Annotated in this window: 62 protein-coding genes and 1 tRNA gene (2 of these 63 only partly in view); 35 read left to right on the top strand and 28 right to left on the bottom strand. The window is 67.7% G+C overall.

Annotated features, from left to right (window positions below):
* The 3 genes in view from MWU52_RS00880 to MWU52_RS00890 are tightly spaced (each overlapping or abutting the next) and all read left to right on the top strand, a layout consistent with a single transcriptional unit that may run on beyond the window.
* Positions 1–705, top strand: the 3' portion of a protein-coding gene (locus MWU52_RS00880) for a carboxyltransferase domain-containing protein (protein WP_246948359.1). It extends 24 nt beyond the left edge of the window; only the last 705 of its 729 coding nucleotides appear in the window; its start codon lies beyond the left edge, outside the window; its stop codon occupies positions 703–705.
* Entirely contained in the window at positions 702–1670 is a 969-nt protein-coding gene (locus tag MWU52_RS00885; RefSeq protein WP_246948361.1) for a biotin-dependent carboxyltransferase family protein, read from the top strand. Before MWU52_RS00880 ends, MWU52_RS00885 begins: the two co-directional genes overlap by 4 nt.
* Positions 1667–2434, top strand: coding sequence for a 5-oxoprolinase subunit PxpA (locus MWU52_RS00890; protein ID WP_246948363.1), 768 nt, complete (start codon positions 1667–1669; stop codon positions 2432–2434). Before MWU52_RS00885 ends, MWU52_RS00890 begins: the two co-directional genes overlap by 4 nt.
* On the opposite strand, the gene MWU52_RS00895 is transcribed toward MWU52_RS00890, so the two are convergent.
* Both MWU52_RS00895 and MWU52_RS00900 read right to left on the bottom strand, forming a co-directional pair.
* Complete coding sequence (locus MWU52_RS00895; RefSeq protein WP_246948365.1) at positions 2431–3207, bottom strand: SseB family protein; 777 nt, start codon at positions 3205–3207, stop codon at positions 2431–2433. The two genes, MWU52_RS00890 and MWU52_RS00895, sit on opposite strands and share 4 nt — an antisense overlap.
* Positions 3204–3785, bottom strand: coding sequence for a uracil-DNA glycosylase family protein (locus MWU52_RS00900; RefSeq protein ID WP_246948367.1), 582 nt, complete (start codon positions 3783–3785; stop codon positions 3204–3206). The genes MWU52_RS00895 and MWU52_RS00900 overlap by 4 nt, the downstream gene beginning before the upstream one ends.
* 282 nt (positions 3786–4067) lie before the next feature.
* Between MWU52_RS00900 and MWU52_RS00905 the strand changes: the two genes are divergently transcribed.
* The 9 genes from MWU52_RS00905 (at position 4068) to MWU52_RS00945 (ending at position 14137) form a co-directional block, all read left to right on the top strand.
* Complete coding sequence (locus MWU52_RS00905; RefSeq protein ID WP_246948369.1) at positions 4068–4355, top strand: co-chaperone GroES; 288 nt, start codon at positions 4068–4070, stop codon at positions 4353–4355.
* A gap of 70 nt (positions 4356–4425) precedes the next feature.
* Entirely contained in the window at positions 4426–6069 is a 1644-nt protein-coding gene (gene groL / locus MWU52_RS00910; RefSeq protein WP_246948371.1) for a chaperonin GroEL, read from the top strand.
* A gap of 232 nt (positions 6070–6301) precedes the next feature.
* The gene (locus MWU52_RS00915; RefSeq protein ID WP_246948373.1) at positions 6302–6652 is read left to right on the top strand and encodes a PRC-barrel domain-containing protein; all 351 of its coding nucleotides are present in this window, start codon (positions 6302–6304) and stop codon (positions 6650–6652) included.
* A 133-nt stretch (positions 6653–6785) separates the two neighbouring features.
* The gene (locus tag MWU52_RS00920) at positions 6786–8084 is read left to right on the top strand and encodes a Na+/H+ antiporter NhaA (RefSeq protein ID WP_246948375.1); all 1299 of its coding nucleotides are present in this window, start codon (positions 6786–6788) and stop codon (positions 8082–8084) included.
* A gap of 153 nt (positions 8085–8237) precedes the next feature.
* On the top strand, positions 8238–8891 hold the full coding sequence (locus MWU52_RS00925; protein WP_246948377.1) for an ATP-binding cassette domain-containing protein: 654 nt from the start codon (positions 8238–8240) through the stop codon (positions 8889–8891).
* 193 nt (positions 8892–9084) lie between these two features.
* The gene (locus MWU52_RS00930) at positions 9085–10449 is read left to right on the top strand and encodes a capsule biosynthesis protein (protein WP_348645483.1); all 1365 of its coding nucleotides are present in this window, start codon (positions 9085–9087) and stop codon (positions 10447–10449) included.
* 67 nt (positions 10450–10516) lie between these two features.
* Positions 10517–12007 (top strand): phosphomannomutase/phosphoglucomutase, encoded by a 1491-nt coding sequence (locus MWU52_RS00935; RefSeq protein WP_246948379.1) that lies wholly within the window; start codon positions 10517–10519, stop codon positions 12005–12007.
* 7 nt (positions 12008–12014) lie between these two features.
* Positions 12015–13358 carry a mechanosensitive ion channel domain-containing protein gene (locus tag MWU52_RS00940; RefSeq protein ID WP_246948380.1) on the top strand — a complete coding sequence of 448 codons (1344 nt, stop codon included), beginning with the start codon at positions 12015–12017 and terminating at the stop codon, positions 13356–13358.
* Entirely contained in the window at positions 13355–14137 is a 783-nt protein-coding gene (locus MWU52_RS00945) for a DUF3445 domain-containing protein (protein ID WP_246948381.1), read from the top strand. The genes MWU52_RS00940 and MWU52_RS00945 overlap by 4 nt, the downstream gene beginning before the upstream one ends.
* Here the strand turns inward: MWU52_RS00945 and MWU52_RS00950 are convergent.
* From MWU52_RS00950 to MWU52_RS00985, 8 genes are all read right to left on the bottom strand, one after another.
* Complete coding sequence (locus MWU52_RS00950; protein ID WP_246948382.1) at positions 14134–15222, bottom strand: 2'-deoxycytidine 5'-triphosphate deaminase; 1089 nt, start codon at positions 15220–15222, stop codon at positions 14134–14136. The genes MWU52_RS00945 and MWU52_RS00950 overlap by 4 nt on opposite strands.
* Positions 15223–15280: 58 nt before the next feature.
* Positions 15281–15357, bottom strand: a tRNA-Pro gene (locus tag MWU52_RS00955).
* A 48-nt stretch (positions 15358–15405) separates the two neighbouring features.
* A complete protein-coding gene (locus tag MWU52_RS00960; protein WP_246948383.1) occupies positions 15406–16149 on the bottom strand; it encodes a MerR family transcriptional regulator in 744 nt (247 codons plus the stop codon).
* A 3-nt stretch (positions 16150–16152) separates the two neighbouring features.
* The gene (gene ihfA / locus MWU52_RS00965; RefSeq protein ID WP_246948385.1) at positions 16153–16464 is read right to left on the bottom strand and encodes an integration host factor subunit alpha; all 312 of its coding nucleotides are present in this window, start codon (positions 16462–16464) and stop codon (positions 16153–16155) included.
* Between the two features lie 168 nt (positions 16465–16632).
* Positions 16633–17604, bottom strand: a complete 972-nt coding sequence (locus MWU52_RS00970; protein ID WP_246948387.1) for a beta-ketoacyl-ACP synthase III — start codon at positions 17602–17604, stop codon at positions 16633–16635.
* Positions 17601–18674, bottom strand: a complete 1074-nt coding sequence (plsX, locus tag MWU52_RS00975) for a phosphate acyltransferase PlsX (RefSeq protein ID WP_246948389.1) — start codon at positions 18672–18674, stop codon at positions 17601–17603. The genes MWU52_RS00970 and plsX overlap by 4 nt, the downstream gene beginning before the upstream one ends.
* Positions 18675–18713: 39 nt before the next feature.
* The gene (gene rpmF / locus MWU52_RS00980) at positions 18714–18917 is read right to left on the bottom strand and encodes a 50S ribosomal protein L32 (protein WP_246948391.1); all 204 of its coding nucleotides are present in this window, start codon (positions 18915–18917) and stop codon (positions 18714–18716) included.
* A gap of 167 nt (positions 18918–19084) precedes the next feature.
* Positions 19085–19627: a DUF177 domain-containing protein gene (locus MWU52_RS00985; protein WP_246948393.1), complete on the bottom strand. Its 543-nt coding sequence runs from the start codon at positions 19625–19627 to the stop codon at positions 19085–19087.
* Positions 19628–19753: 126 nt separating this feature from the next.
* Between MWU52_RS00985 and bamE the strand changes: the two genes are divergently transcribed.
* Both bamE and MWU52_RS00995 read left to right on the top strand, forming a co-directional pair.
* A complete protein-coding gene (bamE, locus tag MWU52_RS00990) occupies positions 19754–20209 on the top strand; it encodes an outer membrane protein assembly factor BamE (protein WP_246948395.1) in 456 nt (151 codons plus the stop codon).
* Positions 20210–20301: 92 nt separating this feature from the next.
* A complete protein-coding gene (locus MWU52_RS00995; RefSeq protein WP_246948397.1) occupies positions 20302–20694 on the top strand; it encodes a cupin domain-containing protein in 393 nt (130 codons plus the stop codon).
* A gap of 6 nt (positions 20695–20700) precedes the next feature.
* Here MWU52_RS00995 and msrB read toward each other — a convergent pair whose 3' ends face one another.
* Positions 20701–21102 (bottom strand): peptide-methionine (R)-S-oxide reductase MsrB, encoded by a 402-nt coding sequence (gene msrB / locus MWU52_RS01000; RefSeq protein WP_246948399.1) that lies wholly within the window; start codon positions 21100–21102, stop codon positions 20701–20703.
* Between the two features lie 91 nt (positions 21103–21193).
* Here msrB and MWU52_RS01005 point away from each other — a divergent pair, with 91 nt between their 5' ends.
* Positions 21194–21865, top strand: a complete 672-nt coding sequence (locus tag MWU52_RS01005) for a GNAT family N-acetyltransferase (protein ID WP_246948401.1) — start codon at positions 21194–21196, stop codon at positions 21863–21865.
* 45 nt (positions 21866–21910) lie between these two features.
* Entirely contained in the window at positions 21911–23725 is a 1815-nt protein-coding gene (locus MWU52_RS01010; RefSeq protein ID WP_246948403.1) for an ATP-binding cassette domain-containing protein, read from the top strand.
* Positions 23726–23741: 16 nt separating this feature from the next.
* Here the strand turns inward: MWU52_RS01010 and MWU52_RS01015 are convergent, their stop codons facing one another.
* A complete protein-coding gene (locus MWU52_RS01015) occupies positions 23742–24401 on the bottom strand; it encodes a hypothetical protein (RefSeq protein WP_246948410.1) in 660 nt (219 codons plus the stop codon).
* A 112-nt stretch (positions 24402–24513) separates the two neighbouring features.
* On the opposite strand from MWU52_RS01015, the gene MWU52_RS01020 reads away from it, so the two are divergent.
* Positions 24514–24900, top strand: coding sequence for a cytochrome c (locus tag MWU52_RS01020; protein WP_246948411.1), 387 nt, complete (start codon positions 24514–24516; stop codon positions 24898–24900).
* Between the two features lie 109 nt (positions 24901–25009).
* Here the strand turns inward: MWU52_RS01020 and MWU52_RS01025 are convergent, their stop codons facing one another.
* From MWU52_RS01025 to MWU52_RS01035, 3 genes are all read right to left on the bottom strand, one after another.
* Positions 25010–25570: a hypothetical protein gene (locus MWU52_RS01025; RefSeq protein WP_246948412.1), complete on the bottom strand. Its 561-nt coding sequence runs from the start codon at positions 25568–25570 to the stop codon at positions 25010–25012.
* A 255-nt stretch (positions 25571–25825) separates the two neighbouring features.
* A complete protein-coding gene (gene parE, locus MWU52_RS01030) occupies positions 25826–27784 on the bottom strand; it encodes a DNA topoisomerase IV subunit B (RefSeq protein WP_246948413.1) in 1959 nt (652 codons plus the stop codon).
* Between the two features lie 79 nt (positions 27785–27863).
* On the bottom strand, positions 27864–28475 hold the full coding sequence (locus tag MWU52_RS01035) for a TetR/AcrR family transcriptional regulator (RefSeq protein WP_246948414.1): 612 nt from the start codon (positions 28473–28475) through the stop codon (positions 27864–27866).
* A gap of 72 nt (positions 28476–28547) precedes the next feature.
* Between MWU52_RS01035 and MWU52_RS01040 the strand changes: the two genes are divergently transcribed.
* Positions 28548–29105 carry an anthrone oxygenase family protein gene (locus MWU52_RS01040; RefSeq protein ID WP_246948416.1) on the top strand — a complete coding sequence of 186 codons (558 nt, stop codon included), beginning with the start codon at positions 28548–28550 and terminating at the stop codon, positions 29103–29105.
* A gap of 29 nt (positions 29106–29134) precedes the next feature.
* Positions 29135–30151: a UDP-glucose 4-epimerase GalE gene (gene galE / locus MWU52_RS01045; RefSeq protein WP_246948418.1), complete on the top strand. Its 1017-nt coding sequence runs from the start codon at positions 29135–29137 to the stop codon at positions 30149–30151.
* Between the two features lie 7 nt (positions 30152–30158).
* On the opposite strand, the gene MWU52_RS01050 is transcribed toward galE, so the two are convergent.
* The 5 genes from MWU52_RS01050 to ccmA form a co-directional block, all read right to left on the bottom strand.
* The gene (locus tag MWU52_RS01050; RefSeq protein WP_246948420.1) at positions 30159–30686 is read right to left on the bottom strand and encodes a DsbE family thiol:disulfide interchange protein; all 528 of its coding nucleotides are present in this window, start codon (positions 30684–30686) and stop codon (positions 30159–30161) included.
* Positions 30683–30820: a heme exporter protein CcmD gene (ccmD, locus tag MWU52_RS01055; RefSeq protein ID WP_246948424.1), complete on the bottom strand. Its 138-nt coding sequence runs from the start codon at positions 30818–30820 to the stop codon at positions 30683–30685. The genes MWU52_RS01050 and ccmD overlap by 4 nt, the downstream gene beginning before the upstream one ends.
* Positions 30817–31545, bottom strand: coding sequence for a heme ABC transporter permease CcmC (gene ccmC / locus MWU52_RS01060; RefSeq protein WP_246948430.1), 729 nt, complete (start codon positions 31543–31545; stop codon positions 30817–30819). Before ccmC ends, ccmD begins: the two co-directional genes overlap by 4 nt.
* Positions 31546–31646: 101 nt before the next feature.
* Positions 31647–32303 (bottom strand): heme exporter protein CcmB, encoded by a 657-nt coding sequence (gene ccmB, locus MWU52_RS01065; protein ID WP_246948432.1) that lies wholly within the window; start codon positions 32301–32303, stop codon positions 31647–31649.
* A complete protein-coding gene (gene ccmA, locus MWU52_RS01070) occupies positions 32300–32920 on the bottom strand; it encodes a heme ABC exporter ATP-binding protein CcmA (protein WP_246948434.1) in 621 nt (206 codons plus the stop codon). The genes ccmB and ccmA overlap by 4 nt, the downstream gene beginning before the upstream one ends.
* Before the next feature lie 240 nt (positions 32921–33160).
* On the opposite strand from ccmA, the gene acnA reads away from it, so the two are divergent.
* The 6 genes from acnA (at position 33161) to MWU52_RS01100 (ending at position 39603) form a co-directional block, all read left to right on the top strand.
* Complete coding sequence (acnA, locus tag MWU52_RS01075) at positions 33161–35935, top strand: aconitate hydratase AcnA (protein ID WP_246948436.1); 2775 nt, start codon at positions 33161–33163, stop codon at positions 35933–35935.
* 221 nt (positions 35936–36156) lie between these two features.
* On the top strand, positions 36157–36375 hold the full coding sequence (locus tag MWU52_RS01080; RefSeq protein ID WP_246948437.1) for a TM2 domain-containing protein: 219 nt from the start codon (positions 36157–36159) through the stop codon (positions 36373–36375).
* An 87-nt stretch (positions 36376–36462) separates the two neighbouring features.
* Positions 36463–37149, top strand: a complete 687-nt coding sequence (locus MWU52_RS01085; protein ID WP_246948439.1) for a DUF1223 domain-containing protein — start codon at positions 36463–36465, stop codon at positions 37147–37149.
* A gap of 41 nt (positions 37150–37190) precedes the next feature.
* Complete coding sequence (locus MWU52_RS01090) at positions 37191–37898, top strand: HAD family hydrolase (protein ID WP_246948447.1); 708 nt, start codon at positions 37191–37193, stop codon at positions 37896–37898.
* 56 nt (positions 37899–37954) lie between these two features.
* Positions 37955–38551, top strand: coding sequence for a heme NO-binding domain-containing protein (locus MWU52_RS01095; protein ID WP_246948449.1), 597 nt, complete (start codon positions 37955–37957; stop codon positions 38549–38551).
* Positions 38548–39603 (top strand): GGDEF domain-containing protein, encoded by a 1056-nt coding sequence (locus MWU52_RS01100; RefSeq protein WP_246948451.1) that lies wholly within the window; start codon positions 38548–38550, stop codon positions 39601–39603. The genes MWU52_RS01095 and MWU52_RS01100 overlap by 4 nt, the downstream gene beginning before the upstream one ends.
* Positions 39604–40345: 742 nt before the next feature.
* Here the strand turns inward: MWU52_RS01100 and MWU52_RS01105 are convergent.
* Positions 40346–40765, bottom strand: a complete 420-nt coding sequence (locus MWU52_RS01105) for a helix-turn-helix domain-containing protein (RefSeq protein WP_246948453.1) — start codon at positions 40763–40765, stop codon at positions 40346–40348.
* Positions 40766–40870: 105 nt separating this feature from the next.
* On the opposite strand from MWU52_RS01105, the gene MWU52_RS01110 reads away from it, so the two are divergent.
* The 4 genes from MWU52_RS01110 to MWU52_RS01125 are packed head-to-tail and all read left to right on the top strand — an operon-like array spanning position 40871 to position 44312.
* Positions 40871–41326, top strand: coding sequence for a hypothetical protein (locus tag MWU52_RS01110; RefSeq protein ID WP_246948454.1), 456 nt, complete (start codon positions 40871–40873; stop codon positions 41324–41326).
* On the top strand, positions 41323–41541 hold the full coding sequence (gene merF / locus MWU52_RS01115) for a mercury resistance system transport protein MerF (RefSeq protein WP_246948455.1): 219 nt from the start codon (positions 41323–41325) through the stop codon (positions 41539–41541). Before MWU52_RS01110 ends, merF begins: the two co-directional genes overlap by 4 nt.
* Positions 41538–42944, top strand: coding sequence for a mercury(II) reductase (gene merA / locus MWU52_RS01120; protein ID WP_246948456.1), 1407 nt, complete (start codon positions 41538–41540; stop codon positions 42942–42944). Before merF ends, merA begins: the two co-directional genes overlap by 4 nt.
* A gap of 12 nt (positions 42945–42956) precedes the next feature.
* Positions 42957–44312, top strand: coding sequence for an NAD(P)/FAD-dependent oxidoreductase (locus MWU52_RS01125; RefSeq protein ID WP_246948458.1), 1356 nt, complete (start codon positions 42957–42959; stop codon positions 44310–44312).
* A gap of 230 nt (positions 44313–44542) precedes the next feature.
* Here MWU52_RS01125 and MWU52_RS01130 read toward each other — a convergent pair whose 3' ends face one another.
* The 7 genes from MWU52_RS01130 to MWU52_RS01160 all read right to left on the bottom strand — a co-directional run bounded on the left by MWU52_RS01130 (position 44543) and on the right by MWU52_RS01160 (position 48988).
* Positions 44543–45265, bottom strand: coding sequence for a heparan-alpha-glucosaminide N-acetyltransferase (locus tag MWU52_RS01130; RefSeq protein WP_246948461.1), 723 nt, complete (start codon positions 45263–45265; stop codon positions 44543–44545).
* Positions 45266–45370: 105 nt separating this feature from the next.
* A complete protein-coding gene (locus tag MWU52_RS01135) occupies positions 45371–45757 on the bottom strand; it encodes an STAS/SEC14 domain-containing protein (protein WP_246948463.1) in 387 nt (128 codons plus the stop codon).
* 16 nt (positions 45758–45773) lie between these two features.
* Positions 45774–46688, bottom strand: coding sequence for a cation diffusion facilitator family transporter (locus tag MWU52_RS01140; protein WP_246948465.1), 915 nt, complete (start codon positions 46686–46688; stop codon positions 45774–45776).
* Between the two features lie 18 nt (positions 46689–46706).
* Positions 46707–47465, bottom strand: coding sequence for a transglutaminase family protein (locus MWU52_RS01145; RefSeq protein ID WP_246948466.1), 759 nt, complete (start codon positions 47463–47465; stop codon positions 46707–46709).
* A gap of 71 nt (positions 47466–47536) precedes the next feature.
* A complete protein-coding gene (locus MWU52_RS01150; protein WP_246948467.1) occupies positions 47537–47863 on the bottom strand; it encodes a YnfA family protein in 327 nt (108 codons plus the stop codon).
* 20 nt (positions 47864–47883) lie between these two features.
* Positions 47884–48498, bottom strand: a complete 615-nt coding sequence (locus MWU52_RS01155) for a cation transporter (RefSeq protein WP_246948469.1) — start codon at positions 48496–48498, stop codon at positions 47884–47886.
* Positions 48499–48559: 61 nt separating this feature from the next.
* Positions 48560–48988 (bottom strand): helix-turn-helix domain-containing protein, encoded by a 429-nt coding sequence (locus MWU52_RS01160; RefSeq protein WP_246948470.1) that lies wholly within the window; start codon positions 48986–48988, stop codon positions 48560–48562.
* Positions 48989–49163: 175 nt separating this feature from the next.
* Here MWU52_RS01160 and MWU52_RS01165 point away from each other — a divergent pair, with 175 nt between their 5' ends.
* The 6 genes in view from MWU52_RS01165 to MWU52_RS01190 are tightly spaced (at most 31 nt apart) and all read left to right on the top strand, a layout consistent with a single transcriptional unit that may run on beyond the window.
* Positions 49164–49763: an SCO family protein gene (locus MWU52_RS01165; protein WP_246948472.1), complete on the top strand. Its 600-nt coding sequence runs from the start codon at positions 49164–49166 to the stop codon at positions 49761–49763.
* A complete protein-coding gene (locus MWU52_RS01170) occupies positions 49763–50185 on the top strand; it encodes a disulfide bond formation protein B (protein WP_246952705.1) in 423 nt (140 codons plus the stop codon). The genes MWU52_RS01165 and MWU52_RS01170 overlap by 1 nt, the downstream gene beginning before the upstream one ends.
* Positions 50182–50841, top strand: coding sequence for a thioredoxin domain-containing protein (locus MWU52_RS01175; protein WP_246948474.1), 660 nt, complete (start codon positions 50182–50184; stop codon positions 50839–50841). The genes MWU52_RS01170 and MWU52_RS01175 overlap by 4 nt, the downstream gene beginning before the upstream one ends.
* A gap of 31 nt (positions 50842–50872) precedes the next feature.
* Complete coding sequence (locus MWU52_RS01180; RefSeq protein WP_246948478.1) at positions 50873–51334, top strand: copper chaperone PCu(A)C; 462 nt, start codon at positions 50873–50875, stop codon at positions 51332–51334.
* Positions 51334–51963 (top strand): SCO family protein, encoded by a 630-nt coding sequence (locus MWU52_RS01185; RefSeq protein WP_246948479.1) that lies wholly within the window; start codon positions 51334–51336, stop codon positions 51961–51963. Before MWU52_RS01180 ends, MWU52_RS01185 begins: the two co-directional genes overlap by 1 nt.
* Positions 51960–53262, top strand: partial view of a M23 family metallopeptidase gene (locus MWU52_RS01190; RefSeq protein ID WP_246948480.1) — the 5' portion only. Its footprint extends 65 nt past the window's final position; only the first 1303 of its 1368 coding nucleotides appear in the window; it begins with the start codon at positions 51960–51962; the stop codon falls past the right edge of the window. Before MWU52_RS01185 ends, MWU52_RS01190 begins: the two co-directional genes overlap by 4 nt.

Consider the following 53262-nt stretch of genomic DNA (forward strand, 5'->3'; position numbering starts at 1 on the left):
GAGCCGTTGGGCGAGGCGGCGCTGCTGGTTCGCTTTTCCGAGCGGTTGGACGATTCCGCCAACCGGGCCTGCGTGGCCTTTCGCGCCCGGCTGGAGGCGGAGGGGCACGCACAGGTGCTGGAGACGGCCTCGTCGCTGGGTTCCGTCCTCGTCCGCCACGCGGGCGATCCGACGGAGGTCGGCCCGTGGCTCAGGTCCTGCCTGGCGGAACGTGACTGGGCCAATGCACCGCGTCCGGCGCGAAGGCTCTGGTCCATACCCTGCAGCTATGGCGGTGAGGATGGCCCGCAGCTGGAGGAGGCCGCACATCTGGCGGGCCTGTCGCCCGGGGACGCGGTGCGGTCACTGTCGACGACGCGCGTCCGTGTCCTCGCCTTGGGCTTTGCGCCGGGCATGCCGTATCTGGGCATTCTGCCGGCGTGTTGGGACCTGCCACGGCAGACCGGCCTGACACCGAAGGTGCCCGAAGGCGCGTTGGTCGTCGCCGTCCGCCAGTTCGTACTTTTCGCGACCGAGGCGCCGACCGGATGGCGGCAGGTCGGGCGAACGGCGTTCGGCTGTTTCGAGCCGTCGCGGACACGCCCGATCGCCCTTGCCGCAGGCGACGAGGTATCCTTTCCCGCCGTGTCCGCCGACGGGTTGCGGCAGCGCGCCGAGGCCGATCCCGACCGCCACGGCGGAGCGACGTTCGAGGAACTGGCATGATCGAGGTTCTGGCCTGCGGCCCGCTGACGACGGTGCAGGACGATGGGCGGCCCGGGCATCTGGCGCAGGGCCTCGCGCGGGGCGGGGCGGCCGACCCCGCCGCGCGGATCGAGGCGCGGGCGCTGCTGGACGATATCGGTGCGGGGATCGAGACGGCCGGCGCCCCCCTGACGCTGCGCTTCGAGGTGTCCACGGTGGTCGCGCTGACGGGTGCCGCGATGAAGGCGGAATGCGACGGCACCGTGCTGGGCTGGCATGCGGCCCATCCGCTCCCGGAGGGCGCCGTCCTGACGTTGCGGCCCATGGGGCCCGGGGTCTATTCCTACGTCCACGCCCGGGGCGGCCTTGCGACGCCCGAACTTCTGGGCAGCCGGTCCATGCATCTGATCGCCGGCATCGGTGCGCCATTGCAGGCGGGCGACCGTTTGCCGTGCGAGGCGACCACGGGCCATGCGCTGCGGATCGCGCCGGTCGATCGGTTCGGCGGCGGGCTTCTGCGTCTTGTCCCGACGCCGCAGACCGCCCTGTTTCCCGAGGCCGAGCGCCAGCGTTTCACCGAAACGACGTTCACCCGCGATCCACGCGGAAACCGGCAAGGCGTCCGCCTTGCGCAGAAGGGCGAGGGCTTCGCGACCGAGGGGCAGCTGAACCTGCTTTCCGACTTCATACTGCCCGGCGATGTCCAGATGACGGGCGAGGGCGTGCCCTATATTCTGGGGCCCGAATGTCAGACCATGGGCGGGTATCCCCGGATCGGATCGGTGATCGGGGCAGACTTGCCGCGCGCGATGCAGGCGGCGCCGGGCGATACGCTCCGCTTCGCCTTCGTCACCGCGGCCGAGGCGGCGGCGCTCCGGCCGCCCCGTCTGCGGACGGAGCGTTCCGTCCGGTCGCCGTCGGAGGTGCCGGACCTGATGGGATTGCAACTGGTCGGCGGGGTCGTATCCGCAAAGGGGGACGAATGAAGGTCGATCTGAACGCGGACATGGGCGAGGGGTTCGGTCCCTGGAAGATGGGTGACGACGCGGGCCTTCTGCAAATCGTGACCTCGGCCAACATCGCATGCGGTGCGCATGCCGGCGACTGGGACGTGATGGCCGACACGATGCGCAAGGCCGCCGCGCATGGCGTCGGGATCGGCGCGCATCCGGGTTTCGCGGACCTTCAGGGCTTCGGTCGGCGGCCCATGGCCATGTCGAACGAAAGCGTCGGTCGCCTGGTCGCCTGGCAGTTCGGTGCCGCGCGCGGCGTGGCCGCGACCGTCGGCGCCGAGGTTCGGCACCTGAAGCTTCACGGTGCGCTGGCGAACATGGCGTCGCGGGATCGGGACCTGGCGCGCGCGGCCTATGGCGCGGCGCTGCGGGTGGATGCGCATGTCATCCTGCTGGTCCTTGCGGGTACGGAGCAGGAGGCGGCGGCACGGGAACTGGGTGCGGACTGGGCGGGCGAGATATTCGCGGATCGCGGCTATCGCGACGATGCGACCCTGATCCCGCGCGGGACCGAAGGCGCGATGATCGATGACCCGGATGCTGCGGCGGAACGGATGGTCCGCTTCGTCGAGGCGGGCGCGATCATCGCCGCCTCGGGTCACGAGATCCCCGCCGCGTGCGACTCGATCTGCCTGCATGGCGACGGCCCCGGGGCGGTGGCGATTGCGCAGGCCGTGCGTGATGCGCTGCGCGGTGCCGGCGTGGCCCTGCAGCCGATGGCGGGTCGGCGCGCCTAGCGCAGGCGCGGCGGGGCATCCGGGTCACGGACAGGTCCCGCCGGCGCCGGCGCGGGCAGGTCGATCCGCAGGCCATGGCGGGCCAAACGGGCCGTCAGCGGCTGTGACGCACGCAGGAAGACGACATCCAGCGTGCCGGCTTCGAGACCCGAGAACACCAGAGCCTCGGAGACCGCGCGGGCCAGATCACGTTCGCCCCCCGGCACGGGGTCGACGATGCCGAGGACGTGGCTGCGCATGCCGTCGCCGTAGACGGCCTGAGCCAGGTATGCGTAGCGCGCTAACCCCGCTGCCAGGCGCAGCTTGCCGTCCAGCGCGGTCAGCAGCGCCTCGGGCAATCGGCCGGGCGGGGCGATTTCGGCAATCCGGCGGTCGGTCTCCTGGGGTTCGTGCGCCAGCGTTCGCGAGAGCCAGGCAATCGCATCCGGTGGCAGCAGCTGGGCCGACGGCGCACCGCCGAGGTTGAGCGCGAGGCCCAGCCCCTCGTGCGCCAGAAGGGCCGCCAGCCGGCGCCCCGAGACCGTCACGGTGGCGCAACCGCCGGCGAATGCCTCCAACCGCTCGACCAGGTCGAAGCCGAGCGCGTAGCGATCCCCTTCGACCTCGACCAGTCGCGGCGTCACCGTGGCGTCGGCCCCGAGTTCCGCGGCATCGTCGAGGATCAGATGAAGTTCCGCCTCGGCCAGTCGCTCGAAGAAGGACAATCGGGCGAGATCGGTTCCTTCGGCCTCGGCCCTGACATGCGCGGCGTCCAGCGGTGTGTGTTCGGTCATCGCGCCAGGGTATCCCCGATTGCGGTGCGCAGTCCGGGCAGGGTCTCCGCCTCGAACCATGGGTTTCGTTTGAGCCATGCGGTATTGCGCCAGGACGGGTGGGGCAAGCAGAAGGTCCGGGGTGCGAGGTCCCGCCAGGCGCGCACCCGATCGGTTACCTTGCCGCGACCCAGGTGCCAGTCCTGCGCGTAGCCGCCGATCAGCAGGGTCACGTCGACCTGGCCGACATGGTCCAAGGCCGCGCGTCGCCATGTCGCGGCGCACAGGCGCGGGGGCGGGATATCGCCGCCCTTGGCGTCGTAGCCCGGAAAGCAGAATCCCATCGGCACGATGGCCACGCGGTCGCGATCCCAGAAGGTCGCGTCGTCCACGCCCATCCATTCGCGCAGGCGCTTGCCCGACGGGTCGTCGAAGGGCTTGCCGGACAGATGGGCCCGCATGCCCGGCGCTTGGCTGGCCACGAGGATCCGGGCGCCGGGGCGGAACCAGACGACCGGCGCGGGCGCATGTCCGGTGGCCGATGCGGCGAAGCGGTCGGCGCAGAGGCGGCACGCGGCGATATCCTGTGGAACGGGCACGGTCGTCAGTTAGGGCCGCACCGTGATCTTTGAAGGGATGGCGCATCTGTAACCTGTCGCGCCGATCGCGGTCACGCCGGCGGGTTGGCAGGCTCGGGGGAAAGGGGATTGCGGTCCGGACCATGATGAAGCAGGGGATCGGTGATCCCGCGTGTCGACGACCCCGGTGATCGCATTCCCGACCCGTTGACAAGATCGTGCGACCTGCCTACCTAGCCGTCGTTGGCACTCTCATCAGATGAGTGACAACACTGGGAAACACATAATCGAAAGGCTATTCGCATGGCTTTCAAACCGCTGCACGACCGCGTTCTGGTCCGTCGCGTGGAATCCGACGAGAAGACCAAGGGTGGTCTGATCATTCCCGACACCGCCAAGGAAAAGCCCGCCGAGGGCGAGATCGTTTCCGTCGGCGAGGGTGCCCGCAAGGACTCGGGCGAGCTGATCGCCCCTTCGGTCAAGGCCGGCGACAAGATCCTGTTCGGCAAGTGGTCGGGCACCGAGGTCACGCTGGACGGCGAAGAGCTGCTGATCATGAAGGAATCGGACATCCTGGGCGTCATCGCCTGATCGGCGGGCCCCGGCCCGTACAGATGCCCCGGTAATCCTTCCGCAACACTTTCAATCTTAGGAGAATAACATGGCCGCCAAGGACGTGAAATTCGACACCGACGCCCGCAATCGCATGCTCAAGGGCGTCAACATTCTCGCCGACGCCGTCAAGGTGACGCTGGGCCCCAAGGGTCGCAACGTCGTGCTCGACAAGTCGTTCGGTGCCCCCCGTATCACCAAGGACGGTGTCTCGGTCGCCAAGGAAATCGAACTGGAAGACAAGTTCGAGAACATGGGCGCCCAGATGGTGAAGGAAGTTGCTTCCCGCACCAACGACGAGGCCGGTGACGGCACCACCACCGCGACGGTCTTGGCCCAGGCCATCGTCAAGGAAGGCATGAAGGCGGTCGCCGCCGGCATGAACCCGATGGACCTGAAGCGCGGCATCGACCTGGCGACCGCGAAGGTCGTCGAAGCCATCCGCGCCGCCGCCCGCGACGTGACCGACAGCGACGAAGTCGCGCAGGTCGGCACCATCTCGGCCAATGGTGAGGCCGAGATCGGCCGCCAGATCGCCGACGCGATGCAGAAGGTCGGCAACGAGGGTGTCATCACCGTCGAGGAGAACAAGGGCCTCGAGACCGAGACCGACGTGGTCGAGGGCATGCAGTTCGACCGTGGCTATCTGTCGCCGTACTTCGTGACGAACCCCGACAAGATGACCGCCGACCTTGAGGATTGCATGATCCTGCTGCACGAGAAGAAGCTCTCGTCGCTGCAGCCGATGGTTCCGCTCCTGGAGCAGGTCATCCAGTCGCAGAAGCCGCTGCTGATCATTGCCGAGGACGTCGAGGGCGAGGCGCTCGCTACGCTGGTCGTGAACAAGCTGCGCGGTGGCCTGAAGATCTCCGCCGTGAAGGCGCCGGGCTTCGGCGACCGTCGCAAGGCGATGCTGCAGGACATCGCGATCCTGACCGGCGGCCAGGTGATCTCGGACGATCTGGGCATGAAGCTTGAGAACGTCACCATGGACATGCTGGGTTCGGCCAAGCGCGTCTCGATCACCAAGGACAACACGACGATCGTCGACGGTGCCGGCGAGAAGGCCGAGATCGAGGCCCGCGTGTCGCAGATCCGTCAGCAGATCGAGGAGACGACCTCGGACTACGACCGCGAGAAGCTGCAGGAGCGGGTCGCCAAGCTGGCCGGCGGCGTCGCCGTCATCCGCGTCGGCGGCATGACCGAGGTCGAGGTGAAGGAGCGCAAGGATCGCGTCGATGACGCGCTGAACGCCACCCGTGCCGCGGTTCAGGAAGGTGTCGTCGTGGGCGGCGGTGTCGCCCTGGTCCAGGCCGGCAAGTCGCTTGACGGGCTGACCGGCGCCAACTCCGACCAGAACGCCGGTATCGCGATCGTGCGCAAGGCGCTGGAATCGCCGCTGCGTCAGATCGCCGAGAACTCCGGCGTCGACGGTTCGGTCGTGGCCGGCAAGGTTCGCGAGTCGAACGACACGACCTTCGGCTTCAACGCCCAGACCGAAGAGTATGGCGACCTGTTCAAGTTCGGCGTGATCGACCCGGCCAAGGTCGTGCGCACCGCACTGGAAGACGCGGCCTCGATCGCCGGTCTGCTGATCACCACCGAAGCGATGGTGGCCGACAAGCCCGAGAAGCCGGGTGCGAACGCCGGCGGCGGCATGCCCGACATGGGCGGCATGGGCGGCATGATGTGATCCGCCGGTTCGGCCGCCTGGCCGGACCGACCGAATGGAACGTTGCAAGGGCCCCCTGCGTGGGGCCTTTGTCATGCGTGGGGGTTGGCGCGCGATGACGGTCACTGGCGCCCTGCCGCCGGATGGCGCGAAGGCCCGACATGACGTGCGCGTTACTTGGAACTTCGTTCCTGACAGGTCGTTGATTCCTCACAGTCCCACGGGGGGCTGAACCTGCAAACGGAGGAACAAGATGACCCATGACAACGCGAATCTCGTCGCGGCGGGCGACGTATCCGGAACCGCCGTCTATGGCGCCGACGACTCGAAGGTGGGCACGATCGACCGTGTCATGATCGACAAGCAGTCGGGCAAGGTTGCCTATGCCGTCATGAATTTCGGTGGAGTCCTCGGGATCGGCGGCGACGAGCGCCCGGTTCCGTGGAACACGCTGACCTACGACACGTCGCTGGGCGGCTTTCGCACCGCGATCACCGAGGCCCAGCTGAACGAGGCGCCCAAGGCCGAGTCCGGCTGGGAGCGCAACCGCGACTGGGAAACCCGCACGCATCAGAGCTACGGCACGTCGCCCTACTGGACCTGACGGGCGGCGGAACGACCGCATCTGGCAAGGGGCGTCTCTTCGGGGCGCCCCTTTTGTGATCCGCGGGGCAACGCCGCTTGCCGCATGCCCGCCCCTCCGCTAGCTAGGCCGGAACGTCAGCTGGGGAGTGTCTATGTACCGGGTCTGGAACTTCGTCACCAACTACTCGCTTCTGCTGATCCTGGGGGCGCTGATCGCCCTGGTCTGGGCGAACACCGATGCCCATTCCTATCATCTGCTGGTCGACTACCCGCTCTGGTTCAACGACGTGATCGGGACGGACCTGCATCATTGGGAACTGGTTCTGGGCGAAGATGCGGAACTGTTCGGCCATGCCGAAACGGCGAAGGTCCTGACGGCGCATTACCTCGTCAACGATATTCTGATGGCGTTTTTCTTCGCCATCGCGGGCAAGGAGGTCTGGGAGGCGGTGATCCTCGAACAGGGCAGCCTGCGTGGCAAGAAGGCGGCCACCCCGCTTTTTGCCACCGCGGGCGGCATGTTCGGGCCGATCGCGGTCTATCTGGGTCTCGCCTGGCTGCTGGGTCCGGCGAAGTTCGGCGAGGTCGCGAACGGCTGGGCGATTCCCACGGCGACCGATATTGCGTTCAGCTACCTCGTCGGCCGGCTGGTGTTCGGGGCCGGTCACCCGGCCGTACGGTTCCTGCTGTTGCTGGCGATCGCCGACGATGCGGCGGGCCTGATCATCTTGGCGGTGTTCTATCCGTCGGGCGAACTCGCGCCAGTCTGGCTGTTGCTGTCGCTGGCGGCGGCGGTCGGCGTGTTCGTCCTGTTCAACTGGTTGCCCCGCAAGATGGATGCCGGCGACCAGTTGCGACCGAGATCCACCTGGGTGCGGCAGAAGCTGTCCTTCTGGCCGTACCTGATTGCGGGCGCGCTGTCGTGGTTCGGCTTCGCGCAATCAGGGCTGCATCCCGCGCTGGGGCTTTTGCCGATCGTGCCGACCCTGCCGCATGCGGACCGTGCCTTCGGGATTTTCGCCGAGGCAGAACAGTATCTGACCGACCTTCTGAACCATACCGAGCATCTGTTAAAACACCCCGTCGAGATCGTGCTCTTCCTGTTCGGCCTGATGAATGCCGGGGTGGAGTTCTCGGCCATCGCCGAGCCGACCTGGCTGGTGCTGGCGGGCCTCATCATCGGCAAGCCGCTGGGCGTTCTTCTGTTCGGCTATCTGGGCGCGCATACCTTCAAGCTCGGCCTGCCGGAAGGGATGCGGACAGTCGACTTGTTCGTGATCGGTTGCGTGGCCGCCATCGGGTTTACGGTTTCGCTATTCGTGGCCTCCGTCGCGTTCGACCCGGGACCGGTTCAGGATGCGGCCAAGATGGGCGCGCTCCTCAGTTTCGCGGCTGCCGCGATCAGCCTGGTGGTCGGCAAGGTTACCAAGGTACAGAAGCAGCCGGGATAGGAGCGATTTGCCGCGATATGGTCGCAATATCCGCGCCGGTGCCCGACGATCCGGCGTGGATCACCTTATTGTGGGCCGATTGCGACGCTAGGACTGTCAGGATAGGTCCCGGCCGCCAACGCCATTCATTCGGGGTGCCCGAAATCTGAACCGATGATTGAATTCGACAACGTCTCAAAGTCCTTCTGGACCGGCCAGCAGCGCAAGGTGATCCTCGATCGCGCCTCGTTCCGCGTGGAACCGGGACGGTCCGTGGGCATCCTGGCGCCGAACGGAACGGGGAAGACGACGTTGGTCAACATGATGGCCGGGTTGGAAAAACCGGACGAGGGCGAGATTCGGCGCACCAGCCGTGTCAGTTTCCCCCTGGGGTTCATGGGCGGTGTCGTGGCACGGAACACCGCGACCGAGAACGCGCGTTATATCGCCATGCTCTACGGCCTCGACCCCGACTACGTCGAAGCCTTCTGCCGCTATCTCTGCGGGATCGAGGAGTATTTCGACATGCCCGTCGGCACCTATAGCCAAGGCATGAAGGCCCGCTTCAGCTTCGCGTTGATGCTGGCATTGGAGTTCGACATCTACCTGATCGACGAAGGCATGCCATCGACCACGGATGCCGAGTTCAATCGCAAGGCCGGATCCATCCTGAAGGACCGCCTGCAGGAGGCGACGGTGGTGATCGTCAGCCATCAACCGCAGGTGCTGGAGCGGTTCGCGACAACCGCTGCGGTTCTGCGCGACGGAACGCTGCACCACTTCGACACGCTGGAAGAGGCCCGGAGGCTTTATGAGTACGACGCCTAGGGCCCGGAAGTTCCGCATTCGCGCGGATGCCGGTTTCAACCGCCCCGACGCGCGCCTTCCCGAGGGTGAATTGCCGCCGCTGCCGCAACCCCGTGCCGCGGCCAACGATACGGGGTCCGGGCCGGCTGATCCCGCGCCCGTGTCCGCGGCGGCCAAGGGCGATGCCCCGGCTCCGACGGGCCGACAGCTGCGCATGGCCAGACGCATCGCGCAAAAGCACGGCCTCAAGGCGGAGACGGGCGAGGAGGCGATCGCAGCCCTGCGTGCGAAGGGGATCGACCCGTTCAAGCGGTCGAACATGCTGCAACTCGTGTCCGAGGGTTCGGAGGAGACGGCCGTGGCGACGGTCGAGCGCGAGGCGCCGCCGCCTGCGCAGGCCGCGCCCATAACCATCGACGCCGACCACCGTGCCGGAGAGATCGTTCGCATCCAGCGCGACATCGCCCGCCGCCGCCGCCGCCGCTTGGCCTTGCTGGCGACGCGCCTGGCATTCTTCGTCGGTCTGCCGACGCTGATCGCGGGGATCTACTACTACGTCATCGCCACGCCAATGTACGCGACCAAGTCCGAGTTCGTCATCCAACAGGCCGATTCCGCCGTGGGGGGCGGTGGCGGTCTGGGCGGGCTTTTTTCCGGCACCGGACTTGCCACGCAGCAGGACAGCATCGGGGTGCAGTCCTATCTGATCTCGCGCGAGGCACTGGGCCGGCTCGACGCGGAGCTGGATTTCACCGGACATTTCTCGGACCCGTCGATCGACCCGCTGCAGCGGCTCGATCCGGACGGCACGCGCGAGGCGGCGTACCGGCTCTACCGACGCATGGTCGAGATCGGATACGACCCGACCGAAGGTGTCATTCGGATGGAGGTCGTGGCCGCCGATCCCGAGGTGTCGGCCGCGTTCTCGCGCGCGCTGCTGGAGTTTGCCGAAGAAGAGGTCGACGAATGGACCGCGCGGATGCGGGCGGAGCAGATGGACGGGGCGGAGGACAGCTATACCGCCGCCGACGCGCGCATGCGCGAGAGCCAGGCCCGCGTCGTCGACCTGCAGGAGCAGTTGGGCGTCGTCTCGGCGGATGCGGAAGTGTCGAACAGCTACGCCCAGATCGGTGCCATCGAGACCGAGCTGCGGAGCGAACGCCTTCGGCTCGATCAGTTGCTGGCGAATTCCCGTCCGAATGCCGCGCGGGTGGAGGTCGCGCAATCCAACGTCGCGCGCCTTCGGGCGGAGCTCGACAGCCTGCGCGCCGGCCTGACCGAAGGCGTGTCCGACGAGGCGAGCCTCGCCCGCGTGACGGCCGAGTTGCAGGTGGCCCAGCAGGACCTGCTGACACGCCAGACGCTGTTGCAGCAATCCGCGCAGCAGCTCGAGGTGGCGCGGATCGAGGCGAACCGTCAGGTCCGATATCTGTCCACGACGGTGCCCCCCCTGCCGCCCGACGAGCCGACCTATCCCCGCGCCTTCGAGAACACCGTTCTGGCGTTCCTGATATTCGCGGGAATCTACCTGATGGTCTCGCTGACGGTCGCGGTCCTGCGCGAGCAGGTTTCGGCCTGACGTTCCGTTTGCATTGCACTCCGGCCCGGCTAGCGTGGGGCCAAACCGCCCCCGAAGAGGATACCCAATGAAGCCGCTTGCCGATGTCACCCCGAACACCTGGGCATTCCTGCGCGACCCCATGATCGCGCCCACCGGTTTTCGTGAGTACGACGCGCGCTGGAAATACCCGGACGGGATCAACCTTCCCGGCGTGACGGCGCTGGGCCTGGGCCTGGGCACACAGATGATGCGCCGGGGGATCGAGCCGCGGATCGCCGTGGGCAACGACTACCGGGACTATTCGGTGGCCATAAAGAATGCGCTGATCCTTGGCCTGACGCAGGCCGGCATCCACGTTCAGGACATTGGCCCGGCCCTGTCGCCGATGGCGTATTTCGCACAGTTCCACCTGGATGCGCCTGCCGTCGCGATGGTGACGGCCAGCCACAATCCCAACGGCTGGACCGGGGTCAAGATGGGGTTCGAGCGTCCCCTGACGCATGGGCCCGACGAAATGGCCGAACTGCGTGACATCGTCCTGAACGGGGAAGGCGAGGCCCGCGACGGGGGCAAATGGGAGCGTGTCGACGGCGTGATGGAGGCCTATCTCGACGACCTGACCGACGGCTTTACGATGACCCGCAAGCTCAAGGTCGTCTGCGCGACCGGGAACGGCACGGCGTCGGCCTTCGCGCCGCTGGTGCTGGAGCGGATCGGCGTGGAGGTCGTCGAGAGCCACAACGAGCTCGACTACACGTTCCCGCACTACAACCCGAACCCCGAGGCGATGGAGATGCTGCACGACATGGCCGCGTCGGTTAAGGCATCGGGCGCGGACCTGGCGCTGGGCTTCGATGGCGACGGCGACCGGTGCGGCGTGGTCGATGACGAGGGGGAGGAAATCTTCGCCGACATCATGGGGGTCATCCTGGCCCGCGATCTGTCCGGTCTGCACGAGGGCGCGACCTTCGTGGCGGACGTCAAGTCCACCGGTCTGTTCGCCTCCGATCCGGTCCTGCAGGAGAACGGGGCCAAGGCCGATTACTGGAAGACGGGGCATAGCCACATGAAGCGCCGCGTCCACGAGATCGGCGCGCTGGCGGGGTTCGAGAAGTCGGGTCACTACTTCCTGGCCGAACCGATCGGGCGTGGCTACGATTGCGGAATGCGGGTGGCGGTCGAGGTCTGCAAGCTGTTGGATCGGAACCCTGACAAGTCGATGAGCGATCTGCGCCGCGCGCTTCCGAAGGTCTGGAATACGCCGACCCTCTCGCCCTACTGCCCCGACGAGGAGAAATACGACACGCTGCAGCGCATCGTCGACCGGATCGTGCCGATGAAGGGGCAGGGGAGCCTCGGCGGCCGCAAGATTGTGGACGTCGTGACCGTGAACGGCGCACGGGTCATGCTGGAGAACGGGGCCTGGGGCCTGGTTCGCGCGTCCTCGAACACCCCGAACCTCGTGGTGGTCTGCGAAAGCCCGGAAAGCGAGGCGGAACTGCGTGCGATCTTCGCCGACCTCGATGCGATCATCCGGCAGGAACCGAATGTCGGCGACTACGACCAGACGTTCTGATCGCGCCATGCGTATTCTGTTCGCGCTCCTGCTGTCGCTGCTGATCGGGACCGCGGCCGCGCAGGAGGCGCCGCAGCCCGACGGGACGATCTCGACCGAACAGGACGCGAGCGGCGACGCCGCAATCGAGCGCAGGATCGAGGCGATCATCGCCGAGCTGGACGGCTATGGCGATGTGGGGGTCATCGTCCGCGAGGGGATCGTGACCTTCACGGGCGAAGTCCTGGACGCGGACGCCATTCCTCGCTTGGAGGAACTGGCCGTCCGCGTCGACGGGGTCGTGGCCGTCGAGACGGAAGTCACCGAGAGCACCGATGTCGCGCTGCGCCTCGATCCCGTTCTGGAGCGATTTCAGGCGCGGATGGTGCAGGCGTTCAACTATCTGCCCCTGCTGGCCGTCGCGGTTCTGGCCGGTGCGGTGGTCATCCTGCTGGGCACGCTCCTGGCGCGATGGGAACGCCCGTGGGATCGGATCGCGCCGAATGCGTTCATCGCGAATATCTACCGCGTGGTCCTGCGCCTGGCCTTCGTGATCGCGGGCATCGTCGTGGCGCTGGACATCCTGAATGCCACGGCGGTTCTGGCCGGGCTTTTCGGTGCGGCGGGGATCGTCGGGCTGGCCGTGGGCTTCGCCGTCCGCGACACGGTCGAGAACTTCATCGCCTCCGTCATGCTGTCGGTCCGGCAGCCGTTCCGGCCCCACGATGTGGTCGATATCGAAGGGTCGCTGGGATCTGTGATCCGACTGACCAGCCGGGCCACCATCCTTCTGGACCCGGACGGAAACCATGTCCGCCTGCCCAACAGCTTCGTCTTCAAGGCAAAGATCATCAACTATACGCGCAATGCCGAGCGGCGGTTCGGCTTTGCCCTCGGGATCGATCCGAACGATGACCTGGCCGAGGCCAAGCGGATTGGCCTGGCCACTCTGGAGGGGCTTGATTTCGTGTTGGCAGATCCGCCGCCGCAGGTCTGGATCCAGGACGCCGGTGACAGCACGATCACGATGGAGTTCTACGGCTGGGTCGATCAGGGGACGACCGATTTCATGGTGGCGCGCGGCGAGGCACTGCGGCTGGTGATGGGGGCGCTGACCCGGGCCGATATCGGCCTGCCCGAGCCGACCTATCGCCTGAACCTGGCCGGGGGCGCGTTGCCGGTGCTGGACCTGCCGGACAGCCGGAACCGCCCCGACGAGATTGTCCTGACCGAGGGCGATGCTTCGCCCGAAACGGAGATGCCCGCCGCCGAGGAGGTGACCCCGCCGCGCATCATCGAACGGATGGTCGACGAGGAGCGCCGGAAGGGCAACGACAAGGACCTGCTGAGCCGGGCGGCGCCGCAGGAATGACCGCCGGGCCGGGGCACGATCCGATCCTTCAGGACCGCCTGCCGCACACGCCCTGGTCGGACGCGGCCCTGGCGCGAATGCCGGGGATGCAGCCCGTCACGGGGCCCTGGATTATCGTCGACGAGGTCTACGCCGCTCAGATGGCGCTGCGGGAAACCCTGATCCGGGAGCGTCCGAAGACCGTCATCGCGCGCCTTCCGGGCACGGCGGAGGCGGAGGCCGAATTACTGGCGACGGTGCTGGCGCAACTGCCGGATGGGTTCCGCAACGAAGGCAAACATGTGCGGCGGCCCGACGGAAGGGCCGTATCGCTGGACACCGCGCCACCGTTGGAGACGCTTGGCCATCTGCTGCAGGAGGATCTTCTGCTGTTGCAGCCCGACAAGGGCGAACACGTCTTGAGCGCCGGGCTTCTTTGCTTTCCCGCGTCCTGGACCCTTGCCGAGAAGATCGGTCGGCCACTGCGGCGCATACACGCGCCAGTGCCGGACTATACGGCGGATGTCGCCGCGCGCGTCCAGCGGTTGTTCGACCGGCTCCCCGTCGGAAGGGCGTTGTGGCGGGCGAACGCGCTGGGTTATCGAGTGGCGGATCTTTTCCATCCGAGACCCGAGGCCGCGCCACGCGAGACCGGCGGCAAGATCCGCTTCCTGCGTTCGGAGCGACAGACTCTGATGCGCTTACCACGGACGGGGGCGATCCTGTTCGCGGTCCATACCTGGGTCGTACCGCTGGATCGTCTGTCGGCGACGCAGCGTGCGGAATGTCCGTTCGGCTAGCCGCCCCCGGGGGCGGCGAAGTGCTTGGAGAGCTTCAGACCCTGGCCCTGATAGTTCGAGGCGATGTCTTGGCCGTAGAGATGTCGTGGCCGCTCCGCCATGGCCTCATAGACCAGCCGCCCGACGATCTGGCCGTCCTCCAAGGCGAAGGGCGCTTCGTGGCAACGCACCTCCAGCACACCATGCGCGGGCGTGCCATGCCCGAAGCCGGGGTCGAAGAATCCCGCGTAGTGGACACGGAATTCGCCCACCATCGCTAGGTACGGTGCCATCTCGGCCGCGTGGGTCGGGGGGATGGAGACGGCCTCGCGGCTGACCAGGATGTAGAACGCCCCCGGATCCAGGATGATGCGTCGCCTGTCGGTTCGGACCGCATCCCAGAAATCGCCCGGGCGGTAGTGCCCCAATCGGTCCAGGTCGATGACACCGGTATGCGGCTTGGCCTGCCAACCGACGAGATCGTCCGGGCCCGGCGCGAGGTCCACCGAGAAGCCCAACCCGTCATCGATCACCGGCGTCCCGTCGACCAGCGGTGCCTGACGGTGGAGGTCCAGCAGCGCGGCGTCGTCGAGGGTCGCGGACCCGCTGCGAAAGCGCATCTGGTTCAGGCGCATGCCCGGGCGGACCAGCACGCTGAAGCTGCGGGGGCAGATTTCGGCGTAGAGGGGCCCCTCGTATCCCGGGGCAATGCGATCGAACTCGGTCCCGCCATCGGTCACCGTGCGCGTCAGCAGATCGAGCCGTCCGGTTGACGACTTGGCATTGGCGACCGCCGACAGGCCGGGCGGAAGCGCCATCCGCTCCCGCAGCGGAACGAGATAGACGCAGCCCTTTTCGAGTACGGCGCCCGGCGTCAGATCGACGCGGTGCATCTCGAACTCGGGCAATCGGTCGGCAAGCGTCCGACCATGCCCCGGCAGGAACGATGCGCGGACCCGATAGGCGGTCTCGCCCAGCCGAAGGTCCAGGCTGGCCGGCTGGATCTGACCCTGCGCCAGGGGCGGGGCAATGATGGCGCGCCGGTCCAGCAAGGTCTCGATCTGCTGACTTGCCAAAACGCCGGGCGCGAAGGCCGTATCGGTCATATGGTTCCCCCGGATACGCGAAACGCCCCGTCCCGGACGGGGCGAGGCGTTGCGAGTTTGGTCGGGCTAGCAGGACTCGAACCTGCGACCTTCCGTCCCCCAGACGGACGCGCTACCAGGCTGCGCCATAGCCCGACTTGGGGGTCTTCATACGGCTTTCGCGTGGGCGCGCAAGCCGAAAGGTCAGGATTTGCCGGCATCGCCCAGATCGCCTTCGACCTCCTCGATCAGGCCGCGCAGCTTGCGCACGACCCGCCGCAGGGCGCGGCGCTTCGAGATGCGATCCAGGGGTTCGCGGGGACGCGCGACGGGGGGCGTGTCCGTGACCGCCGGGTCAGGCGCCGGGCCCGCCTCGCGCGGCGGCGCATCGGGCTGGGCGGGGTTCGCAATGGGTTCGGGCGGGGGCCTGTCCGACGGCTGGGGCACGACGGCATCACCCTCGTCATCCGCAGGCGCGTCGGGCTGCGCGCTCTCGATCTCGACGGGATTGGGCAGGTCGGAGGGCAGGTCCGGCTCGGGCGGGGCGGTCGGGCCGGTCTCGGAGCGTCCACGCTCGAACGGGACGACGCGGGGGCTTTCCTCCTCCTCGCCACTGCGGATGACACGCCGCTTCTTGGGGGCGGCCGTGGTGTTCGGCTTGTCGACATCCGGCGAAAGCGCCATCACGGATTCCACGCCGTCATCGTCGATCTTCTGGCCCACACCACGGATCGGCAGCCCCTGGTCGTGCAACATCACCTTGATGCCACCCAGAAGGCGCATGTCCTCCGGCCGATAATAGCGCCGCCCACCGGCACCTTTCACCGGGGCGATCTGTTCGAATTTCGATTCCCAGAAACGCAAAACATGCGTCGGCACGCCGAGCCAGTCCGCCACCTCGCGAATGGTGCGGAACGCCCCCTCAGTCTTTTCCGGGGTTTTCGCCAACGGCTAGCCTTTCTTGGCTGCGTTTCCGGCGGCCACGCGGTCCTTCATCAGGTGCGACGGTCGGAAGGTCAGGACGCGGCGGGGCGGGATCGGAGCTTCCTCGCCGGTCTTAGGATTGCGGCCGACGCGAGCGGACTTGTCGCGGGTCGAGAATGTGCCGAAGCCCGAGACCTTGACCTGCTCGTTGGCCACGAGCGCATCGGACACATGCTGCAGAACCTGCGTCACCAGCGCCGCGCTCTCGTTCCGGCTCAGGCCGACATTGCGAAAGACGGCCTCGCTCAAATCCATTCGTGTCAGTGTCTTGTCGGACATCTTGCCCCCCTGTGGTCGGTCCCCAACACGGGCTACGTCTGCCCGTAGGTCGCAGCATTGCGTGGACGCCGAAAGATAGTCAACGCCAAGCACTTGCAGGACGAAGTTCATGCCGAGACCCGCGCATCGCTCCGGCTCTCGAAGATCGTTCCCCGTCCGAGGCTTAGCTTACCACCGCAGGACGACAGCGCCCCAGGCAAGCCCGCCACCGATCGCCTCGGTCACGACGAGGTCGCCCGGCGCCAGCTCCCCGCGCTGATGCGCGACCGACATCGCCAGGGGAATCGACGCCGCCGACGTGTTGCCGTGATCAGCGACCGTCACGACGACGCGGTCCATCGGTACGCCCAGCTTCTGCGCGGTGCGGGTGATGATGCGGATGTTCGCCTGATGCGGCACCACCCGGTCGATCTGATCGGTCGTCACGCCGGCCTTGGCCATGACGTCGACGGTGGCCTGCGCCAGCTTTTCGACGGCATGGCGGAAAACTTCCTTCCCGGCCATCATCAGGTGCCCGGTCGTGCCCGAGGACGACACGCCGCCGGACACCTGCAGGATTTCCCGATGCCGTCCGTCGCTTTGCAGTTCGGTGGCCAGAATGCCGCGATCGGCCGCCGTACCGGTACCCTCATCGCGTTCCAGGATCAGGGCGCCGGCCCCGTCGCCGAACAGGACGCAGGTGCCGCGATCCTCCCAATTCATGATCCGGCTGAAGGTTTCGGCCCCGATGACCAGAACACGGCGCGCCTGACCGGACACGATCAGCGCGTCGGCATTTGCCAGCCCATAGATGAACCCGGCACAGACCGCCTGCACGTCGAAGGCGAACCCGCGTGTCATGCCCAGCCCGGCTTGCACGATCGTGGCCGTGGCGGGAAAGGTCAGGTCCGGTGTGGAAGTGGCGACGATGATGGCGTCGATGTCGTCCGCCTGCAGGCCGGCATCGGTGAGTGCCGCGGTGGCGGCACGGATTGCCAGGTCGGACGTGGTCTGGCCTTCGGCCGCGAAATGGCGCCGTTCGATTCCCGATCGCGAGACGATCCATTCGTCCGAGGTGTCGAGGAATGACGTGAACCAGGCGTTCGGCACCACGCGTTCGGGCAGATAATGCCCCACGCCGCGGACGACGGAGCGGATCATGCTCCGTCCTCCGGTGCGGTCAGCGCGGCGACCCTTGCGCGCAGGCGGTCGCTGAAGCCGGATTTCGACAGGTCCCATGCCAGGCCGATCGCCGCCGCCACACCCGTTTCGTCGGCGGAGCCGTGTGATTTCACGACCGTACCGTTCAGACCGAGGAATACGCCCCCGTTCACCCGCCGCGGATCGATCCGCTTGCTGAGCCGTTTGAGCGACGACATGGCCAAGAGGGCGGCGACCTTGGACAGGGGCGTGGCGCTGAACGCTTCCCCCAGCATGTCGCGCACGAAACGCGCTGTGCCCTCGCCGGTCTTGAGCGCGACGTTGCCGGTGAAGCCGTCGGTCACGATCACGTCGACCCGGTCGCCGGGGATGTCGCCCCCCTCGACGAACCCGACGAAGTCGAAGCCGCTGCCATCGGCCAAGGCCTCGATCTTGTCATGCGCATCCTTGAGTTCGGTGCGACCCTTGTTCTCTTCGGTGCCGACATTCAGCAGCCCGACCCGGGGTCGTTCCAGGCCGAGCCCGTTCCGGGCATAGGACATGCCCATCAGCGCGTATTGCACCAGGTCGTCGGCATCGGCCCGGATATCCGCGCCCACGTCCAGCATCACGTTGAACCCGGTCGGATTGCGCGAGGGCCACAGGATGGCGATCGCCGGCCGGTTGACGCCGGGCAGCTTGCGCAGGCGGATCATCGAGACCGCCATCAGCGCGCCGGTGTTGCCGCAACTGACACAGACCGTCGCCTCGCCCGAGCGGACGGCGTCGACGGCGGACCACATCGACGTGTCCTTGCCCGTGCGCATCACCTGGCTGGGCTTGTCGGTCATGGCCACGACATCGGCCGTGTGGCGTATCTCGCAATGGTCCGAAAGGCCGCGCCGCCGGGCGATCAACGCCTCGAGCGCAGGCTTGTCGCCATGGACGATGAAGCGGATCGCGGGATGGGTCTTGACCGCGCGGGCCAGGCCGGCGACCACAGCCTCGGGGCCGAGATCGCCACCCATCGCGTCGATCGAGAGGACGCCCGAGGCATCCGGAACGGGGGCCGCGCCGGTCTTATCCGACATGGTGGTCCCCTCTCATCATGGTTGTCGCGCCCCGGGGGCTCAGGCGACGTCGTCGTCCAGTTCGACCGCATCGGCCGCGATCACCTCGCGGTCGGCATAGTGACCGCAGGCGCCGCAGACGTGGTGCGGGCGCTTTAGCTCGCCGCAATTCGGGCATTCGGCCGGATTGCCGGGCGTCAGGAAGTCATGGGCACGACGCATGTTGCGGCGCGACTTGGTGACCTTGTTCTGCGGAACGGCCATGTCTCAACCTCGGGTCTGTCAGGGGCCTGCGATGTCGCGGCCCGGTGTCGTTGTGAATTCCGGTTGGTCCCTAGTGGCATTCCCGCCAAGGGTCCAGCGATTTCCAGCCCCGGAAGGGCGGAATGCGCGTCATACAGCGATTCCCCGCGGATGCAAGCGGGGGGCGTTCACTCGTCGCGTTCCATCCGGGCCTTCAGGTCGGCCAGGCCGGCGAACGGCTTCACGGTCTCGTCTTTCAACGGCTCGACGCCCGGAGGCGCGGCTTCGAGTTCCAGCCCGTCGGCGGCAGGGGCGCGGGGAAAGTCCGGCGTGGCGAGGGCAAGCGCCTCCTCCAGCACGTCGCCCATGTCGAGCACGCTGGGCAGCGGCTCGACGCTGTCATCTTCGGGCATCTCGACCTCTTCGCCGGTAGGGGCGTCGAAATCGGGCGTGTAGCGGCGCCGGACGGGTTCGTCGACGCGCGTGGTGACCGGTTCGGTGGTCACGCGGCAGGGCTGCAGGATGGTTGCGCCCAGGATGCCCTCGAACATCCAGTCGCGTCCCGGGCCGGGCCGAAGCTCGCCCTCAAGGCGGACCTTACGGAAACCGTCGACGTCCAGCCGGTCGGCCAGCGCTTCGAGTTGTCCGGCATCGGGCACCAGCCGGACATGCGTGACCTTGCGCTGCGGCAGGTCGGCCAATCGCAGGGGATGGGAGAGGATCGGCTTCATGAAACGGCAACCTATGATGGGCAATGCAGGTTCCGCGCGGACTTGATGGCGCAGACATCGCCGGTTAAGCCATAGGCCCAATGGCCTGCCCCGCGCAACGGGGGCGGGCGGACCCGGAGGCAGGACATGAAGACGATCGCGCGAGGGCTTCTTGTCGCAACCCTGCTGACGGGGCTGTCGGCCTGCTCCGCGACGTTCCGCAACCACGGCTACGTCCCGGACGAGACCGACCTCCAGGCCCTCGTGGTCGGCATCGACACCCGCGACAGCGTCGAGACGACGATCGGACGCCCCGCCACCAGCGGGGTGGAGCGGGGCGACGCGTGGTACTACGTCCAGAGCCGGGTCCGCCACTACGCCTATCGCGCGCCGCAGACGACCGAGCGGGAGCTGGTGGCGATCTCCTTCGCGGAGGACGGGACGGTCACGAATATCGAGCGATTTGGCCTCGAACGGGGGCGGGTCGTGCCCTTGTCGCGCCGCGTGACCACCACGTCGATCCGGGAGTTCGGTCTGATTCAGCAGTTGATCCGCAACTTCGGCCGTATCAATGTGGGCGAGACGCTGTCGGACAACATCTGACGTTTGATCCGGTCTATCTGCTGCGGGTCGCCGACATCGCGGCGAGGCCGGGCCTGCGGAAAAGCCACTTCCCGAACGAGAAAGCCCGGCGTGTGAACAAGTCGCTGGGCGACGCGACGGGCCTGACCGGGCTGGGCGTTCACCTGATCGAGGTCGCGCCGGGGGATCTGACCACCGAATACCACCTCCATCACCACGAGGACGAATGCGTCTATGTCCTCGACGGCGAGGGCACGGCCCGGATCGGGGCGGAGTTCCATGCGATCGGGCCAGGCGACTTCCTGGGCTATCGGAAGGGCGGGCTGGCACATGCGATCGAGAACACTGGGGCAGTCCCATTGCGCTGCCTCGTCATCGGCGCACGCCTGCCGCATGATGTCGGCGACTATCCCGACCGCGGCAAGCGGATCCTCCGTCAGGCGGGCCTGCCCTGGAACCTGGTGGATCACGACGCGATCGAGACGCCGAAGGGCGGCGCCAAGTGATGGTCGTCAGTCCTTGGGCGCGAATTCCAGCGCGACGCCGTTGATGCAATAGCGCAGGCCGGTCGGTTGCGGCCCGTCGGGGAACACGTGCCCCAGATGCCCGTCGCATCGGTTGCAGTGGACCTCGGTCCGTTTCATGAACCAGGAATTGTCCTGGCTCTCGCCAACCCGGTCGCCTTCCACCCCGTCCACCGGCTGATAAAAGCTGGGCCAGCCGGTTCCACTGTCGAACTTGGCGTCCTGGGCGAAAAGCGGGTTGCCGCATCCCTTGCAGACATACGTGCCGTCGCCGCCGGGGAAATCCTCATGCGTGCCGGCCCGTTCGGTCCCGTGGCCGCGCAGGACCTTGAACGCTTCCGGCCCCAGCTGTTCCTTCCATTCCGCATCCGACTTGACGACCTTGTCCATCGCGCTCCCCTTCGGTGGACACCGCAAATTCGCGGTGCGACGCTGATAGATAGGGGTCGCGTGCGCGGACGCCAAGGGTCGAGGGGCCGGAATGGAAATCACCGTGGGACGCTGGCGGGCAAGGGTCGTGGAGTTTCGCGACGCGGATGATGCGCTCGCCTTGCGGGCCCGGCTCTTCCGCGGCGGCGACGACGACCGGGACGCGAACGACCCGGAGGCACGGCACCTGACGATCTATGGGGCGTCCGGTCCCGCCGCTTGCGCGCGCGTCACGCCGCAATCCGGCTCGGGCATACGGCGGGGATACACGGGCGCTCACTACGATCTGGCAAGTTTCGCGGCGACCTTTCCCCGGGCGCTGGAAGTCGGCCGCATCGGTTTCGCGCCGGGTCCGGTCGACCCCGATGTTCCACGTCTCATGCTGGGGATCTTCGCGCGTCTGGTCGAGGACCATGCGGCAGACGTGCTGTTCGGTTGCGCCTCGTTCCCGTGGAACGGCGCCGGCACCGCGCGACTGGCGGAATGCGTCGCGCCCGATCCATGGCGCCCCAAGGCCAAGGCGCCTGAAACGGCCCCGTTGTCCGGGCCGCCGGGGGCGCTGCCGCCACTGCTGCGTACCTGGCTGGCGATGGGGGCGGGTGTCTCGGATCGCGCGGTGATCGACCGCGACCTAGGTACGCGGCATGTCTTCGCGGGGCTGCCCGTCTCGGTCATTCCGCCGGCGCGGGCGCGGCGACTGGCGGACCTGCTCAGCCCCGTCTGAGACGCGCCGATTGACGAGAGCGGGGCGCGGGGATAGCCCGCGCGGATGGCACGAACACCCTTGTTGCAATTGACCGATGTGTCGCTGACCTTCGGCGGCGCACCGATCTTCTCGGATCTGTCGCTGGTCGTGCATCCGGGCGACCGCGTCGCCCTCGTCGGGCGCAACGGATCGGGGAAGTCGACCTTGATGAAGGTGATGGCCGGTTCGGTCGAAGTCGATGCCGGAACACGCACTCTGTTTCCCGGCAGCGCGGTCGGCTACATGGAGCAGGACCCGGACCTGTCGGGCTTCGCCACGCTGGGCGACTATGCCACGGCGACCCTAGCGGCCCCTGACGCCTGGCGCGTCGACGCCGTGGCCGAGGGCCTGAAGCTGAACCTCGACGCCGCGCCGGATGCGGCCTCGGGCGGGGAGCGCCGCCGCGCGGCGCTGGCCCGTCTGCTGGCCGAGGCGCCCGACCTGATGCTGCTGGACGAGCCGACGAACCATCTGGACATCGAGGCGATCGCCTGGCTGGAGGCCGAACTGACCGCGACGCGCGCGGCCTACGTCCTCATCTCGCATGACCGTGCCTTTCTGCGCGCGCTGACCCGGGCAACGCTCTGGATCGACCGTGGTGCCGTTCGCCGGCAAGAAAAGGGGTTCGACGCGTTCGAGGCTTGGCGTGACAAGGTCTGGGAGGAGGAGGACCAGCAGCGCCACAAACTGGACCGCAAGATCAAGGCGGAGGCGCGCTGGGCGGTGGAGGGCATCAGCGCGCGTCGCAAGCGCAACCAGGGACGTGTCCGTGCGCTTGCCGATCTGCGCGCCGAACGGGCGGCCCAGGTGCGCCGGGCCGGCACCGCGGCGCTGGACCTCGACGCGGGTCGGGCCAGCGGCAAGCGTGTGATCGAGGCGCGCGGCCTGTCGAAGGCGTTCGGCGACCGGCCGATCGTGCGCGACTTCGATCTGCGCGTCTTGCGCGGCGACCGCGTGGCCTTCGTCGGGCCGAACGGCGTGGGCAAGACCACGTTGCTCAAGATGCTGCTGGGCGAGGTCGCGCCGGATGCCGGCCGGGTCGAACTGGGCACCAACCTGGAGGTGGCCGTGTTCGACCAGGCCCGCGCGCGGCTGGACCCGGATGCGACACTTTGGGAAAGCCTGACGCTCGATCCCGATCTCGGCGGGGCGGGCATATCGGATCAGGTCATGGTGCGGGGCAGGGCGCGCCACGTCGCGGGATACCTGCGCGATTTCCTGTTCGACGATCGGCAGTTCCGCGCGCCGGTCCGTTCTCTTTCCGGGGGCGAGAAGGCCCGGCTGCTGCTGGCGCGGATCATGGCACTGCCGTCGAATCTGCTGGCCTTGGACGAGCCGACGAACGATCTGGACGTCGAGACCCTCGACCTGCTGCAGGACGTCATCGGCGAATATGACGGGACAGTCCTGCTGGTCAGCCACGATCGCGATTTCCTCGACCGTGTGGCGACGCAGACCGTCGCGATGGAGGGGGGCGGCCGGTCGCAGGTGTATCCCGGCGGCTGGTCGGATTACATCGATCAGCGCGGTCCGGTGCAGGGCGGGGACCGGGCGGGCACATCCAAGCCCAACAAGCCCGCACCGGCCCGACCGGTGGCGGCGGAAGCGTCGACCGGTCTGACCTATACCGAGCGGCACCGGCTGGATGCGCTGCCTGCCGAGATGGAGCGGTTGGGCGCCGAGATCGCCAAGCTTGAAGGTCTGCTCGGCGATCCAGAGCTGTTCACGCGTGAGCCGGTGAAATTCCGCAAGGCCACCGATGCCCTGGTGGAACGGCAGACGCGGCTGTCCGATGCCGAAGAGGAGTGGCTTTCGCTGGCCGAACGCGCCGAATCCTAGAACGGCGGGGCCACCATCAGGCGCAGATGTCCTCGATCCGCGCGCCGGCCCAGGGCAACACGACCTCGCGGGCGAAGGCGTGCGGCGGGGCGACGGGCAGGGCCTCCGACAGGAGCGCATGCAGCCGCTCCGTCCGGTCCCCGGCGGGATCGAGCGTCGCGCAACAGACGTATTCCTCCACCAGGCTCGCCTGGACTTCGTACCCGTAGCTCAAGAACGGGCGGGTCAGTTCCGCATCGAACAGGTACGGGTCGTCGACGGTGGCTTGTTCCGCAAAGGCCTTGGCGGGGTGGTATCCTGTCCGTGCGCGGTTCTGCCATTGCCAGACATGGGTGGCCTCGTGCGCCAGGAACATCGCCGCGGCCAGGTCGAGCGGCGGGCCTTCGGCGTAGTCGTCCCGCCATGAGGACGGGTTCACCAGCAAGGTCTCGAACAGTGCGATCCCGCCGGTGCGCGCGGTGATGCGCCCGGTTTGCGGCGGCACGATCCGTTCGCGGCAGGCGACGGGCGGGCGCGCGTCGTAAGTGATCGGGAACAGCCCCACCAGCGGCGTGCGGGCAAGCCACATCCCCTGCGGGACCTCGGGCCCGTGGATCGGGGTGAGAAGGTCGCTTTCGGCCGGCGTGATGGGGCGGGTGCAGGCCGTGAGTGCCAGGATCAGAAGAAGCGCGCGCATGCCGGGATTGGTAGCGCCCCGGCGCGGCGGTTTACAGGGGGCTGTTTGTCCGGGATCAAGGCGCCGCGCCCGTTCTTCGCGTGCACTGGGCCCGACCAACAGGAGATCCGCCATGCGCACCCCCGCCGCCCTCGCCGTCCTTCTGTCGCTCTGCGCCTGCCAGGTCGACGGCCCCCCGACCGAGGCCGACATCGACGCCACCCGCGGCGCGGCCCTCTTCGCGCAGAACTGCGCGAGCTGTCACGGGGCGGACGCCACGGGCGGGCTCGGACCCGACCTGACCGGCATCGCGGCGCGCAATGGCGGCACCTTCCCCCGCGACCGGGTCATGGCACAGATCGACGGCCTAGGCCGCCACGGCGACCCCGACGCGGTCATGCCGGAGTTCGGCGCCGCCGGGATGGGGGATACGGTCGTGGTCGAGGAGAATGGCATCGGCGTGCCGGTACCGGCAGACCTGCTGGCGTTGGCGGCGTTTTTGGAGGGGGTTCAGGGGTGAGGGGGCGGAAAGAGCTTCCCTGGATAGAAGGGGCAATAAACCAACATCGTTGGTAGCGTGCGGGTTCAATGATGCATAGGTGTCATGTAACCATCCAACCTGCCAAGCATCACTCTTCGGTAAAACTAGAGCAGCGATAAAGGCTGCCCCACTCGAAATCCAAATCAACGGTGATGGGGCTAGGGGGTTGGAGGCTGTTAGATACTCGCGGCAGCAAATCTATTGAAATAACGCCGGCCTTTTGGCTTGACAAGATATTAGCAAAGGACTCGAGTTGTTTGCAGTTATTCTTATAATGAGAGAAGACAAGAATGATAAGGTGGGGCGTGTCGCTAGCCAATAGGATGCCGTCTTCGCCGCCTGCGCTAAGGAATTGGGGCTTTTGATGCATATCTCTGAGCCATCCGGGCTGTATTTCTTTGCGCAACTCCTGATGTATAATTGTTCCGTATGGGCCATTTATTTTTGTTTCCGTTCCCAAATATCTGCCTGGACCGTCTTTAACTCGAATTTCAACCGGAAGTTCGATCCTCAACCGAAATTTGTCGTAATCAAGTTCGGAGTCGTAGGCAAGATAAAGCGGTGCTGGCGCTGTGTCAGGTAGTTCGTGGTCAATGCGTGGTTCAATACTTACACCGCCCGGAATATGATTGTCCAAGATGGCTTCCATTCGACGCTCGGCTCGATCGACGAAACTCGTGACTTCACCTCGACTAAAGGTGTAGAACCATACACTGCCACCGGTGAGAATTAGTACGATCGCGGCAAGAAACTTACTTTGATTGCTGGAATATCGTTGATCAGTTTCCTAAATTGAAGTAATATCTTTATGGATTCCATCAAGTTGTCCTTGGAGGTATGCGGTCCTGCCACCTTCCGTCCGTGGCTCAGTCCCGCTCTCGATAGAGCTATTCATTTTCGGTTCTCATACATCCAAATCCCCGGCAAACCGCGCATTCTCACTAATATACTGAAACCGCATCTCCGGTTTCTTCCCCATCAACCGCTCGACAAGATCGCCCGTCTCGCCGGGTTCGTCCTCGTCCACGGTCACGCGGATCAGTTTGCGCGATGCCGGGTCCATGGTGGTTTCCTTCAGGTCCTTCGCGTCCATCTCGCCCAGGCCCTTGAAGCGTGAGACGTCGATCTTGCCCTTTCCGCCCAGGCCCTTTGCCAGCCATTCGTCCCGTTCGGCCTCGTCGAGGCAATAGACGCGCCTGGCCCCCTGCGTCAGCCGGAACAGGGGCGGGCAGGCGAGGTAGAGGTGGCCCGCGTCGATCATCGGGCGCATCTGGGTGAAGAAGAACGTCATCAGGAGAGATGCGATATGGGCGCCGTCGACATCGGCGTCGGTCATGATGATGACCTTGTCGTAGCGCAGGTCGTCGATGTTGAACCTGGTGCCCAAGGCCACGCCCAGGGCCTGGCTCAGGTCCGAGATCTCGGCGTTCGACGTCAGCTTGCCGGAGGCCGCGCCCAGCACGTTCAGGATCTTGCCGCGCAGCGGCAGGAGGGCCTGGGTCTTGCGGTTCCGCGCCATCTTGGCGGAGCCGCCGGCGCTGTCGCCTTCGACGATGAAAAGCTCGGTGCCCTCGCGGGTGTTAGCGGAACAATCGACCAGCTTGCCGGGCAGGCGCAGCTTCTTGGTCGCGGACTTGCGCGCGGTCTCCTTTTCCTGCCGGCGACGGAGGCGTTCTTCGGCACGCAGAACCAGGAAATCGAGGATGGCGCCGGCCGATTTCGTGTCCGAGGCCAGCCAGTTGTCGAAACGGTCGCGGACCGCGCCTTCGGTCATCTTGGCGGCAGCCTCGGTCGACAGGCGGTCCTTGGTCTGGCCGACGAAGGCGGGTTCGGCGATGAAACACGACACGAGTGCGCAGCCGCCCGACATCAGGTCGTCGCGGGTGATCTGCGCCGCCTTCTTGTTGTTCGCCAGTTCGCCATAGGCCTTGATGCCCTTGAGGATGGCGGCCCAGAAGCCCTGGACATGCGTTCCGCCCTCGGGCGTGGGCACCGTGTTGCAGTAGGATTGCAGGAAGCCGTCGCGCGCGGGCGTCCAGTTGATGGCCCACTCGACCTTGCCGGCGGCGCCGAACTTCTCCTGAAAGTCGACGGTGCCGGCGAAGGCGGCGTCGGCATAGGTCGAGGCGGTGCCGAGCGTCTCGGTCAGATAGTCCGACAGGCCGCCGGGAAAGTGGAACGTCGCAGTGGTGGGCGTCTCGCCGTCGTCAATCTCGGACTTCCAGCGGATCTCCACGCCCGAAAAGAGATACGCTTTGGACCGGATCGACTTGAACAGGCGGGCGGGCTTGAACTTCTGGGCGCCGAAGATCTCGGGGTCGGCATGGAAGGTGACGGTGGTGCCGCGCCGGTTCGGAGTGGCGCCGATCCTTTCCACGGGGCCGAGCGGCAGCCCGCGCGAGAAGCGCTGCTCCCACAACTCCCGGTCGCGGGCGACCTGGACGACCATGCTGTCCGACAATGCGTTGACGACCGAGGCGCCCACGCCGTGCAACCCGCCGGACGTCTGGTACGCTTTGCCGCTGAACTTGCCGCCCGCGTGCAGGGTGCAGAGAATGACCTCCAAAGCGGACTTGTCGGGGAACTTGGGATGCGGGTCGATCGGAATGCCGCGCCCGTTGTCGCGGATCGTGATCGACCCGTCGGCGCGCAGTTCCACCTCGATCCGATTGGCATGGCCCGCGACCGCCTCGTCCATCGAGTTGTCGAGGACCTCGGCCACCATGTGATGCAGTGCGCGTTCGTCGGTGCCGCCGATATACATTCCGGGGCGCTTGCGAACGGGCTCCAACCCCTCCAGCACCTCGATGGAGGAGGCATCGTAGGTCTCGGACGGCGCCGTGTTGAGGAGGTCGTCGGGCATCTTACGCTCTATCTTGTGTGCTCGGCGTCAAGCTAGGCGATATGCGGGGCGGGGAAAAGGGTGCGACGGCCCGGGGACCTCAGGCTGTGGACCACAGGTCGCGCAGCGCGGCGAAGGCCGTCAGCGCCTGCCGCGCGCGAGCTTCGACGAAGGGCCGATCCGGCACCGCAGTCGCACCGATGACGCGACGGATCTGCAGATCGCCGATAAGGAGGTTCAGAAACAGCGTGGCTGCGACCTCAGGTTCGGGCACCTTCCGCCCGCGCGCTTCGGCCGCTCGCACGATCAGGTCCGCGATGCGGGGCGCGATCTCCTGCCGGCCGCCCTGTGCGATCGCGCGACCCAGTTCCCCGGACGGATCGCCCGCCGCCGCGCGGTTGAGCAGGATCGCCGGGTCGTCCAGCAGCATGGTCAGAAGGATCGGCGCCACGTTTGCCAGAACCTTCTCCGGGTCGTCGGTGCCGGTCAGGCCTTCGTCCAGATGCCGTCGTACCCGCTCGGCGTTGCGGCGGGTCAGGGCGACGAACAGACCGCGCTTGTCGCCATACCAGCGATAAAGTGTCTCGTTCGACGCGCGCGAGGCCCGCGCGATCGCCAGCATGGATGCGCCGCCATAGCCCTTTTCCGCAAGCACGGCATAAGCGGCTTTGGCGATCCGTGACTCCCGGTCGTCGTGATCCAGCTTGGTCATTGCAAAATACCGTACATATCTGTACGCGCAAGGCAAACGTACAGATGTGTACGCCAGGTTGGGAGATCGCTCATGACACGTTTCATCCTCGCCGCACTTGGCACATCCGTCCTGTTCACGGGGGCGGTGTTCGGCTTGTTCTTCGCCTGGGTATCGACCGTGATGTGGGGCTTCGACGCGGCCGATCCGCGGGTGGCGATCCCCGCGATGCAGGCGGTCAACGCGAACGTCCGGAACGCGACGTTCGGCACCGTCTTCTTCGGCGCGCCGATTGTCCTGCTGGCCACGGCGGCGCTGCTGGCATGGATCGGCGCACGTCGCAGCGCCAGTTGGACGTTGCTGGCAGCGGCCGTGTTCGTCTTCGGCACTCTCGCGCCGACGTTCCTGGTGAACGTTCCGATGAACGAGGCGCTGGCGACCATCGCCGTCCCGCGCGATCCGACCGCCGCCGCGCAAGTATGGGCGGACTTTTCCGGACCTTGGCAGGTCTGGAACGGTTTGCGCACGGCGATGGCGGGTCTCGCCCTGCTCGGGGTCGTCGCGGCATTCGTGGCCCTGCCCGGTGGGCGCGTCCCCGCGCGGGGCGGCGACTGGCGGAAAGGTGATGCAACGCCCGGTCACGCTTGCTAAGGCACGGCGCGACAGCAGGCTGAGGTTTCATGACGCGTATCCTTCTGACCGGCGGCGCCGGATATATCGGCTCGCACACTTTCGTCGCGCTGCGCGAGGCGGGCTTCGACGTCACGATCCTCGACGACTTCTCGAATGCGGAGCCGTCGGTGATCGACCGCCTCGCGCGGCTGACCGGCGGTCCGGTGGACGTGGTGCGGGGCTCCGTGATGGACCGCGATGCGCTGGACGCGCTGTTTGCCGCGAAACCCTATGACGGGGTGGTCCATTTCGCGGCGCGAAAGGCCGTGGGGGAGAGCACCGAAAGGCCGCTGGACTACTTCGAAACCAATATCGGCGGCCTGACCACGTTGATGCAGGCGATGCGGGCCGCCGACGTCTGGCGGATCGTCTTCAGCTCCACCGCCACGGTCTATGGCGAGCCGGAGGTGTTCCCCCTGACGGAGGATCTGCCGCTGTCGCACACCTCGCCCTATGCCTTCACCAAGCTGACCTGCGAGCGGATCCTGGAACAGGCCGCAAGGGCCGACCCCTGGTGCGTCGGCGTGCTGCGCTACTTCAATCCGGTCGGTGCCCATTCCAGCGCCATGATCGGAGAGGACCCGCGCGGCGTCCCCGACAACCTGATGCCCTTCATCGCCAAGGTCGCTCTGGGCGAACTGGCGGAGCTTCAGGTCTTCGGCGACGACTACGACACGCCGGACGGGACTGCCTGGCGCGACTATATCCACGTGATGGACCTGGCAGATGCGCATGTCCGGTCGCTGCAGGCGCTGATGGATGGGCGTGCGCATGTCCTGAACATCGGGACGGGGCGGCCGATCTCGGTTCTGGACATGCACGCGGCCTATTCCGCCGCCGCCGGTCGGGATCTGCCCTATCGCATCGCGCCCCGGAGGCCGGGTGACGTGCCGAAACTCTATGCCGACCCCTCCCGCGCGCGGCAGGTTCTGGGGTTCCAGGCAAAGCGCGATCTGGACGAGATGTGCCGGTCCAGTTGGGAGTGGGTCCAGGCCCGCGCCCAGGGGTGGCGGTTCAACTCCTGACGGCCCGCTAGGGTGTGCGGGCCTTCTCGATCTCGGGCAGCAGGGTGTCCGTGACCACCGATTGGGTGATCGGCCCGACGAAACGGTAGGTGACGATGCCTTCGCCATCGACAACGAACGTCTCGGGCAGGCCGTAGACGCCCCAGTCAAGGCCGGTGCGGGCGGTCGCGTCGGCCCCGATGGCCGCGTAGGGGTCCCCCAGTTCCTCCAGGAACCTCAGCGCGTCGGACGGCGCATCCTTGTAGTTTACGCCATAGACCGGCAGCGTCCCGGACAGGGTTTCGAGCTGCGGATGCTCCACCCGGCAGGGCACGCACCAACTGGCCCAGAAATTGACCAGCTTGACGTTGCCGTCGGTCAGCATATTGGGCGTCAGCGGCGTCCGGCCGGGCAGGGCGGTGACCGTCAGCGTGGGCGCCGGCTGGCCCACCCGGACCGAGGGCAGCGTGTCGGGATCGTCGCGCCACATTCCCTTGAGGAACAGCCCGCCCAGGAAAGCGAAGACCGCGACGGGGAGGAGGGCCAGCCATCTCATTCCTCGGCCTCCTCCAACGCGCGCTTGGCGGCCTTTCCGGCCAGAACGGACTGCACGACCAGTCCGCCGATCAGCAGGGCCGAGAGACCGTAGGCCAAAAGGATGTCGAAGGCGTAGCGGCCGAGGTCGATCATGCGTGGCGCCTCCGCAGGGCGAGGGCGTGAAGGCGACGGCGTCGGATCTCCGTCCGCGTCCGCACGAGGACGAGCGCGAGGAACAGCGCGACGAAGCCCACGATGGTCACCACCAGCGGCAGCCAGAAGACATCGGCCACGTTCTCCTCGGCATCGAGGGAAAGCGACGCGCCCTGATGCAGGCCCTGGTTCCAGAATTGCGCTGCATAGCGCGACAGGACGGCGAAGACCGTGCCGACGAGGCACAGCACGGATGTCAGGTCGGCCGCCTGGTCCTGCCCCTCGATCGACTGCCACAAGGCGATGTATCCGAGATAGAACAGCCCCAGGATCAGGAACGACGTCAGGCGCGGATCCCATTCCCAATAGGTGCCCCACATCGGTTTGCCCCAGATGGCCCCCGTCAGCAGGGCGACCACGGTCATCACCAAGCCGATCGGTGCGGCGGCCCGCGCGGCCAGCGCCGAGACATGGTGCCGTCGGATCAGCCAGATGAGCGAGGTCACCAGCATCATGAACCACGCATTGATCGCGATGAAGGCAGACGGGACGTGGATATAGATGATCTTGACCGAATGCCCCATTCGGAAATCCTCAGGCGTGAGGAAGAAGCCCCAAGCCAACCCCGTGACGCACAGCAGCGCCGCCAGCCCGGCGACCCAGGGCAGGATACGGGCCGAAAGCGACATGAAGCGGCGCGGGTTGGCATATTCCCAGACAGACATTCGGCAGTCCTATGTTCGCGGGCACGGGTCGGCAAGGGAGCCTGTGCGACGATCCGTTCACGTGACCGTGGATCGCTCCGCCAGCCGGTGAGGGCGGTCCGTCATCGCAAGTTGGCCCGCAGGACTGCCGCCGTCGCGAACGGCAGCAGTGCGATGCAGCCCAACGTGATCGCGGCGAGAAGCGCGAGTGGGGTGGCGACGGACAGGCCCTCGCCACCCCGGCGCACGATCTCGGCGCCGAAGACCAGTGTCGGAATGTAGAGCGGCAAGACGAGGAGCGACAGGAGCAGCGATCCCCGGCGGAGCCCGACGGTCACCGCCGCGCCGAACGTGCCGAGCCAGGACAGCGCCGGCGTTCCGATGGCCAGCGAGAGCACCAGCCAGGGCAAGGCGGCGGGCGGCAGGAACAGCAGAAGCGACAGCGGGGCTGCGGCAACCGTCAGGGGCAGCCCGGTCGTCAGCCAGTGCGCCAGCGCCTTGATGGCGGCGACGCCTTCCAGCGGGATGGGGGCGGTGGCGAGCAGCTCCAGCGAGCCGTCCTCGGCATCGAGCGCGAAGAGCCGGTCGAGCGACAGGAGGCAGGCCAGCAGGGCGCCGAGCCACAGGATGCCCGGTGCGATCGGGCCCAGTCGGTCGGGCTGCGGCCCGACGCCCAGCGGCACGAGCGTCGCGAGGATCAGAAAGAACGCGAGGCCGAGGCCGAACCCCCCGCCCGCACGGATCGCCAGCCGCAGGTCACGGATCAGGAGCGCGATCATTCCACCGCCTCTGCAAAGGGATCGTCGCCCGTTCGGGACATCGTTTCCGCGAATGTTGAGACATCAAGGCTCCGCGTCTGAGGCAGGCCGAGGTCGATATGCGTGGCGAGGATGGCGCAGCCGCCTTGCACCAGATGCGCCGAGACCGCCGCCGCGAACCGCGCGACATTCGCCGCGTCGAGCGACACGGTCGGCTCGTCCAGCAGCCAGATCGGACGGCCCGTCAACGGAAGGCGCGCGAGACTGGTGCGCCGCTTCTGACCCGCCGACAGGTCCGCCACGCGTCGCGGCAGCAGATCGCCAAGGTCGAACGCCGCGATGGCCGGGACGAGGTCCCGTGCGCCGAAGATCCGTGCCCAGAAATCCAGGTTCTCGGCCACGGTCAGCTGCGCCTTCAGCCCGTCGGAATGGGCGGCGTAGGCCACGGTGTCGGACGGGGGTGCGCGCCCCGTGACCGGGGGCGTCAGTCCGGCCAGCGTTCGCAACAGGGTCGTCTTGCCCGATCCGTTCGGCCCCCGCAGGATCAGCGCCGTGCCCGCCGCGACGGTGACGGCCACGTCGCGCAGCACGATCGTCTCGCCGCGGCGGCAGGTCAGGTTGACGACGTCGAGGTCCATCCGGGCGGTGTAGCGACCCCGCGCACCGAAGGGGAGGGGGTGAGTTCGTCGTCCGGTCTCCATCATCGCTGCCGACCCACGAAGTTTGAGGGAACCGCCCGCCGACCCGTCGGGACGCACATCATATATGTAAGAGCATCGCGACCGCGATGTTCAGCATACCACGGTATACCCTTGAACCCCGGGGGCGGTTGAGGCATTGACCGGGCGAACCCTGCCAGCCCCCTCGGAGGACCAACCATGACCATTCAAGTCGGAACCGACACGGCCAAGACGCGCCGCAAACTCAGCGTGGGCGACCAGGCGGTCAGCTACTACTCCATCGCGGCCGCCAGTGAAGCGGGCCTGGGGGATTTTTCCAGGCTGCCCGCCGCGCTGAAGGTCGTGCTGGAGAACATGCTGCGGTTCGAGGATGGCGGGCACACGGTCTCGACCGATGACATCAAGGCGTTCGCGGAATGGGCCGAGAAGGGCGGTAAGAACCCCCGCGAGATCGCCTATCGCCCCGCGCGCGTCCTGATGCAGGATTTCACCGGGGTCCCGGCGGTCGTGGACCTTGCCGCCATGCGCGACGGGATCAAGGCGCTGGGCGGCGATGCGCAGAAGATCAACCCGCTGAACCCGGTCGACCTGGTCATCGACCATTCGGTCATGATCGACGAGTTCGGCAACCCGCGGGCGTTTCAGGTCAATGTGGACCGCGAATACGAGCGCAACATGGAGCGGTATCAGTTCCTGAAATGGGGTCAGACCGCGTTCGACAACTTCCGCGTGGTGCCCCCGGGCACCGGCATCTGTCACCAGGTGAACCTGGAATACCTCGCACAGACCGTCTGGACCGATGAGGATCAGAGCGGCGAGACGGTGGCCTATCCCGACACGCTGGTGGGCACCGACAGCCACACCACCATGGTCAACGGCGCGGCCGTCCTGGGCTGGGGCGTCGGCGGGATCGAGGCGGAGGCCGCGATGCTGGGCCAGCCGATCTCCATGCTGATCCCCGAGGTCGTGGGCTTCGAGCTGACCGGTGCGATGGTCGAGGGGACGACGGGCACCGACCTGGTGCTGAAGGTCGTCGAGATGCTGCGCGAGAAGGGCGTGGTCGGCAAGTTTGTGGAGTTCTTCGGCAAGGGCCTCGACAACCTGCCGCTGGCGGACCGTGCGACGATCGCGAACATGGCGCCCGAGTACGGCGCGACCTGCGGCTTCTTCCCCATCGACGGCGAAACGCTGCGCTATCTGGAGAACACCGGCCGCGACAAGGACCGGATCGCCCTGGTCGAGGCCTATGCCAAGGAGAACGGATTCTGGCGTGGCGAGGATTATGCCCCCGTCTATACCGACACGCTTCATCTCGACATGGGCACCATCGTGCCCGCCATCTCGGGACCCAAGCGTCCGCAGGACTTCATCGCGCTGACGGATGCCGCCAAGGCGTTCGGCCAATACGTCAAGGGCGTGCGGTCGGGCAAGGATGCCTCCCCTCGGGCCGAGGTCCGCTGGGAGGGCGAGGGCGGCGCGCCCGAGCCGGTCGACATTCCCGGCGACGAGGGCCACCACATGCGCGGCTATGTCGAGGCCGAGGACGGGCCCTATCAACTCCATGACGGGTCCATCGTCATCGCGTCGATCACATCCTGCACCAACACGTCGAACCCCTATGTCATGATCGGGGCGGGCCTCGTCGCGCGGAAGGCGCGCGAACTGGGGCTGAACCGCAAGCCGTGGGTCAAGACGTCGCTCGCTCCGGGCAGCCAGGTCGTGTCCGCCTATCTGGAGGCGGCGGAGTTGCAGGACGATCTGGACGCCATCGGATTCAACCTGGTCGGTTACGGCTGCACCACCTGCATCGGCAACTCGGGTCCGCTCGCGCCCGAGATATCGAAGACGATCAACGATGCCGACCTGATCGCCACGTCGGTCCTGTCGGGCAACCGCAACTTCGAGGGCCGGATCAGCCCCGACGTGCGCGCCAACTACCTCGCCTCGCCACCGCTGGTCGTGGCCTATGCGTTGGTGGGCGACATGAATGTCGACATCGCGACGGCGCCCTTGGGCAAGGGGAAGGACGGGCAGGACGTCTATCTGAAGGATATCTGGCCCTCGTCCAAGGAGATCGCCGACCTGGTCGAGAAGACCGTGACCCGTGAGTCGTTCCAGGAGAAATACGCCGACGTCTTCAAGGGCGACGAGAAATGGCAGGCCGTCGAGGTTCCCAAGCAGGAAACCTATGACTGGCCCCCGACCTCGACCTACGTCCAGAACCCGCCCTATTTCCAAGACATGGACCCGAAGCCCGGCGCGATCGAGGACGTCAACGGCGCGCGCGTCCTGGCCATCCTCGGCGACATGATTACCACCGACCACATCAGCCCCGCGGGTTCGTTCAAGGAGAGCTCCCCCGCCGGCCAGTACCTGACCGAGCGTCAGGTTCCGGTGCGGGAATTCAACTCCTACGGCTCGCGTCGCGGCAATCACGAGGTGATGATGCGCGGCACCTTCGCCAACATCCGCATCCGCAACGAGATGCTGTCGGGGGTCGAGGGCGGCTATACCAAGGGCCCCGATGGCGAGCAGACCTCGATCTACGACGCCGCCATGGCCTGGCAGGAAAGGGGCGTGCCGCTCGTCGTCTTCGGCGGCGAGCAGTACGGCGCCGGCTCTTCCCGCGACTGGGCGGCCAAGGGCACCGCGCTGCTGGGTGTCCGCGCCGTCATCGCCGAGAGTTTCGAGCGTATCCACCGCTCGAACCTCGTCGGCATGGGCGTCATCCCGTTCGAGTTCACCGGCGGCGACACCCGCGAAAGCCTGGGCCTGACCGGCGAGGAGGAAGTATCGATCACCGGTCTGGCGGACGTGAAGCCGCTGCAGGAGGTGGAGGCGACGATCAAGATGCCCGGCGGCCCCGAGAAGACGATCACGCTCCGCTGCCGCATCGATACCGAGGTAGAGATCGACTACATCAAGAACGGCGGCGTCCTGCACTACGTCCTGCGGAACCTCGCCGCCGCCTGATTGCATGATCGGTGGCCGCCACGCGGGGCCCTTCGTGGCCCCGCTATTCGTTGCGTCTTCCGAATCTTGGTGCTCGGCCGGCATTCACGGTCGGGCCATGGACGAGGACCGCAGCTGGAACTCACGACGGAACAGGCGACGCTGTCCGAAAAGCGACCTCAAAGCGAATTCAAGATCTTGGTCATGGCCTATCTGCTCTGGGCTTTCTCGGTAGCGCGGCCGTGCATCGCTTCTACCTCGGTCGCATCGGTTCAGATGCCTTCCAGCTTGGCCTGTTCCTGGTCGGATTTCTGACTTTGGGGCCTGGCGTGGGCTTCCTTCTCGTCGGGATCCTCCTCGTCTGGGTCCTTGCCGATACGTTTCTGATGCCCGGTATCGCCCGCCGGGACGCGGAACTGAGGCGTGCGGTGCTGATGGCCGAAGCTCTGGCGCCAGGTTGATCGCGCTGCGAGACATTCACCAAGGGGTGATTGGCGCCCGGGGCCCAGTCGGTCTAGACCGGTCGGGCTGTTCAGGAACGGAACCCGATGACGACATCCCTTGCGCGCGCGACCTTTCTTGCCACGGCCCTGGCTTTGCCCGCCGGCGTTGCGGCCGATCCCGTCGTGGTGGAATTGTTCACATCCCAGGGGTGTTCGTCCTGCCCCCCGGCCGACGAGATGCTGGGCCAGCTTGCACATCGCGACGATGTTATCGCATTGTCGCTGCATGTCGATTACTGGGACTGGATCGGTTGGGCGGACACTTTCGCCGATCCGGCTTATAGCGACCGGCAGCGGGGCTATGCCGCCGCCGCGGGGTCCAGCGTCGTCTACACTCCGCAATTCGTGGTCGGCGGCGTCGATCAGGTCGCGGGACCGTCGGGGATGGAACTGGCCGACCTGATTGTCGCACATGACGGCGTGACGGGCGATATCCTCCGCCAGGGCGAGGGGCGCAAAGTCGTTGCCGCGTCGAGCGGAAAGCGCGGACAGCTGATCCGGGTGATCTATCGGCCCGAGACCACCGTCCGCATCCTTCGGGGTGAGAACGCGGGACGGAACATCACCTACCACAATGTCGTCGAAAGCTGGACCGTGTTGTCGGACTGGGACGGACGCGAACTGCAGATCGACGTGCCCGCGGCGCCCGACGGAATGGCGCAGGCGGTCCTTGCGCAGGCGGTGAATGACGGCAAACCCGGCGCGATCCTCGGCGCGGTTCGCGTGGACTGACGCGCTGGACGCGCGGGCGCCGTCCGTCCAACGTCCGCGGCATGATACGCGCGATTCTCTTCGACAAGGACGGCACGCTTACGGATTTTCGCGCCACGTGGGAGGCATGGATGCCCGGCATGATCGCTGATCTGGCCCGTGCCTCGGGTCAGGATGCCCACGTGATCGCACGGGGCTTCGGGTTCGACCTGGCCGCAGGGACGATCCGCCCCGACGGGCTGTTCGTGACCGCGCCGGGCCATGTCGTGGCTGCAAGGATCGCCGAGCTGATCGGATGGCGCCCCCGCGACGTCTCGGCCTGGCTCGGCCCCCGCACCGCCGAGGTGCCGCAGGTTCCCGTCGACGGTCTGCCCGCCTTGATGCGACGCCTCCGGTCTGCCGGGTTGACGCTGGGCGTTCTGACAAATGCCGACACTGCCGAGGCCGCGCATCATCTGGAACGGATCGGCGTCCGCGATGCAATATCGCGGATCATCGGCTGTGACAGCGGTTTCGGCGCCAAGCCCGATCCGCGCGGTGCCGCGGATTTCGCCGATGCTCTGGGACTTCGGCGGGCCGAGGTGCTGATGGTCGGCGATGGCACGACCGATATCGCCGCCGCCCGTGGGGCCGGCCTTCCCGTCATAGGCGTCCTGACGGGTACGCTGGATGCCGCCACCTTGTCGTGCGAAACCGATGCGGTTCTGCCCGATGTGACCCACCTGCCGGAGTGGTTGGCCACGCGGGGCCTCGCGATTCCCGCCGCTTAACCCGATCTTCAGCTTCGACTGCGAGACCTCGCGGAAACGTCGTCTCGGAGACCGCGATGCATGGTTTGATCTGCAAGGCACTGGAAGGGTTCGTGATCGACCAGCACGGCCTGCCCGAATGGGTAGCGATCTGCGACGCCGGAGGGTCGCCCGTCCGCCGGTTCGAGGCGATGCGCATCTACGATGACGCGGTGATGCTGCGACTGGTCGCAGCGGGTGCACATCGCCTGGACCGCAGCCGCATGAGTCTTTGCGAGGATGTGGGGCATTGGGTCTGCACGCATCCCCCCCTGGAACCGGTGCGGCGGCTTTTCCGGTTTTCCGGGTCCGAGTTCGTGGATCTTCTGCATTCCCTGGATGAGTTGCACGAACGCGCACAGATGGCGGTGCCGGGCATCGACGTGCCGCGCTATCGCCTGACGGCCGTGGCTCCGGGCCGGTACCGGGTCGCGTCCCGCTGGTCTGTCGCGGGCGGCGGGGCCGTCCTGACGGGAATCCTGCGCGCGATGGCGGACGACTATGGAACGCTCGCGATGATCGAACCAGGTCCCATGCGCGAGATCGACGCGGCATGGCATGAGACGGTCGAGATCCACATTGCCGAGCAGGATTTCAGCGAAGGACGTACCTTCGCCCTGGGGGGCGCGGCATGAGTTCCGTGACGTTGCCCCTCGACGTGCTGGATCGGACGATGCCGATGTGCCTGGTGGCCGATGGGAACGGGCGTATCGTCCATGTCGGTCCGACGCTGTTGCGCATCGCGCCGAACCTCGTGGGCCAGCATCTGGACGCCGCCATCCACGTCGCCCAATCCGCCCTCGTCGCGGAGCCAGCATCCACCTTGTTGCGACGCGGCAGACGGCTGCGTCTGGCTTTGGCGGGCGAGGTGGATGTCGATGGACCCGATGCGTCGACGCGATTCCGGGGCATCGGACTGCCGCTGTCGGATGGCGGCCTGCTGCTGCATCTGGCCTTCTGCGCCGACCCGGGTCCGGCCCTGCGGCGCCATGGGCTCACCGCGCGGGACCTGTCGCCGATCGACCCGACCGTCGACCTGCTGTTCCTGATCGAGGCGAACGCGGTCGTCCTGTCGGAGTTCGGGCGGCTGGGCGACCGTCTGGATGCCGCCCGTGCCGCTGCGGAGGACGACGCGGCGACGGATACCCTAACCGGACTTCGCAACCGGCGCGCGCTGGATGTGCATCTTACCCGACTGATCGATGGTCGGGACGTCCGGTTTGGTCTGATGCACCTGGATCTCGACTACTTCAAATCGGTCAATGACCGCCTCGGACACGCCGCCGGAGACCATGTTCTGAAAAAGGTCGCCGAGATCCTGCAGCAGGAGGTCCGGCGAGGTGACCTCGTCGCGCGCGTGGGCGGCGACGAGTTCGTGCTCGTTTTCGCCGGCTGCGCGGACGTAGAGATCCTCCGCCGGATCGCCGACCGTATCATCGACCGGCTCGAGGCGCCGATCGAATGGCAGGGTGAGGTTTGCCGGGTTTCGGCCAGCATTGGGATCACGATGTCCGATTTTTACGAAGCGATCGAATTGGGCCGGATGGGCAACGACGCCGATGCCGCGCTCTACGCGTCGAAGCGGGCGGGTCGATCCCGGCATTCCGTCGCCGGCGTGATCACGACGCCAGAAGCGAACGCCGGCGCATCGGCCTATCCGACCGAAAAGAGTGCGGGGCTGGCGTGACACCAAGCCGGAGACAAACAACGGTTGTCTTCGTCGACTTTCAGGTCTGCTATGGGAGACAAGCGCCGAAGTGGCAGCCCGTAGGGGGCGGGAATAAGGGCGAAGAAACAGAAGGTTAGGACGGAGTGGGACACTCGAAGTTCCCATAGTTTTCCGTAGCTTTCTGAGGAAAAGTCCCACTGATGGATTGGAAATATTACCTTTTATTTACAGCTATTTGTGTGTTCCCGTGTGCAGTCGATGTGCAGGCCATGACCATGCGGTGGGGCGCGGCGTAGGATGAGTTGCGTGAGACCTCCGGAACGACAGCCACTCTCTTTGATCGTCCACTGGCGTCATCGATATACCGACAGTCCATAGCGAAGGGACTGACAGCGCGCCTTCGACGGAGGTTCGTAAGCTTGCAACAAATGGCTCTGCCGACCTACCCGGAGGGCCGCGAGATCTCGATCCTTCGAGGCAGCAGAGAAGAGATCGCCTTCCCCATGTGGACCACTGGCAAGCGACAGGGCAAATATCGCGGACGCTCGACCCGCGCTTGAACTGCCGAAACAGCCCTCGTCGAGCGACGTTTCGAAGAGAAGGATTAGCCGGTTCGTGGACACGCATCCTATCTGACTAGAGCGTTTCCTTTGGGTCTAAGGCCCGGTCGTCGGACCGGTTCATTTCTTTAGAACAACCCTTTTGATACACCCCATTCGTTTCAGTGCGTGGTTGCAGATGAGTGCACCTCACCGAACCGTCACTCGTCCATCAGTGCTTCGATCACGGCGCAATCCGGGACCTGCTCTCCGGAGCATCGTGCGGAGACGTCCGCCAGCGTCCGCTCCAGCCGCCGCAGCTCCGTGATGCGGGCGCGGACGCCCTCCAGGTGACGCAGCGTGGTCTCGCGCACCTCGGCGCAGGTGACGCGCTCGCCGTCGACCAGCGACAGCAGCCCGCGCACCTCCTCGATCGTCAGGCCCAGCCGCCGGGCGCGGCCGATGAAGCCGAGGCGGCGGACGTCCTCCTGACCGTAGAGGCGGTAGCCGTTCGGACCCCGGTCGGGTTCGGGCATGAGGCCCGAATCCTCGTAGTAGCGCACGGTCTCGATCCCGCAGCCGGCGCGGTCGGCGAGGCCCTTGCGGGTGAGGGGGCGGCCGGGGGCGGGGGTCGTCGCCATGTCGCGCATCGTCGTCTCTCTCCTTGACCCTGTAGCTGGTGCAGACCCTACATCGGTTTGCGAACAGGATCGAGAGACACCGGACCCGCCGATATGCGACCCGACATGCCCCCCAACGCCGCCCCCGCCGACGCGCCGTGCGAACATGCTCTGAACGGCCCCGCCCTGAACGGCCCCGCCCTGAACGGCCCCGCCCTGCTCGGGATCGGGGGCGCCGGGCTGGCGGCGCTGCTGTCGGCTTCCTGCTGCTTGCTGCCGCTGGCGCTGTCGCTCGCGGGCCTGGGCGGGACGTGGCTGGCGGTGCTGGGCCCGTTCACCGTCTGGCGCGTGCCGATCCTGATCGCGGCCGGCCTCGTCGTCGCGGTTGCCTGGATCGTGATGGCCCGCCGGGGGCTGCGCCGGGTCCGCCCCCGCGCCCTCGTCGTCGCCGGACTGGCGACCGCCTCGCTCGGCCTCGCCGCGACGACGCCGCTCTGGGAGCGGGGGGCGCAGCGGGCGCTCCTCGACCTCTACTACGCGCGCCTGGACGCGCGCGCCCCTGATACGGAGATCACGCGATGACCGACGACAAGCTTCTCGGCATCGGCATCGCGGGCACGGTCGTCGCCGCGCTGTGCTGCTTCACGCCTGTCCTTGTCGTCCTGCTGGGCGCGGTCGGGCTGTCCGCCATGCTCGGATGGCTCGACTACGTGCTGCTGCCCGCGCTCGGGCTCTTCCTCCTTCTGACCCTCTACGCCCTGTGGCGGCGCGCGCGCCGCATGAAAGGCTCGTCATGACCGATACCTACGACATCGCCGTGATCGGCGCCGGCTCCGCCGGCTTCTCGGCCGCCATCACCGCCGCGGGGCAGGGGGCGAAGGTCGCGCTCGTCGGGCACGGCACGATCGGGGGGACCTGCGTCAATTTCGGCTGCGTGCCGTCGAAGACGATGATCCGCGCGGCCGAGGCGCTGCACGCCGCCCGCGCCGCCGGGCGCTTTCCCGGCCTGCACGGCGAGGCGACGCTGACGGACTGGTCTGCGCTGTTGGGCGCGAAGGACGATCTGGTCGAGACGCTGCGGCAGGCGAAATATGCCGACCTCCTGGCCGACTATCCGGGCATCGATTACCGCGAGGACCGCGCGCGCCTGGGCGCTGGCGGGCTGGTGCTGGAGGGCGGGGACCGCCTGTCCGCCGGACGGGTCGTCATCGCCACCGGATCGCGCCCGGCCATGCCGGACGTGCCGGGCCTGGAGGGCGTGCCGGTGCTCGACTCGACCGCGGCCCTCGCGCTCGAGGAACGGCCCCGATCCCTGATCGTAGTGGGCGGGGGCTATATCGGGTGCGAGCTGGCGCAGATGTTCGCCCGGTTGGGCGTCGAGGTTGCGCTCGTGACCCGCTCGCGACTGCTGCCCGAGGCGGAGCCGGAGGTCTCGGAGGCCCTGACCCGCTACCTGCGAAACGAGGGGATCGCCGTCCATGACGGGCTGACCTACGACCGGGTCGAGCGGACGCCGGACGGCGTCGCCCTGCGCCTGCGGACGGAGGCGGGCAAGGACCGGAGACTCGACGCGCAGCATCTCGTCGTCACCACGGGCCGGACGCCCAACTCGGACGGCATGGGGCTGGACGCGGCCGGCGTGGCGCGCGGCCCCCGCGGCGGGATCGAGGTCGACGACCGCCTGCGCACCACGCGGCCCGGCATCTATGCGGCGGGCGACGTCACCGGGCGCGATGCTTTCGTCTACATGGCGGCCTACGGTGCCAAGCTCGCCGCGCTCAACGCGCTGAACGGCGACGCGCACCGCTACAGCAGCGAGGCGATGCCTTGGGTCGTCTTCACCGATCCGCAGGTCGCGGGTGCGGGCCTGACCGAGGCGGCGGCACGGGCCAAGGGGATCGACGTGCGCACCTCCGTGGTGCCGCTCGACCACGTGCCGCGCGCGCTCGCCGCCCGCGACACGCGCGGGCTCGTGAAGCTGGTGGCCGAACGCGGCAGCGACCGCCTGCTCGGCGCGCAGATCATCGCCCCCGAGGGGGCGGACGCGATCCAGACCATGGTGATGGCGCTCAAGGCGCGCATGACCGTAACAGATCTCGGCGAGACGATCTTCCCCTACCTGACCACCGTCGAGGCCTGGAAGCTCGCCGCGCAGAGCTTCGATCAGGACGTCGCCAAGCTGTCCTGCTGCGCGGGCTGAAGGAGCATTCCCATGAGCGAGACATACGATCTGGTCGTCCTCGGCGTCGGCATGGCCGGCCTTACGGCCGCCAACCGATGCGCCCGCGAGGGCTGGTCCGTCGCGGTGGTCGATCCGCTTCCCTATGGCGGCACCTGCGCGCTGCGCGGGTGCGATCCCAAGAAGATGCTACGCCGGGGCGCGGAGGTGGTCGAGGCGGCGCGCATGATGTCCAAGCTAGGCGTGCGCGAGGGCGACCTAACGATCGACTGGGCCGAGCTGATGGCGCATAAGCGCAGCTTCACCGACGCCGTGCCGGGCAGGATCGAAGGCGGCCTGGACGGCAAGGGCGTGACGACCCTGCACGGCCCCGCCCGTTTCACGGGCGAGCGCAGGCTCGACGTCGACGGCCGGGCGATCGAGGCGGGCCACGTCCTGATCGCGACCGGCCAGCGCCCGCGCGACCTGGGCGTGCCGGGGGCGGAGCTGGCGACGGACTCGACCGACTTCCTGGAGCTGGACGCGCTGCCCCGACGTATCCTGTTCGTGGGCGGCGGCTACGTGTCCATGGAGTTCGCGCACATCGCCGCGCGGGCGGGCGCGGAGGTGACGGTCGCGGATCGGGGCGAGCGGCCGTTGAAGTTCTTCGATCCCGACCTCGTGGACGCGCTGGTCGCGCATTCGCGTGAGGTCGGCATGCGCTTCGAGACGGACGCCGAGCTGGTGGGGATCGCGCGGCGGGGCGCGGAGCTCGTGGCACGCTTCGCGCGGGCGGGCGACGGCTTCGAGATTGCGGCCGACCTCGTCGTGAACGGCGCGGGCCGGGTGCCCGAGACCGACGGTCTGGATCTCGATGCGGCAGGCGTCGCGCATGGGCCGAAGGGCGTCACTGTCACCGAGCACCTGCGCTCGACCACGAACGACCGCGTGTTCGCGGCCGGCGACGTGGCCGACACGGCCGGCTCGCCGCTCACGCCCGTCGCCGTCCACGAGGGCAAGGTCGCCGCCTCCAACATGATCCGCGGCGACCGCATGGTGCCGGACTACCGCGGCGTCCCGAGCGCGGCCTTCACCTTGCCCGAAATCGTCCGCATCGGCCTGAGCGAGGACGAGGCGCGGTCAGGCGACCACGCGGTCCGGGTGGCGGTGAACGACACCTCCAGTTGGTACTCCAACCGCCGCATTGGGGCCTCCCTCGGCATGACCAAGGTCATCACCGACGCCGAGACGGACGAGGTCTTGGGCGTCCACCTCCTCGGCCATCACTACGCGGAAGCGGCGAACCTGTTCGGCCTCGCCATGCGCTCGGGCCTCAAGGCGAGCGATCTCAAGCGGATGATCTCGACATATCCCACGGTCGGATCGGACGTGGGGGCGATGCTCGGGTGACGACGCGCGCCGATGCCCAGTAGGGCAGGTCGCTGACGGAAGAGACGACGAGATGATGACCGGCGGATGCATGATGGATGGTATGGGGGCGATGATGGGCGTCATGGGGGTCGGGATGCTTTTGGTCACCCTCGCACTCGTCGGGATCGGCTTCGGGACCGGATACGCGGTGGCCAAGCGGCGCTAGGACCATCAAGGCGTTCCGTTCGGACCGTTCCAGCGAGCCTGCATTACCGGATCATCCCCACGAGCGGGATCAACACGCCGAGCAGCACGGGCTGGTGGACGAGATAGATCACGAGGCTGTGCCGGCCGAGCCATGCCAGCCACTGCGCGGCGCGCCCATCCATCGGCGGCGCGCGATGCGCCCAGCCCCGTGCGAGGGCCAGGCGCGCGGCGGCCATGCCGAGCAGCGTCAGTCCGATCCATGGGAAGACGGGAACGAAGTCGTTGCTGGGCGGGGGCGCGACCGCGAAGCCGGTCCATGCCAGCCAGCGCGAGTCGAACGCCGACGACGTCCAAACGAAGCCGAGGGCGTAGGCTACGAGGCCGAGCAGGGCGATGGCGGCGGTGGGCAGGCGCAGCGCAAGGGCGCCGACGAGGCTCGCCACCGCGATGGCATGCAGGATGCCGTAGTAGACGAAGGTCCCCGGGAAGGCGGCACGGGTCACGAGCGTGATGGCGAGCGCCGCCGCGGCCAGCACGGCGAGGCGCCGCAGGAACGCGGGCCACCGGAACCCGTTCGCCGAGGCGAGGACGAGGCTCACCCCGACCAACCCCATGAAGGTGCCGGCGAGCGTGCGGCCGAACAGCAGCCACAGCGGGTAAGACGCGATCCCGGCCGGAGCGACGCCGAGATAATCGAGATCCCACACGAGGTGGAACAACACGACGCCCGCGATGGCGATGCCGCGCACGACATCGACGATATCGAGGCGCGGAATCGCGGACAATCGAACGGCCGCCTGTCGTGTCGACGACGAGCGAGTGACGGCAGAGAGCTCATTGGATCGTCGGGTCATGTCGTTCTGACTTAGCTGGCCTCAGCGCGTGGCGGCTCAGCCGGACGCGCTGGCGTCCCCGACCTCCGCGGCGGCCCAGGCGATCGCTTCGTCGCGCTCGTCCGGCGGGAAGCAGCGCAGTTCGGCGCGGGTGAGCGGATCGCCCGCCTTCGTCGCCCATTCGATCCACGTCTCGTCGGCAACGAGCGCCACGCGTCCGAAATCGCCGGCGTGCCGCGCGTCGATCCGCATGTCCGCCCAGAGCGCCGAGGGGTCCTCATAGCCCTCGAACGCGTCCATCAGGATCACGAGCGCAGGCCGGTCGTGCCGGGCGACCTGCCGGTCGATCCAGGCGTGCATCTCGTCCAGGTCGCGCTCGGACAGACTGCCCGCGCATTCCAGCGCGACGACCCCCGGCGCATCGATCGTGACGTCCTTCCACATGGTCCTTCTCCCTATCTCAGCCGTGCCCGTAGCGCTCGGCGTCCTCGTGCTTGCGGCCCGAAGGCTCGAACTCCAGCGTCGAGTGCGCGATGCCGAACCGCTCCTCCAGCCGACCCTTGATCGCGCGCTTGATGTCCTCGACCTCGCCCCAGCGATCGTCCGGGACGACGACATGGGCGTCGAGCGCGGCCGCGTGCTCGCCCATCTGCCAGAAATGCGCGTGATGGATTTCTACCACGCCGTCCACGCCCTCGGCCGCAGCGATCACCGCGTCGGTGTCGACGTCAGGCGGGCTGCCCAGCATCAGCGTACGGATCGGCCCGCCGATCTCGGTCAGCGCGAGCCAGAGGATGTAGGCCGCGATGCCGATGGTGATGGCCGGGTCCACCCAGTATAGATCGTAGAGCAGGATCAACGTGCCGCCCACGATCACGGCGACCGAGGCCAGCGCGTCCGACAGGTTGTGCAGGAAGAGCGCGCGGATGTTCACGCTGCCCTTCTGCATCGAGTAGGTCAGCAGCGCCGTCAGCGTGTCCACCGCCAGCGCCACGCCGCCCAGGATCACCACCGTCCAGCCCGCGACCTCCGAGGGCTCGATCCAGCGCATCGCGCCCTCGTAGAGCAGGTAGACCCCGATCAGGACCAGCGAGGTGTAGTTGATCAGCGCGGCCACGATCTCGACGCGACCGTAGCCGAAGGTCATCTTCGCATCGGCCGGGCGGCGCGCGATCTTTCGCGCCCCGAAGGCGATCACCAGCGAGGCCATGTCCGAGAAGTTGTGGATGGCATCGGCGATCAGCGCGAGGCTGCCCGACAAGATGCCGCCCACGATCTGCGCGACGGTGAGCAGGCCGTTGGCCCAGATGGCGACGGCGACACGGCGGTCGCCGGAGGCGGGGTCGATATGGGCGTGGCCGTGGTCGTGGGGCATGACGGTTCCTCGGATGCCTCAGGCCGGGCGCTGCGCATGCGCGTGCACATGGCCGGGGATGGCGGGAACGCGGCCCGCCCGGATGCGGCGCACCCGGGCGTTCATCCAGTGCCGGATCGCCTGACGATAGAGCAGGCCGCGCAGGAAGCCGAAGGTCTGCCCATGGGCGGCGTAGAAGGCGTCGGGCGTGTCGAAGAGGCCGAGATCGTCCTCGATGCCCGTGCGTTGGATGTAGGTGTCGCCGCCGGTCCAGGCGACGGGCGGGCGCGACAGGCAATCCGTGCCCGCGCCGTAGCCGCAGAGCGCCTCGCCCTCGCCGGCGAACCGGTCCTGCAACGCCTTCAGGAACCCGCGGTCCAGGATGAAGCCCTCGAGGTTCACCCAGCGGCCCTCATGCGCGATCTCGACCCACGAATGCAGGATGCGGTCGGGAGCGATCGGGTAGACGGCTTCGGGCACGACGCCGCGCTGGAGCGCCTTGTGGATCGTGAAGCCGTGCAGGCGGCAGGGGATGCCCAAGGCCCGCAGCAGCGCCATCAGGAGGGTGCCCTTGGTGTTGCACTGCCCATAGCCGTCGGCGAGGACCCGGCTCGCCGGGATGTCGTCGGCGCGGTTGTAGCCGAAGGCGATCTCGTTGCGAACGAAGTCGTAGGCCGCGCCGATGCGGTCGTGCTCCGGCAGGGCACGCCAGCCGCGCGCGTCGATCAGCGCGGCGATGGCCGGATGACCGTGGTCCAGAAGCGGCGTGGCCGCGAGCAGCCGGTCGGCGGGGGGCATGGGAACTCTCCTCGAATCATCTGTCGAGGGGTGTAGCAGCTACAGCGACTGTAGCTTCAAGCCCTGCTGTTTTATGCACCACGCGGCGCAGCCAGAATGATCGCCGCGCCGACGAGGCAGATCGTGGTGCCGATCAGGTCCCACCTGTCCGGCCGCTGTCCCTCGGCCAGCCACATCCAGAGCACCGAAGCGGCAATGTAGACGCCGCCATAGGCCGCGAAGGCGCGCCCCGCCGTCGCGGTCTCGACCTGAGCGAGCAGCCACCCGAAGATCGCGAGCGCGAGGAGGCCGGGCGCCAGCCAGAGCGGCGAGGCGCCCAGGCGCCACCACGCCCAGATGGCGAAGCAGCCGGCGATCTCGGCCAGCGCGGCCAGTGGATATGCGATCGCCGCGGGCATGTCAGGCGCCGATCCGCGTCCTATGCATCCGGGCCGTCATGCACTGCCTTGTGGTGCTCGCCATGCGCGTCGCGCAGGATCTCGACGCCGCCCCAGGCCGCGATCGCCGCCACCGCGACACCGACCACGAGGTCGGGCCAGTTGCCGCCGAGCCAGGCTACCAGCCCGCCCGCCACGAGGATGCCGAGATTGGCCACGAAGTCGTTGAGGCTGAACGTGTTGGCCGCGCGCACGTTCACGTCCGGATCCTGGATGCGGCGCAGCAGGAGGACGCAGGCCAGGTTCACGGCCGCGGCGATCACCGCCATCACGATCATCACCGGGCCGAGCGGGTCGGAGCCTTCGAGGAAGCGGCGCCCGGCGTCGAACAGGATCCCGATGGCGAAGAGGATGAGGAGGCCGCCCGACACGTTTGCCGCGCCGCGCTTCCACCGGCCGGACCGGGACATCGCGAACAGGCTGAGGGCGTAGACGAAGGCGTCGGAGGTGTTGTCGAGCCCGTTGGCGATCAGCGCCGAGGAGTCGCCGACCGCGCCGGTGCCGAAGAAACCCAGGGCGATGGCGACGTTCAGGATCAGGACGATCCAGAGGATGCGCCGTTGCTGCGCGTTTCGCGGCCGGATCGCCTCGCTCATGCCGTTCCTCCCGGTTCGGGGACGAACGGGGGCGGGGCCGGAGCCGTTCCGGAGGCGATTCTCACGCCCCGATCTCCTCGTGCTGCGTCAGGCATTCGGAATGGTCCCGCAGGACCTCAAGAACCCGGCACTCGGCCACGCTGTCGCCGTCGCAATCGTCCACCATGCGCTTGAGCTCCTTGCGCAGCGCCCGGAGCCGCTCGATGCGCAGCTCGACCTGCCGCAGCTGCCGCCGCGCGATCGCATCGGCGTCGGCGCAAGGACGTGAGGGGGCGTCGGAGAGATCCAGCAACTCGCGGATCGCGTCGAGCGGGAAGCCGAGCTGGCGGGAGTGGCGGATGAAGGCGAGGCGGTCGAGGTCGGCGTCGTGGTAGCGCCGCTGGCCGCCGGACGACCGGCCCGGCTCGCGCATCAGGCCGATCTGCTCGTAGTAGCGGATCGTCTGGACCTTGGTCCCGGTCCGCTTCGACAGGGTTCCGATCGTGTGCATGGCCGCTCCTACGTCTACATTCGCTGTAGGTTCTAGGTCGTCCGGCACCCGGAGGCGAGGGCGGCTTCACGGTTTCGTGACGCGATGCCGCACCGGGCGGATCGCCCCTTGAACCTCTACCCGCTGTAGGTCCTATTTCCCGACTCATGATGATTTCGACGCATTTTCTTTTCGCATGAGGACGGTTCGAACGGCGGCCTGGATACTGGTCGGCATCGCCGTGTTCGCGCTCGTCTGGCTGCTGCTTTGGGCAGATTATCGCGCAGCCCAAGTTGAAGAGGGCGGCCCGACGTTCCAGGCGGCTTTCGAACTGACGGACCACGAGGGCATGATCCGAACGCAGGAGGATTTCGCAGGCCAATGGATGCTGGTCTTCTTCGGCTTCGCGAACTGCCCGGACGTCTGCCCCACGACCCTCGCGGAGGTCGCGGCCGTGATGGACGGCCTGGGCGAGGATGCCGGCCGGGTCCAGCCGCTCTTCGTCTCGATCGATCCGGAACGGGACACGCCGACCGCGCTCGCGGAGTTCGTGCCGGCCTTCGGCGCGGGCATCGTAGGGCTGACCGGCACGCCGGAGCAGATCGCGCGAACGGCGGACGGCTTCCACATCTACTACGATAAGGTCGAGGAGGCCGCGGCACCGGGCGGCTACACGATGGGCCATTCCTCGCAGCTGTTCCTCTTCGGTCCGGAGGCCGGCTACGTCCGGTCCTGGCCCTACGGCACGCCGGCCGAGGAGATCCTCGCCGACCTGAACGAGCACCTCGCATCATGATCAACAAGGTCAGAGGAGAGGCCGCGCTGGCGGCCGCCTGGGCCGTCGCGCTCGTCGCGTCGCTGTCCGTCCTGTTCATCGGCGAGGTGCTGGGCCAGATGCCCTGCCTGCTCTGCTGGTACCAGCGCGCCTTCATGTTCCCGCTGGCGATCGTACTGGGGCTCGGGCTGTGGTGGCGGGACGCGCGGGTCGGGCGCTACGGCGTCGCGCTGGCCCTCGGCGGCGGGGCGGTCGCGCTCTGGCATATGGGGCTGTATGTCGGCCTCGTTCCCGAGCCGATCCAGCCCTGCACCGCGACCGGCCCGTCCTGCACCGACGAGAACCAGCTGGTCCTCGGCATTCCCATCCCCCTCCTGTCGCTGATCGCCTTCGCGCTCGTCGCAGGTCTTTCGGCGCTTTCCCTCAAGGAGACCCGTTCATGAACCGCAGACCCCTGATCCTGGGCGTCCTCGTCGTCGCCCTCGCGGCCTTCGTCGCCGCGGCCTGGTACGCCACCCGGCCCGCCCCGGTGGTCGCCGCCGCATCCGTCCCGGCCGAGCAGGCGGAGGCGCTGCTGCGTCCCCACGCGCCGATCCTCGGTCCGGAGGACGCGCCAGTCACCATCGTCGAGTTCTTCGACCCGGCCTGCGAGGCGTGTCGCGCGTTCCATCCCATCGTGAAGGACATCATGGCCGAGCACGGCGACGCGGTGCGCGTGGCGATCCGCTACACGCCGTTCCACGGCGAGGCCTCCGAGGAGGCGATCCGTGTTCTGGAGGCGGCCCGGATGCAGGGCGTCTACGAGCCCGTGCTGGAAGTCGTGCTGCGCGAGCAGCCCCGATGGGCATCGCATGGCGCGCCGAACGCGGATCTGGTGCTCGACATTGCCGCCTCCGCGGGCCTCGATCCCGAGCTCGCGCGCGATCAGATGCGGGCGCCGGATGTCGTCGGCATCCTCAACCAGGACCGCGCCGACGTCGAGACCGTGGGCATCCGCGGGACGCCGACCTTTTTCGTCAACGGCAAGCCGGTGGAGCCGTTCGGCGAGGCCACGCTGCGCGCGCTGGTGGCGGCCGAGGTCGCGGCGGCCGGGTCCTGATCGCGTGGGTAGGGTGCGAGGAGGAGTCCGCATGAACCGGATAGCCATGGCCGCGCTGGCGGCTCTGACGGCGGCCGCGGGCCTGGGCCCGGCGCAGGCCGGTTCGGAGGACGTCGTGGTCGAGAACGCCTGGGCCCGCGCCACCATCGGCACGGCCCGTCCGGGCGCCGCCTACCTGACGCTTCGCAACGCGGGCGATGCGACCCTGACGCTGACGGGCGTCGCCGCGCCGATCGCCGGGCGGGCCGAGATCCATCTGAGCTCCATGGACGACAATGGCGTCAGCTCCATGATGCCGGCAGGCGAAATCGCGGTCGGTCCCAGCGAAAGTATACCGCTGGAGCCCGGCGGGCTGCACGTGATGCTGATGGACCTGCAAAGTTCGCTGGACGAGGGCGACGCCTTCGAGCTGATGCTGACCTTCTCGGACGGCGGCGAGGTGACGGTCCCCGTCGCCGTGCTCGGCATCACCGCCCGCGGGCCCGGGGGCTGATGCGGCGCAGGACGATCCTCGGCACCGGCGCAGGCGGCGTCGCCGCGCTCGGGCTGACACTGCTGGCGGGGTGGTGGCAGGTGGACGGACCCGGCGCGCCGGATGCCGCCGAGGATCCGTTGCCCCTGCCGCTCACGGCGATGGCGTTCGATCTGGTGGACCACGAGGGGCGCCCCGTGGGCCCCGAGACGCTAGTCGGGCGCCCGACGCTCCTGTTCTTCGGCTTCACCTGGTGCCCCGATGTCTGCCCCACGACGCTGGCCGACATCTCGGGCTGGCTGGACGACCTGGGCGACGAGGCCAGCGACATGAACGTCGTCCTGGTCTCGGTGGACCCGGAACGGGACACGCCGGAGGTGCTCGCGGAGTATGTCGGCTACTTCCACCCGGCGATCCGCGGCTGGACCGGGGCGCCCCGCGAAGTTAGCCGGGCGCTCGACGGCTTCCGGGCGCGGGCCGAGAAGGTTCCGACCGGGGACGGCGACTACACGATGAACCACACCGCGGGCGTCTTCCTGTTCGACGCGGCGGGCCGGTTCGCGAGCATCATCGACTATCACGAGCCGAGGGAGTTCGCAGTGCCGAAGATACGGCGCGCGTTGAGGCGGAACACAGAGGGGCAGACATGAGATTGAGATACTTGGCCGCGGGGCTGACCGTGGCGGGCGGCGCGTCGATGGCGGCGGTCGGTATGGCTTCGTTCGGAAAGGAGCCCGTCCCCCCGGCGCTGGCCGCGGCGGCCGCTTGGCAACCCGAGATGCCGACGCTTCCGCCGCCGGAGACGCTCGCGCCGGACCTCGTCGCCCTGCCATTGGACTCCCCGCCGGGTGTCCGCCCCCCGGTCGTCCTGGCCGCCGCCGCCGCCCCCGCGCCGATGCTGGAGGTCGAGCCGCCGCTGCCGACTTGGTCGCGCGAGGTCGCGCCGGGCGAGACGCTCGACGCGGTGCTGGCGGAAGCCGGCCTCGCCGCGGCGGACCGGGCGGAGGCCGCACTCGCCCTGGGCGCGGAGTACGATCTGCGGCGGCTGCGCCCGGGTCATGGAGTCGACGTGGTCAAGGCGCCGGAAGGCGGGCCCCGCGCCGTCACCCTTCGCGTCGACGACGGCGTGCGGATCGAGGCGTCGTTCGGCGCGCGGCCGGTGGTCCGTGTGATGGCCCCCGAGCCCGAGATTGTGTCCCTGGCCGGCGAGACGCGCGTCGAGTCCTCGCTCTTCGCGGCGCTGGACGCGGCCGACATGCCTGCCCGCTTCGCCGTCGACCTCGCGCAGATGCTGGGCGGCGCGGTGGACTTCCGCCGCGACCTGGGCGGCGGCGAGACGCTGCGCGTGATGTGGCGCGAGGCGCGGGTCGGGGACGACCTCGTGGGCCAGCCCGAGCTCGCCTTCGCGGCGCTCGACCTCGGCGACGCGCTCTTCGAGGTGGCCTGGCCCGAGGACGGGACCGGCCGCGCGACGATCTACCTCGACGGCGAGGTGCAGCGCATCTTCGCACAGCCCGTGGAGGGCGCGCGTCTTAGCTCGGTCTTCGGCCGCCGGGTCCATCCGGTCTTCGGCAACGTGCGGATGCATACGGGCGTCGACTTCGCCGCCGCGCAGGGCACGCCGGTCCGCGCCACCGCGCCGGGTCGCGTCTCCTTCGTCGGCTGGCGCGGCGGCTACGGACGCGTCGTCGAGATCGCCCACGACCCCGAGATCATGACGCGCTACGCGCATCTGAGCGCGGTGCCGGGCGGGCTGTCCGAAGGGCAGCGCGTGGCGGCCGGGGACATGATCGGCCGGGTCGGCGCGACCGGAACGGCCACGGGGCCGAACCTGCATTACGAGGTGCGGGTGGACGGACGGCCGACCGATCCGCTGTCGGACGAGCGGCTGGCGGAAGCGGCCGAGCACGATGGGCAGGCCGACGTGGCGCTGGAGCGGCTGGCGGAGG

The sequence above is a fragment of the Jannaschia sp. S6380 genome, assembly GCF_023015695.1.
Taxonomy (GTDB): Bacteria; Pseudomonadota; Alphaproteobacteria; order Rhodobacterales; family Rhodobacteraceae; genus Jannaschia.

Excerpts from the sequence above, each read along its gene's own strand:
- MWU52_RS01185 (WP_246948479.1), top strand. The coding sequence starts at position 51,334 with ATGCGGCGCAGGACGATCCTCGGCACCGGCGCAGGCGGCGTCGCCGCG.
- merF (WP_246948455.1), top strand. The coding sequence starts at position 41,323 with ATGACCGACGACAAGCTTCTCGGCATCGGCATCGCGGGCACGGTCGTC.
- MWU52_RS01010 (WP_246948403.1), top strand. The coding sequence starts at position 21,911 with ATGGCACGAACACCCTTGTTGCAATTGACCGATGTGTCGCTGACCTTC.
- MWU52_RS01095 (WP_246948449.1), top strand. The coding sequence starts at position 37,955 with ATGCATGGTTTGATCTGCAAGGCACTGGAAGGGTTCGTGATCGACCAG.
- MWU52_RS01090 (WP_246948447.1), top strand. The coding sequence starts at position 37,191 with ATGATACGCGCGATTCTCTTCGACAAGGACGGCACGCTTACGGATTTT.
- MWU52_RS01015 (WP_246948410.1), bottom strand. The coding sequence starts at position 24,401 with ATGCGCGCGCTTCTTCTGATCCTGGCACTCACGGCCTGCACCCGCCCC.
- plsX (WP_246948389.1), bottom strand. The coding sequence starts at position 18,674 with ATGTCGGATAAGACCGGCGCGGCCCCCGTTCCGGATGCCTCGGGCGTC.
- MWU52_RS01150 (WP_246948467.1), bottom strand. The coding sequence starts at position 47,863 with ATGCCCGCGGCGATCGCATATCCACTGGCCGCGCTGGCCGAGATCGCC.
- MWU52_RS01050 (WP_246948420.1), bottom strand. The coding sequence starts at position 30,686 with ATGAGATGGCTGGCCCTCCTCCCCGTCGCGGTCTTCGCTTTCCTGGGC.
- merA (WP_246948456.1), top strand. The coding sequence starts at position 41,538 with ATGACCGATACCTACGACATCGCCGTGATCGGCGCCGGCTCCGCCGGC.
- MWU52_RS00885 (WP_246948361.1), top strand. The coding sequence starts at position 702 with ATGATCGAGGTTCTGGCCTGCGGCCCGCTGACGACGGTGCAGGACGAT.
- MWU52_RS00950 (WP_246948382.1), bottom strand. The coding sequence starts at position 15,222 with ATGACCGATACGGCCTTCGCGCCCGGCGTTTTGGCAAGTCAGCAGATC.
- parE (WP_246948413.1), bottom strand. The coding sequence starts at position 27,784 with ATGCCCGACGACCTCCTCAACACGGCGCCGTCCGAGACCTACGATGCC.
- MWU52_RS01005 (WP_246948401.1), top strand. The coding sequence starts at position 21,194 with ATGGAAATCACCGTGGGACGCTGGCGGGCAAGGGTCGTGGAGTTTCGC.
- MWU52_RS01140 (WP_246948465.1), bottom strand. The coding sequence starts at position 46,688 with ATGCCCCACGACCACGGCCACGCCCATATCGACCCCGCCTCCGGCGAC.
- acnA (WP_246948436.1), top strand. The coding sequence starts at position 33,161 with ATGACCATTCAAGTCGGAACCGACACGGCCAAGACGCGCCGCAAACTC.
- MWU52_RS01135 (WP_246948463.1), bottom strand. The coding sequence starts at position 45,757 with ATGTGGAAGGACGTCACGATCGATGCGCCGGGGGTCGTCGCGCTGGAA.
- ccmA (WP_246948434.1), bottom strand. The coding sequence starts at position 32,920 with ATGGACCTCGACGTCGTCAACCTGACCTGCCGCCGCGGCGAGACGATC.
- MWU52_RS01175 (WP_246948474.1), top strand. The coding sequence starts at position 50,182 with ATGAACCGCAGACCCCTGATCCTGGGCGTCCTCGTCGTCGCCCTCGCG.
- MWU52_RS01180 (WP_246948478.1), top strand. The coding sequence starts at position 50,873 with ATGAACCGGATAGCCATGGCCGCGCTGGCGGCTCTGACGGCGGCCGCG.
- MWU52_RS00905 (WP_246948369.1), top strand. The coding sequence starts at position 4,068 with ATGGCTTTCAAACCGCTGCACGACCGCGTTCTGGTCCGTCGCGTGGAA.
- ccmC (WP_246948430.1), bottom strand. The coding sequence starts at position 31,545 with ATGTCTGTCTGGGAATATGCCAACCCGCGCCGCTTCATGTCGCTTTCG.
- MWU52_RS00940 (WP_246948380.1), top strand. The coding sequence starts at position 12,015 with ATGCGTATTCTGTTCGCGCTCCTGCTGTCGCTGCTGATCGGGACCGCG.
- MWU52_RS00945 (WP_246948381.1), top strand. The coding sequence starts at position 13,355 with ATGACCGCCGGGCCGGGGCACGATCCGATCCTTCAGGACCGCCTGCCG.
- MWU52_RS01025 (WP_246948412.1), bottom strand. The coding sequence starts at position 25,570 with ATGGAAGCCATCTTGGACAATCATATTCCGGGCGGTGTAAGTATTGAA.
- msrB (WP_246948399.1), bottom strand. The coding sequence starts at position 21,102 with ATGGACAAGGTCGTCAAGTCGGATGCGGAATGGAAGGAACAGCTGGGG.
- MWU52_RS01145 (WP_246948466.1), bottom strand. The coding sequence starts at position 47,465 with ATGCCCCCCGCCGACCGGCTGCTCGCGGCCACGCCGCTTCTGGACCAC.
- MWU52_RS01020 (WP_246948411.1), top strand. The coding sequence starts at position 24,514 with ATGCGCACCCCCGCCGCCCTCGCCGTCCTTCTGTCGCTCTGCGCCTGC.
- ccmD (WP_246948424.1), bottom strand. The coding sequence starts at position 30,820 with ATGATCGACCTCGGCCGCTACGCCTTCGACATCCTTTTGGCCTACGGT.
- galE (WP_246948418.1), top strand. The coding sequence starts at position 29,135 with ATGACGCGTATCCTTCTGACCGGCGGCGCCGGATATATCGGCTCGCAC.
- MWU52_RS01110 (WP_246948454.1), top strand. The coding sequence starts at position 40,871 with ATGCCCCCCAACGCCGCCCCCGCCGACGCGCCGTGCGAACATGCTCTG.
- groL (WP_246948371.1), top strand. The coding sequence starts at position 4,426 with ATGGCCGCCAAGGACGTGAAATTCGACACCGACGCCCGCAATCGCATG.
- MWU52_RS01035 (WP_246948414.1), bottom strand. The coding sequence starts at position 28,475 with ATGACCAAGCTGGATCACGACGACCGGGAGTCACGGATCGCCAAAGCC.
- MWU52_RS01155 (WP_246948469.1), bottom strand. The coding sequence starts at position 48,498 with ATGAGCGAGGCGATCCGGCCGCGAAACGCGCAGCAACGGCGCATCCTC.
- bamE (WP_246948395.1), top strand. The coding sequence starts at position 19,754 with ATGAAGACGATCGCGCGAGGGCTTCTTGTCGCAACCCTGCTGACGGGG.
- MWU52_RS00935 (WP_246948379.1), top strand. The coding sequence starts at position 10,517 with ATGAAGCCGCTTGCCGATGTCACCCCGAACACCTGGGCATTCCTGCGC.
- MWU52_RS01125 (WP_246948458.1), top strand. The coding sequence starts at position 42,957 with ATGAGCGAGACATACGATCTGGTCGTCCTCGGCGTCGGCATGGCCGGC.
- ihfA (WP_246948385.1), bottom strand. The coding sequence starts at position 16,464 with ATGTCCGACAAGACACTGACACGAATGGATTTGAGCGAGGCCGTCTTT.
- MWU52_RS01085 (WP_246948439.1), top strand. The coding sequence starts at position 36,463 with ATGACGACATCCCTTGCGCGCGCGACCTTTCTTGCCACGGCCCTGGCT.
- MWU52_RS00915 (WP_246948373.1), top strand. The coding sequence starts at position 6,302 with ATGACCCATGACAACGCGAATCTCGTCGCGGCGGGCGACGTATCCGGA.
- MWU52_RS01105 (WP_246948453.1), bottom strand. The coding sequence starts at position 40,765 with ATGGCGACGACCCCCGCCCCCGGCCGCCCCCTCACCCGCAAGGGCCTC.
- MWU52_RS00895 (WP_246948365.1), bottom strand. The coding sequence starts at position 3,207 with ATGACCGAACACACACCGCTGGACGCCGCGCATGTCAGGGCCGAGGCC.
- MWU52_RS00985 (WP_246948393.1), bottom strand. The coding sequence starts at position 19,627 with ATGAAGCCGATCCTCTCCCATCCCCTGCGATTGGCCGACCTGCCGCAG.
- MWU52_RS00930 (WP_348645483.1), top strand. The coding sequence starts at position 9,085 with ATGGCCAGACGCATCGCGCAAAAGCACGGCCTCAAGGCGGAGACGGGC.
- MWU52_RS00920 (WP_246948375.1), top strand. The coding sequence starts at position 6,786 with ATGTACCGGGTCTGGAACTTCGTCACCAACTACTCGCTTCTGCTGATC.
- MWU52_RS01160 (WP_246948470.1), bottom strand. The coding sequence starts at position 48,988 with ATGCACACGATCGGAACCCTGTCGAAGCGGACCGGGACCAAGGTCCAG.
- MWU52_RS00925 (WP_246948377.1), top strand. The coding sequence starts at position 8,238 with ATGATTGAATTCGACAACGTCTCAAAGTCCTTCTGGACCGGCCAGCAG.
- MWU52_RS01165 (WP_246948472.1), top strand. The coding sequence starts at position 49,164 with ATGAGGACGGTTCGAACGGCGGCCTGGATACTGGTCGGCATCGCCGTG.
- MWU52_RS00970 (WP_246948387.1), bottom strand. The coding sequence starts at position 17,604 with ATGATCCGCTCCGTCGTCCGCGGCGTGGGGCATTATCTGCCCGAACGC.
- MWU52_RS01100 (WP_246948451.1), top strand. The coding sequence starts at position 38,548 with ATGAGTTCCGTGACGTTGCCCCTCGACGTGCTGGATCGGACGATGCCG.
- MWU52_RS01040 (WP_246948416.1), top strand. The coding sequence starts at position 28,548 with ATGACACGTTTCATCCTCGCCGCACTTGGCACATCCGTCCTGTTCACG.
- rpmF (WP_246948391.1), bottom strand. The coding sequence starts at position 18,917 with ATGGCCGTTCCGCAGAACAAGGTCACCAAGTCGCGCCGCAACATGCGT.
- MWU52_RS00890 (WP_246948363.1), top strand. The coding sequence starts at position 1,667 with ATGAAGGTCGATCTGAACGCGGACATGGGCGAGGGGTTCGGTCCCTGG.
- ccmB (WP_246948432.1), bottom strand. The coding sequence starts at position 32,303 with ATGATCGCGCTCCTGATCCGTGACCTGCGGCTGGCGATCCGTGCGGGC.